Origin of the sequence: Spirillospora sp. NPDC000708, from assembly GCF_040299565.1 — a bacterium.
Taxonomy (GTDB): Bacteria; Actinomycetota; Actinomycetes; order Streptosporangiales; family Streptosporangiaceae; genus Spirillospora.
Genome location: NZ_JBEPCJ010000022.1, coordinates 1 through 57169 on the forward strand (window position 1 = coordinate 1; position 57169 = coordinate 57169).

Annotated in this window: 53 protein-coding genes and 1 riboswitch; of the genes, 36 read left to right on the top strand and 17 right to left on the bottom strand. The window is 74.6% G+C overall.

Annotated elements, in window-relative coordinates:
* Positions 1-164: 164 nt before the first annotated feature.
* Positions 165-1211 carry an anthranilate phosphoribosyltransferase gene (gene trpD / locus ABT299_RS17775; protein ID WP_500251437.1) on the bottom strand — a complete coding sequence of 349 codons (1047 nt, stop codon included), beginning with the start codon at positions 1209-1211 and terminating at the stop codon, positions 165-167.
* 106 nt (positions 1212-1317) lie between these two features.
* Positions 1318-1743 carry a response regulator transcription factor gene (locus ABT299_RS17780; protein ID WP_151544428.1) on the bottom strand — a complete coding sequence of 142 codons (426 nt, stop codon included), beginning with the start codon at positions 1741-1743 and terminating at the stop codon, positions 1318-1320.
* Positions 1744-1933: 190 nt separating this feature from the next.
* Here ABT299_RS17780 and ctaE point away from each other — a divergent pair, with 190 nt between their 5' ends.
* The 13 genes from ctaE (at position 1934) to ABT299_RS17845 (ending at position 17731) form a co-directional block, all read left to right on the top strand.
* On the top strand, positions 1934-2590 hold the full coding sequence (gene ctaE / locus ABT299_RS17785; RefSeq protein WP_194737671.1) for an aa3-type cytochrome oxidase subunit III: 657 nt from the start codon (positions 1934-1936) through the stop codon (positions 2588-2590).
* Between the two features lie 39 nt (positions 2591-2629).
* Positions 2630-3541, top strand: a complete 912-nt coding sequence (gene qcrC / locus ABT299_RS17790) for a cytochrome bc1 complex diheme cytochrome c subunit (RefSeq protein WP_387028917.1) — start codon at positions 2630-2632, stop codon at positions 3539-3541.
* Positions 3538-4653 carry a cytochrome bc1 complex Rieske iron-sulfur subunit gene (gene qcrA, locus ABT299_RS17795; RefSeq protein ID WP_190867335.1) on the top strand — a complete coding sequence of 372 codons (1116 nt, stop codon included), beginning with the start codon at positions 3538-3540 and terminating at the stop codon, positions 4651-4653. The genes qcrC and qcrA overlap by 4 nt, the downstream gene beginning before the upstream one ends.
* Positions 4650-6284, top strand: a complete 1635-nt coding sequence (gene qcrB / locus ABT299_RS17800; RefSeq protein ID WP_500251438.1) for a cytochrome bc1 complex cytochrome b subunit — start codon at positions 4650-4652, stop codon at positions 6282-6284. Before qcrA ends, qcrB begins: the two co-directional genes overlap by 4 nt.
* 38 nt (positions 6285-6322) lie before the next feature.
* Positions 6323-7399, top strand: coding sequence for a glycosyltransferase family 4 protein (locus tag ABT299_RS17805; RefSeq protein ID WP_500251439.1), 1077 nt, complete (start codon positions 6323-6325; stop codon positions 7397-7399).
* A 106-nt stretch (positions 7400-7505) separates the two neighbouring features.
* The gene (locus ABT299_RS17810; RefSeq protein WP_190867341.1) at positions 7506-8315 is read left to right on the top strand and encodes a hypothetical protein; all 810 of its coding nucleotides are present in this window, start codon (positions 7506-7508) and stop codon (positions 8313-8315) included.
* Positions 8316-8867: 552 nt separating this feature from the next.
* A complete protein-coding gene (locus ABT299_RS17815; RefSeq protein ID WP_500251440.1) occupies positions 8868-10406 on the top strand; it encodes a penicillin-binding transpeptidase domain-containing protein in 1539 nt (512 codons plus the stop codon).
* A gap of 316 nt (positions 10407-10722) precedes the next feature.
* Positions 10723-12387, top strand: coding sequence for a hypothetical protein (locus ABT299_RS17820; protein ID WP_500251441.1), 1665 nt, complete (start codon positions 10723-10725; stop codon positions 12385-12387).
* A complete protein-coding gene (locus tag ABT299_RS17825) occupies positions 12368-13333 on the top strand; it encodes a hypothetical protein (RefSeq protein WP_500251442.1) in 966 nt (321 codons plus the stop codon). Before ABT299_RS17820 ends, ABT299_RS17825 begins: the two co-directional genes overlap by 20 nt.
* Positions 13330-14844: an NADH-quinone oxidoreductase subunit NuoF family protein gene (locus ABT299_RS17830; protein WP_433138568.1), complete on the top strand. Its 1515-nt coding sequence runs from the start codon at positions 13330-13332 to the stop codon at positions 14842-14844. Before ABT299_RS17825 ends, ABT299_RS17830 begins: the two co-directional genes overlap by 4 nt.
* A gap of 148 nt (positions 14845-14992) precedes the next feature.
* Positions 14993-15628, top strand: coding sequence for a DUF4142 domain-containing protein (locus ABT299_RS17835; RefSeq protein ID WP_387028928.1), 636 nt, complete (start codon positions 14993-14995; stop codon positions 15626-15628).
* A 37-nt stretch (positions 15629-15665) separates the two neighbouring features.
* Positions 15666-17024, top strand: coding sequence for a DUF1996 domain-containing protein (locus ABT299_RS17840; RefSeq protein ID WP_500251443.1), 1359 nt, complete (start codon positions 15666-15668; stop codon positions 17022-17024).
* Between the two features lie 44 nt (positions 17025-17068).
* Positions 17069-17731, top strand: a complete 663-nt coding sequence (locus ABT299_RS17845; RefSeq protein WP_500251444.1) for an NAD(P)H-binding protein — start codon at positions 17069-17071, stop codon at positions 17729-17731.
* Positions 17732-17782: 51 nt separating this feature from the next.
* Here the strand turns inward: ABT299_RS17845 and ABT299_RS17850 are convergent, their stop codons facing one another.
* Positions 17783-19573, bottom strand: a complete 1791-nt coding sequence (locus ABT299_RS17850) for an AMP-dependent synthetase/ligase (RefSeq protein WP_500251445.1) — start codon at positions 19571-19573, stop codon at positions 17783-17785.
* 231 nt (positions 19574-19804) lie between these two features.
* On the opposite strand from ABT299_RS17850, the gene ABT299_RS17855 reads away from it, so the two are divergent.
* From ABT299_RS17855 to ABT299_RS17880, 6 genes are all read left to right on the top strand, one after another.
* Positions 19805-20500 carry a copper homeostasis protein CutC gene (locus tag ABT299_RS17855; protein ID WP_387028931.1) on the top strand — a complete coding sequence of 232 codons (696 nt, stop codon included), beginning with the start codon at positions 19805-19807 and terminating at the stop codon, positions 20498-20500.
* A gap of 53 nt (positions 20501-20553) precedes the next feature.
* Positions 20554-21321, top strand: coding sequence for a metallophosphoesterase family protein (locus ABT299_RS17860; RefSeq protein WP_500251446.1), 768 nt, complete (start codon positions 20554-20556; stop codon positions 21319-21321).
* 77 nt (positions 21322-21398) lie between these two features.
* A complete protein-coding gene (locus ABT299_RS17865) occupies positions 21399-21833 on the top strand; it encodes an SRPBCC family protein (protein WP_500251447.1) in 435 nt (144 codons plus the stop codon).
* Between the two features lie 54 nt (positions 21834-21887).
* On the top strand, positions 21888-22496 hold the full coding sequence (locus ABT299_RS17870) for a hypothetical protein (RefSeq protein WP_500251448.1): 609 nt from the start codon (positions 21888-21890) through the stop codon (positions 22494-22496).
* Between the two features lie 49 nt (positions 22497-22545).
* On the top strand, positions 22546-23514 hold the full coding sequence (locus ABT299_RS17875; protein ID WP_190867375.1) for an ROK family glucokinase: 969 nt from the start codon (positions 22546-22548) through the stop codon (positions 23512-23514).
* Between the two features lie 10 nt (positions 23515-23524).
* Positions 23525-24235, top strand: coding sequence for an endonuclease/exonuclease/phosphatase family protein (locus ABT299_RS17880; RefSeq protein ID WP_387028937.1), 711 nt, complete (start codon positions 23525-23527; stop codon positions 24233-24235).
* 82 nt (positions 24236-24317) lie between these two features.
* On the opposite strand, the gene ABT299_RS17885 is transcribed toward ABT299_RS17880, so the two are convergent.
* Positions 24318-25274, bottom strand: a complete 957-nt coding sequence (locus tag ABT299_RS17885; protein ID WP_190867379.1) for a hypothetical protein — start codon at positions 25272-25274, stop codon at positions 24318-24320.
* A 445-nt stretch (positions 25275-25719) separates the two neighbouring features.
* On the opposite strand from ABT299_RS17885, the gene ABT299_RS17890 reads away from it, so the two are divergent.
* From ABT299_RS17890 to thiI, 8 genes are all read left to right on the top strand, one after another.
* Complete coding sequence (locus tag ABT299_RS17890; protein ID WP_500251449.1) at positions 25720-26388, top strand: lysophospholipid acyltransferase family protein; 669 nt, start codon at positions 25720-25722, stop codon at positions 26386-26388.
* 3 nt (positions 26389-26391) lie between these two features.
* Positions 26392-27603 carry a MacS family sensor histidine kinase gene (macS, locus tag ABT299_RS17895; RefSeq protein WP_500251450.1) on the top strand — a complete coding sequence of 404 codons (1212 nt, stop codon included), beginning with the start codon at positions 26392-26394 and terminating at the stop codon, positions 27601-27603.
* A 33-nt stretch (positions 27604-27636) separates the two neighbouring features.
* Positions 27637-28275 carry a response regulator gene (locus ABT299_RS17900; protein ID WP_190861926.1) on the top strand — a complete coding sequence of 213 codons (639 nt, stop codon included), beginning with the start codon at positions 27637-27639 and terminating at the stop codon, positions 28273-28275.
* A gap of 97 nt (positions 28276-28372) precedes the next feature.
* The gene (locus tag ABT299_RS17905) at positions 28373-29377 is read left to right on the top strand and encodes a TIGR04222 domain-containing membrane protein (RefSeq protein WP_500251451.1); all 1005 of its coding nucleotides are present in this window, start codon (positions 28373-28375) and stop codon (positions 29375-29377) included.
* Positions 29367-30221: an MbnB/TglH/ChrH family RiPP precursor modification enzyme gene (locus ABT299_RS17910; RefSeq protein WP_500251452.1), complete on the top strand. Its 855-nt coding sequence runs from the start codon at positions 29367-29369 to the stop codon at positions 30219-30221. The genes ABT299_RS17905 and ABT299_RS17910 overlap by 11 nt, the downstream gene beginning before the upstream one ends.
* Positions 30222-30252: 31 nt before the next feature.
* Positions 30253-30777: an SCO6045 C-terminal-like domain-containing protein gene (locus tag ABT299_RS17915; protein ID WP_500251453.1), complete on the top strand. Its 525-nt coding sequence runs from the start codon at positions 30253-30255 to the stop codon at positions 30775-30777.
* 105 nt (positions 30778-30882) lie between these two features.
* The gene (locus tag ABT299_RS17920) at positions 30883-31908 is read left to right on the top strand and encodes a 6-phosphofructokinase (protein WP_190861885.1); all 1026 of its coding nucleotides are present in this window, start codon (positions 30883-30885) and stop codon (positions 31906-31908) included.
* A gap of 127 nt (positions 31909-32035) precedes the next feature.
* Positions 32036-33271 carry a tRNA uracil 4-sulfurtransferase ThiI gene (gene thiI / locus ABT299_RS17925; RefSeq protein ID WP_387028947.1) on the top strand — a complete coding sequence of 412 codons (1236 nt, stop codon included), beginning with the start codon at positions 32036-32038 and terminating at the stop codon, positions 33269-33271.
* A 57-nt stretch (positions 33272-33328) separates the two neighbouring features.
* Here thiI and ABT299_RS17930 read toward each other — a convergent pair whose 3' ends face one another.
* From ABT299_RS17930 to aroF, 3 genes are all read right to left on the bottom strand, one after another.
* Positions 33329-34267: a DUF5954 family protein gene (locus tag ABT299_RS17930; protein ID WP_190861881.1), complete on the bottom strand. Its 939-nt coding sequence runs from the start codon at positions 34265-34267 to the stop codon at positions 33329-33331.
* Between the two features lie 41 nt (positions 34268-34308).
* A complete protein-coding gene (locus tag ABT299_RS17935) occupies positions 34309-35298 on the bottom strand; it encodes an EamA family transporter (protein ID WP_500251454.1) in 990 nt (329 codons plus the stop codon).
* Positions 35299-35582: 284 nt separating this feature from the next.
* Positions 35583-36623, bottom strand: a complete 1041-nt coding sequence (gene aroF / locus ABT299_RS17940; protein WP_190861879.1) for a 3-deoxy-7-phosphoheptulonate synthase — start codon at positions 36621-36623, stop codon at positions 35583-35585.
* 281 nt (positions 36624-36904) lie between these two features.
* Here aroF and ABT299_RS17945 point away from each other — a divergent pair, with 281 nt between their 5' ends.
* The 5 genes from ABT299_RS17945 (at position 36905) to ABT299_RS17965 (ending at position 42132) form a co-directional block, all read left to right on the top strand.
* Complete coding sequence (locus ABT299_RS17945) at positions 36905-37528, top strand: sulfite oxidase-like oxidoreductase (protein WP_190861877.1); 624 nt, start codon at positions 36905-36907, stop codon at positions 37526-37528.
* A gap of 103 nt (positions 37529-37631) precedes the next feature.
* Positions 37632-39080 (top strand): histidine kinase, encoded by a 1449-nt coding sequence (locus ABT299_RS17950; RefSeq protein ID WP_500251455.1) that lies wholly within the window; start codon positions 37632-37634, stop codon positions 39078-39080.
* A 76-nt stretch (positions 39081-39156) separates the two neighbouring features.
* Positions 39157-39960, top strand: coding sequence for a LytR/AlgR family response regulator transcription factor (locus tag ABT299_RS17955; protein WP_433138510.1), 804 nt, complete (start codon positions 39157-39159; stop codon positions 39958-39960).
* On the top strand, positions 39953-40417 hold the full coding sequence (locus ABT299_RS17960; protein WP_500251456.1) for a hypothetical protein: 465 nt from the start codon (positions 39953-39955) through the stop codon (positions 40415-40417). Before ABT299_RS17955 ends, ABT299_RS17960 begins: the two co-directional genes overlap by 8 nt.
* Complete coding sequence (locus ABT299_RS17965; protein WP_500251457.1) at positions 40414-42132, top strand: sodium:solute symporter family transporter; 1719 nt, start codon at positions 40414-40416, stop codon at positions 42130-42132. The genes ABT299_RS17960 and ABT299_RS17965 overlap by 4 nt, the downstream gene beginning before the upstream one ends.
* A gap of 678 nt (positions 42133-42810) precedes the next feature.
* On the opposite strand, the gene ABT299_RS17970 is transcribed toward ABT299_RS17965, so the two are convergent.
* From ABT299_RS17970 to thiO, 6 genes are all read right to left on the bottom strand, one after another.
* Entirely contained in the window at positions 42811-43671 is an 861-nt protein-coding gene (locus tag ABT299_RS17970; RefSeq protein ID WP_500251458.1) for a deoxyribonuclease IV, read from the bottom strand.
* A gap of 43 nt (positions 43672-43714) precedes the next feature.
* Positions 43715-45655, bottom strand: a complete 1941-nt coding sequence (gene pknB, locus ABT299_RS17975) for a Stk1 family PASTA domain-containing Ser/Thr kinase (protein WP_387028961.1) — start codon at positions 45653-45655, stop codon at positions 43715-43717.
* Between the two features lie 36 nt (positions 45656-45691).
* On the bottom strand, positions 45692-46669 hold the full coding sequence (locus tag ABT299_RS17980; RefSeq protein WP_500251459.1) for a DMT family transporter: 978 nt from the start codon (positions 46667-46669) through the stop codon (positions 45692-45694).
* Positions 46670-46829: 160 nt separating this feature from the next.
* Positions 46830-47627 (bottom strand): thiazole synthase, encoded by a 798-nt coding sequence (locus ABT299_RS17985; protein ID WP_500251460.1) that lies wholly within the window; start codon positions 47625-47627, stop codon positions 46830-46832.
* A 3-nt stretch (positions 47628-47630) separates the two neighbouring features.
* Positions 47631-47831 (bottom strand): sulfur carrier protein ThiS, encoded by a 201-nt coding sequence (gene thiS / locus ABT299_RS17990; protein WP_190861863.1) that lies wholly within the window; start codon positions 47829-47831, stop codon positions 47631-47633.
* Positions 47832-47896: 65 nt separating this feature from the next.
* A complete protein-coding gene (gene thiO, locus ABT299_RS17995) occupies positions 47897-49021 on the bottom strand; it encodes a glycine oxidase ThiO (protein ID WP_190861861.1) in 1125 nt (374 codons plus the stop codon).
* Positions 49012-49125, bottom strand: a riboswitch (TPP riboswitch). It overlaps the preceding gene by 10 nt.
* A gap of 106 nt (positions 49126-49231) precedes the next feature.
* Here thiO and ABT299_RS18000 point away from each other — a divergent pair.
* The 4 genes from ABT299_RS18000 (at position 49232) to ABT299_RS18015 (ending at position 51935) form a co-directional block, all read left to right on the top strand.
* On the top strand, positions 49232-50479 hold the full coding sequence (locus ABT299_RS18000; protein ID WP_500251461.1) for an NAD(P)/FAD-dependent oxidoreductase: 1248 nt from the start codon (positions 49232-49234) through the stop codon (positions 50477-50479).
* Positions 50480-50548: 69 nt separating this feature from the next.
* Positions 50549-50932, top strand: coding sequence for an Rv2175c family DNA-binding protein (locus tag ABT299_RS18005; RefSeq protein WP_190861857.1), 384 nt, complete (start codon positions 50549-50551; stop codon positions 50930-50932).
* Positions 50933-51021: 89 nt separating this feature from the next.
* Positions 51022-51699, top strand: a complete 678-nt coding sequence (gene thiE, locus ABT299_RS18010; protein ID WP_190861854.1) for a thiamine phosphate synthase — start codon at positions 51022-51024, stop codon at positions 51697-51699.
* A 74-nt stretch (positions 51700-51773) separates the two neighbouring features.
* A complete protein-coding gene (locus tag ABT299_RS18015; RefSeq protein WP_190861852.1) occupies positions 51774-51935 on the top strand; it encodes a hypothetical protein in 162 nt (53 codons plus the stop codon).
* Between the two features lie 64 nt (positions 51936-51999).
* Here the strand turns inward: ABT299_RS18015 and ABT299_RS18020 are convergent, their stop codons facing one another.
* From ABT299_RS18020 to ABT299_RS18035, 4 genes are all read right to left on the bottom strand, one after another.
* Positions 52000-53124 carry a serine/threonine-protein kinase gene (locus tag ABT299_RS18020; RefSeq protein ID WP_500251462.1) on the bottom strand — a complete coding sequence of 375 codons (1125 nt, stop codon included), beginning with the start codon at positions 53122-53124 and terminating at the stop codon, positions 52000-52002.
* An 86-nt stretch (positions 53125-53210) separates the two neighbouring features.
* The gene (locus tag ABT299_RS18025) at positions 53211-55397 is read right to left on the bottom strand and encodes a beta-glucosidase (RefSeq protein WP_500251463.1); all 2187 of its coding nucleotides are present in this window, start codon (positions 55395-55397) and stop codon (positions 53211-53213) included.
* A complete protein-coding gene (locus tag ABT299_RS18030; protein ID WP_190861848.1) occupies positions 55397-55939 on the bottom strand; it encodes a carboxymuconolactone decarboxylase family protein in 543 nt (180 codons plus the stop codon). Before ABT299_RS18030 ends, ABT299_RS18025 begins: the two co-directional genes overlap by 1 nt.
* A 75-nt stretch (positions 55940-56014) precedes the next feature.
* On the bottom strand, positions 56015-57124 hold the full coding sequence (locus ABT299_RS18035; RefSeq protein ID WP_500251464.1) for a polyprenyl synthetase family protein: 1110 nt from the start codon (positions 57122-57124) through the stop codon (positions 56015-56017).
* Between the last annotated feature and the right edge of the window lie 45 nt (positions 57125-57169).

Below are 57169 nucleotides of genomic sequence, written 5' to 3' on the forward strand. Positions count from 1 at the left end.
TCTTACAAACCCCCACCCCCCCGCCGGGCAGGCCCGCTGCGCTCGCTGCACTCGCTCCGCGTGCCTGCCCGTGACCGGTGGCTGAGGTTCCACATGCCGGGGCTGAGGTTCCAGGCGCCGGGGCTGAGGTTCTACCTGGTCGGGGCTGGGGTCGCCCCCTGGGACTAACGGTGCGCTTGGGAGGTCTCGATCCAGCGGTCCAGGAGGGTGGCGGCGGCGCCGGAGTCGACGGCCTCGGCGGCGCGGTCGCGGGCGGCGGCCAGCGTCGGGGTGAGCTCGTCGGCGGACGGGGCGCCCTCGTAGGCGGTGATCAGCGCCGCCGCGTTCAGCAGGACCATGTCGCGGACGGGCCCCTCCCGGCCGGCGAACGTCTCCCGCGCCACCCGGGCGTTGAAGGACGCGTCGGCGCCGCGCAGGTCCTTCGGGCGCGCCGGGGGGATGCCGAGCGCGGACGGGTCGAAGGTCGTCTGCGTCGCCGTCCCGTCGCGCACCACCCACACCGTCGAGGTGCCGGTGGTGGTCAGCTCGTCCAGGCCGTCGTCGCCGCGGAACACCAGCGACGAGCAGCCCCGCGCGGCGAACACGCCGGCGATCACGCCCGCCATCCGCGGATGGAACACCCCGACCGCCTGCGCCCCCGGCCGCGCCGGGTTCGTCAGCGGGCCGAGGAAGTTGAACACCGTGGGCGTGCCCAGCTCGCTGCGGGTCCGCGAGGCGTACCGCAGCGCCGGGTGGAAGCGCGGCGCGAAGCAGAAGGTGATGCCGGTCTCCGCGACGACCGCCGCCGTCGCCTCCGGGGACAGGTCGATCGCGACGCCGAGGTGCTCCAGCAGGTCCGCGGCGCCGCAGGACGACGAGGCGGCCCGGTTGCCGTGCTTGACGACCCGGACGCCGGACGCCGCCGCCACCACCGCCGCCATCGTGGAGATGTTCACCGTGTGGGCGCGGTCGCCGCCGGTGCCGACCAGGTCCGCGATGCGGCCCGGCACGTCCACCGGGGTGGCGTTGTCCATCATGCCGTCGGCGAGGCCGGACACCTCCGCGACGGTCTCGCCCTTGGCGCGCATCGCGACCGCGAACCCCGCGATCTGCGCGTCGGTGGCCTCCCCGGCCATGATCGTGTTCATCGCCCAGGCGGTCTCCTCGCTGGTCAGCGACTCGCCGTCGAGCAGGGCGTTGAGCAGTGCGGGCCAGGTCGTGCGGGCGTCCATCTATCCCCCAGGTGCGGTGGGTCCGGAGGGAGCGCGCCGGGCTCGTCCCGACCCGGCCGGGGTGCGGACCGGGGCGGCGCCCAGAGCCTCCCCGGCGAAACGGTCTTTACAGGGCCGGAAGGCGGTTCTCGAGACGCCAGCGCATGAGGCCGGCGAGCTCCTTCGCCAGCGCCATCGGGTCCAGCGGAAGGCTCACCACGGCGTCGGCGCGCGACCAGGTCGCCAGCCAGCCGTCGTCGCGCCGCCCGATGATCGCCAGCACCGGCGGGCAGTCGTACACCTCGTCCTTGGCCTGCCGGCAGACGCCGAGACCGCCCGCGGGCTGCGCCTCGCCGTCCACGACCAGGACGTCGATGCCGCCCTCGTCGAGCCGCGCCACCACGGCGGGCTGGGTCGCGCGCTCGACGAACTCCACCTGCGGAAGATCGGCGGCGGGGCGTCGCCCGATCGCCATCCGGATCTGTGCGCGGGTGTTCGCGTCGTCGCTGTAGACGAGAACCTTCATCGGGCTCTCCGGGGCGGTGGTGCTCATGACACGGAAGGCTACCGGTTCGTTCCCGCGCGCACGAGATCCAGGTCATGTTTCCCCGCGTCGCGGCCACCGGAAGGCCAGGTGCGGGCAAAGATCGCCGGAGCCCGCGGCACCGTGCCGGAGGCCGGGTGACACGTTCGGGAACTCTAGGAGGGGGGTCATGCGTCACTCACGGGATAGGGGCGCAATAATGCTGCCCGTGACAGCATCCGCGATAGAGACAACACCTCACGCACGGGCGAACCGTCCCAATCTGGTCAGCGTGGGGACGATCGTTTGGCTGTCGTCCGAGCTGATGTTCTTCGCGGCGCTGTTCGCGATGTTCTTCACGATCCGCTCTGTGACGATCGGCCAGTCCGGGCACGACGCCTGGCCGGGCGCACCGCTGAACCTGCCGCTGTCGACGGCCAACACGACCGTGCTGGTGCTGTCGTCGGTGACCTGCCAGTGGGGCGTGTTCAAGGCCGAGGCCGGCAAGGTCGGCCGCGACGGCGGCCTGCTGAACGTCGCCCGCTGGGGCCTGCGCGAGTGGTACGTCCTGTCCTTCCTGATGGGCCTCTACTTCGTGGCGGGACAGGCCTTCGAGTACTACAGCCTGGTCACCAAGGACGGCCTCACGTTCTCCTCGTCGGCCTACGGCTCGGTCTTCTACCTGGCCACCGGTTTCCACGGTCTGCACGTCATCGGCGGCCTGGTCGCGTTCCTGTTCGTCCTCGGCCGGACGTTCGCCGCGAAGCGATGGACGCACGAGCAGGCGACGAGCGCGATCGTCGTGTCCTATTACTGGCACTTCGTCGACGTGGTGTGGATCGGCCTGTTCTCGGTCGTCTACCTGCTCGACCACTGACCCGCTGACCACCCAGACATGACCCGAACGGGGATTTCCGTGAGAAGGATCACCGCATGGCGACGGCGCCCCTGGGCGGGCTACGCCGTCGTGCTGGCGGCCCTGGCGGCGATCGGCGTCATCTACGCCGGTTTCTCGCCGCAGACTGGACGCGCCGAGGCGGAGAGCACGGCCCAGGCGGCGCAGGACCTGAAGAACGGCCAGCAGCTGTTCAACAAGAACTGCGCCAGCTGCCACGGCCTGAACGCCGAGGGCACCAAGGACGCCAAGGGCAAGCCGATCGCGCCGAGTCTGCTCGGGGTTGGGGCGGCCAGCGTCGACTTCCAGGTCAGCACGGGCCGCATGCCCGCGATGAGCCCTGGTGCGCAGTTCCCGCGCAAGACGCCGATCCCCGCCTTCAACACCCAGATCAAGACCGACTACGAGGACGAGGCCAAGCGCAAGGCGGCCGAGCAGCAGAAGGCGCAGGCCGAGAAGAACCTCGCCGACCTGCGGGCCTACATCTCCTCGCTCGGCGGCGGCCCGGAGGTCCCGCCGGCGTCGGCGACCGACCCGACCAAGGGCGACGTGGCGCTCGGCGGCAAGCTGTTCCGCACGAACTGCGCCCAGTGCCACAACTTCACCGGGCAGGGCGGCGCGCTGACGGGCGGCAAGTACGCCCCGCCGCTGTCCAAGAGCGACGTCACGCCCACGCAGATGTACGAGGCGATGCTGACCGGCCCGCAGGCGATGCCGGTGTTCAACGACACCACGCTCACCCCGCAGGACAAGCAGGCGATCATCTCCTACCTGGTGCAGACCCGCGAGCAGCCGAACCCCGGCGGTAACGGCCTCGGCCGCATCGGCCCGGTGTCGGAGGGCCTGGTCGGCTGGCTGGTCGGGCTCGGCCTGCTGGTGATGGCGGCGATGTGGATCACCGCGAAGAAGCCGAAGAAGCTGAAGAAGTCATGAGCGACGAGAACAAGGACACCGCCGGCTCGAAGGAGCCCGGCGAGGGCGGCGGCGCGCACGGGCGCGTGATCGGCACGCCGTCTCCGGCGAGGGACAGGACCCTGCTCGCGCAGGACGACATCTCCGCGCCCGCGGGCGTCGGGGAGGAGCTGGACGAGGCGTCGGCCAAGCGCGCCGAGCGCGTCGTCGCGACGTTCTTCCTGCTGGCGTTCGCCGCCAGCGTGGCGTTCATCGCGTACTACATCGGCTGGAGCGGCCGCAACGGCGGCATGCACGGCGTGACCCGGACGCGCGAGTCCAACTACTGGCTCGGCGGCCTGATGGCGCTGTCGTTCCTCGCGCTGGCCGCGGGCGTCACCATCTGGGTGCGCCGGCTCATGACCAGCAAGCCGATCGTGCAGGAGCGGCACAACCTGCAGGCCGACGAGGAGACCCGCGCGGCCTTCACCCAGGACTTCCTGGAGGGGGCGTCCGACAGCGGCCTGACCAAGCGCCCGCTGCTGCGCCGCACGCTGCTGCTGGCGGCGGCGCCGCTCGGCCTGGCGCCGCTGGTGCTGCTGCGCGACCTCGGCCCGCTGCCGGAGAAGCGGCTGCGCTCCACCTACTGGGGCGAAGCGGTCAAGAAGGCGCAGGCGCAGGGCAAGAAGGGCGTCCGCCTCGTGGTGGACGGCACCAACAAGCCGCTGCGGGTCAGCGACTTCTCCTCGCCCGGCGGGATGATCACCGTCCTGCCCGAGGGCATCGAGGAGGGCGTGCCCGAGGACCAGGTGCTGACGCAGAACGCGAAGGCCGTCACCATCCTGATCAACGTGCCCGAGAACGAGTTCAAGCCCGCCAAGGGACGCGAGAACTGGCACATCAACGGGATCGTGGCGTACTCGAAGGTCTGCACGCACGTCGGCTGCCCGGCCGCGCTCTACGAGCAGACCACGCACCACATCCTGTGCCCGTGCCACCAGTCGACGTTCGACGCGACCGACGCGGCCAAGGTCGTGTTCGGCCCGGCGGCGCGTCCGCTGCCGCAGCTTCCGCTGGCGGTCGAGGACGGCTACATCGTCGCCACGAGCGACTACCACGAGCCGATCGGCCCGAGCTTCTGGGAGCGCGGATGAGCGAGGCGACAGCCGGGGCCACGGCTCCGAAGGCGGTCGAGGGACCGCTCAACTTCATCGACGACCGGCTCGGTTCCACCACCTTCTTCAAGCGGAACATGAAGAAGGTCTTTCCGGACCACTGGTCGTTCATGCTGGGCGAGATCGCCCTGTACTCGTTCATCATCCTGCTGCTGACCGGGACGTTCCTGACGCTCTGGTTCAAGCCGAGCATGAACGAGGTCATCTACAACGGCTCGTACACGCACCTGAAGGGCGTGCAGATGTCGGAGGCGTACGCCTCCACGCTGCACATCAGCTTCGACGTGCGCGGTGGCCTGCTCATGCGGCAGATCCACCACTGGGCGGCGATCCTGTTCATGGCGTCGATCCTGGCGCACATGCTGCGGGTGTTCTTCACCGGCGCCTACCGCAAGCCGCGCGAGCTGAACTACCTCATCGGCATCAGCATGTTCGTCCTCGGCATGCTGGAGGGCCTGTTCGGGTACTCGCTGCCGGACGACCTGCTGTCCGGCACGGGCCTGCGCATCACCCAGGGCGTGCTCGAGGCGATCCCGCTGGTCGGCACGTACGGCTACATGTTCCTGTTCGGCGGGGAGTTCCCCGGCCAGGACATCGTGCCGCGCCTGTACATGCTGCACATCCTGCTGATCCCCGGCCTGATCCTGGGCCTGGTGACCGCGCACATGATGATCATGTGGGTGCAGAAGCACACCGCGATGCCGGTGAAGAACCAGACCGAGCAGCAGGTGTACGGCTACCCGTTCTACCCGGTCTTCATGGCCAAGACGGGCGCGTACTTCCTGTTCACCTTCGGTGTCATCGCGCTGCTCGGCGCGTTCGCGCAGATCAACCCGATCTGGCTGTTCGGACCGTACGATCCGGGCGCCATCTCCGCGGGCTCCCAGCCGGACTGGTACATGGGCGTCCTGGAGGGCGCGCTGCGCATCATGCCGAACTGGGAGGTCAGCGCCTGGGGCCACACGGTCAGCTTCAACGTGCTGATACCGGCGACGATCCCGCTCGGCATCGTCTTCGGCGGCGCGATGGCCTGGCCGTTCGTCGAGCAGTGGGTCACCGGGGACAAGCGGCACCACCACGTCAACACCCGTCCGCGCAACGCCCCGATCCGCACCGCCACCGGCGTCGCGGCGGTGACGTTCTACGGGCTGCTGTGGCTGGCGGGCGCGAACGACGTCCTGGCCGACAAGTTCGACCTCTCCCTGTACGCCACGACCTGGTTCTTCCGGGTGACGATCTTCGTCGGGCCGTTCCTGGCGTTCGTCATCACCAAGCGGATCTGCCTGGGGCTGCAGCGCAAGGACGCGGACGTCGTCGGGCACGGCGTCGAGTCGGGCGTCATCCTCATGTCGCCGGAGGGCCGGTTCTCCGAGCGGCACGAGCCGGCGCGCGAGGAGCAGCGGGCGGTCCTGCTGTCGAAGGAGAACACCCGTCCGGAGGCGCCGCAGCGCGACGCCAACGGCATCCCGGCCGCGAAGGGCCCGCTCGGGCACCTGCGGTCGCGGCTGAACCGGGCGTGGACCTTCGACGACATCCCCGTCGAGGAGCACGAGCACGGCGAGCACGCGGAGATCGAGGGCGGCAAGCAGTCGCACGAGATCAGCCACTGATCGCGGAGCCCGATCGAGGGGCCCGGCACCGGACGACGGTGCCGGGCCCTTCGCTTTGCCCGGCCCCTGCCTGCCCGCCCCGCTCGGTGGTGGTGTACGCGCCGGCGTGGAAGGGGGCGGCGGCGTTCGACGCGGTGCAGCCGTTCGACGTCGTGCGGCATCCCGGGTCGCTGATGCTGCCGGAGCCGGGCGTGCTGCGCCGCGCGTCCGCGCTGATGCGCGCGGAGCGCTGCGACTCGGTGGTGTTCGGCGCGGCGGCGCCGCTGGGGCTGCTCGCGCCGTCGCTGCGGCGGCGCGGGGCGGAGCGGATCGTCGGGATCACGCACGGGCATGAGGCGGGCTGGGCGTCGCTGCCGGTCGCGCGGTCGCTGCTGCGCCGCATCGGAGACGACGTGGACGCCCTCACCTACCTGGGCGAGTACACCCGGTCGCGGATGGCGCGCGCGCTTTCCCCGGCCGGTGCCGCACGGATGGCGCGGCTCGCGCCGGGCGTCGACGAGACGCTCTTCCGCGCCGGAGCCGGCGGCGCGGAGATCAGGGCGCGGCACGGCCTGGCGGACCGGCCCGTCGCGGTGTGCGTGTCCCGGCTGGTGCCCCGCAAGGGGCAGGACGCCCTGATCCGGGCGTGGCCGCGGGTGCTGGCGACGGTCCCCGACGCGGCGCTCCTGCTCGTCGGAGGCGGCCCGTACCGGGCGGAGCTGGAGCGGCTCGCGGCGTCCGAGGGCGTGGCCGGGTCGGTCGTGCTCACCGGCAGCGTGCCCTGGGAGGAGCTGCCCGCCCACTACGACGCCGGGGACGTCTTCGCGATGCCTTGCCGGACGCGCCGTCGCGGCCTGGACGTCGAAGGGCTCGGCATCGTCTACCTGGAGGCGTCGGCGACGGGCCTGCCGGTCGTCGCGGGCGACTCCGGCGGCGCCCCCGACGCCGTCCTCGACGGCGAGACGGGCATGGTGGTTCCCGGCCGGTCGGTGCCGCGGGTCGCGGACGCGGTCGCGGGCCTGCTCGCGGACCCGGAACGGGCCGCGGCGATGGGCCGCGCGGGCCGCGCGTGGGTGGAGCGGGAGTGGCGCTGGGAGGTGCAGGCGGCCCGCTTGGACGCCCTGCTGCACGGCTGATCCGGCGGATGTGGCGCCGCGGTCACGGCCCCGGACCCGGTGCGCGGCCAGAAGCATACGGCCGCCGCGTATCGCACGCCCCGTGCCGGGTGACAGGATGCGCAGTATGGAGAACGCGGACATCGAGGATGTGTGGGCACGGGTTCCCGGCGAGACCGCGCGGTGGCTGCACGACCTGGATCCCGACCACTGCTACTCGGGGTTCGAGCCGCCCCGCAACCCCGACTCCGCCTGGCTCTTGCACGCGATGTACGCGTGGGAGGAGGGCCTGGTCACCACGACGCACGACGACGTCCACCAGTCGGTGCTGGGCGCGGGGCTGGTGGAGCCGCCCGACCCGGCCGGGGAGGCGCCGGGCGACGTGGGCGACCTGCTGGAGGGCGCGATCGTCACCGGCACCGAGCTCGGCCGCAGCGGCGACCCCGGCGCGGGCTGGCGGCGGCTGCGCTGGCGGGAGCTGGCGCGCGGGTTCGGCGAGCCCGCGGTACCGGAGGGGGAGCTGCCCGGCAACCGCTGCCTGCGGCAGGGGCATCCGGCGGGGAGCTGGTCGGCGGCCATCCGGCCGCCCGCGGAGGGCTGCCTGGACCGGGAGAGCTGGCACCGGCTGGTCGGGGTGCTGCTGCGGCACAGCCCGGCCGGCGCCGCCACCCGCTGCCTGGCCTACTACTGCCCGCTCGTCACCGCGGACTGGGACGACGAGACGGTCCTGGCGGGCCGGCTGGGCGACGCGGCCCGGCTGTACGACCACCCGGCGATGACGAGCTGCCCGTCCGACCTGTGGGCGGAGGACCGCTCCTGGGTCGTGTACTGCGACTGGGACCTGTGGGGCACGAAGGTCGTCGGCCCGACCTCGCTCGTCCAGGCGCTGCTGGACGACCCCGAGCTGGAGGCCGTCCGCCTGCCCTGGACCCGCTAGCCGCGCACGGTCCCGGGACGGGGCCCCGCCCCCGCGCCGTAGGCGGGGCCCGTCCCGGGACCGGCGGGTCGAGGGGGCCGTGCCCGTGCTCCGGAGACCGGTTCCACGCGCACGCCCCTGCCGAGGTGGGTGCGATCCTGCGCCGGCCGGTCCAGCGCCCGGTGGGGGAGGACCTGGAGACGGGCGCGCCGCGAAGGGCCGGCCCGCGGGGCCGGATCGGTGCCGCGTGGACGGGTCCCGGGGGCACGGCCCCGGTTCGACGACCGGACGCCCGGGAGTGGTGGGCCTTCCGGCTGCGGGCGGGAGCGGTCCCGGTGGAGCGCTGCGCCATCTCGGGGCCCTCCCGCCGCTGTGCGTGCACGGTCATCGACGTCCCCGACGCTAGGCCGCGGGACGCCCGCCGGCACGCCCGTTAAAGCGGACTTAAGGGGTGGATTACTCATGGCTAATTCATCGGCCAGGTTCGGCCTCAAAACGGTCGTTCCTCCCCATGTCCATTTCCGGCTCCCATTGAGATGATCTCCATTCGGGGGCTGGGGGAGGGGAGCGCGGATGCGATCGCGGAGCGTCGGCGTGCTCGCGGTGCTGGTGGCGGTGGCCCTCGCCGGCGGGCTCGTCGCGGCCTGGCGGCTGCGCGGCGGGCGCGGCGCCGGGACGCCGGAGGAGATCGCGGCGGACTACTTCGCCGCCTGGCGGCGCGGGGCGCTGGACGACATGCGCGACCTCGTCGCCGACCCGCCCGGCGACTTCGCCCGGCAGTACCGGGCGCTGTCGCGGGGCCTCACGGTCACCTCGATCATGGTCGAACCGCGCCCGGTGGTGCGGACCGGCCCCGGCGCGGCGCACGCCGACTTCACCGTCACCCGCACGCTCACCGGGCACGGCGAGTGGTCGTTCGGGGCGGTGCTGCGCCTCGGCCGCGTGGACGGGCGGTGGCGGGTGCTGTGGACGCCCGCGACCCTCTACCCCGGCCTGAAGGGCAGGGGGACGTGGTCGCTCGCCCAGGTGCGGCTGCCCGCCGTCACGCTCGTCGCCCGCGACGGCAAGGCGCTGCCCGACACCGGGCTCCTCGCGCCCTACCTGGCCGAACTCGTCGACGACCTGACGCCGGAGGGCTACGACGAGGCCAGGTGGGTCATCGAGATGCGCGACGGCGACGGGCCGCCGCAGCGGGTGAAGGTGCTCGGCGGCGCGCCGGGCAGGAAGATCCGCACGACCCTGGACCGGCGGTGGCAGACGGCCGCCGAGAAGGCCGTCCGCTCCGTGCCCAAGGCGGCGGCGATCGTCGCGCTGCGGCCGTCCACCGGCGAGGTGCTGGCCGTGGCGGACGCCCTCGGCGGGCTCGGCGCGTTCGCCGGCCTCTACCCGCCGGGCTCGACGTTCAAGGTCGTCACGGCGGGCGGGCTGATCGCGGACGGGGCGGGGCCGGGCACGCCCGCCGACTGCCCGGCGTCCGTCGTCACCGCGCAGCGGACGATCCGCAACGACGAGGGCCACGAGCTGGGGCGCACGACGCTGAGCGGCGCGTTCGCCGCGTCCTGCAACACCACGTTCGCGCGCCTCGGCGTCGAGAGCCTGGGCGCCGGCAAGCTCGCCGCGAGCGCCCGCAGGTTCGGGTTCGAGACGAGGTTCTCGCCCGGGGTGCGGATGCTGGAGGGCGGCTTCCCGAGCCCGCGGAGCGGCGCGGAGCTGGCGGAGGCGGCGATCGGGCAGGGCCGCGTCCAGGCGAGCCCGCTGCTGATGGCGAGCGTCGCGGCGGCCGTCGCGGACGGATCGTGGCGGCCGCCGCGGCTGGTGGCGGCGAAGCTGGTCCGCGAGAGCGGCGGCGACACGCCGGACCCGCACCCGATCCCCGGCGCCGCCGCGCTGCGGTCGATGATGCGGGCGGTGGTCACCGGCGGCACCGCCGCGGGCGCCGGCCTGCCGGACGGCACGGCGGGCAAGACGGGGACCGCCGAGTACTCCGACGACGGCTCGGCGCACGCCTGGTTCATCGGATACCGCGGCGACCTGGCGTTCTCGGTGTTCGTCCAGGACGGCGGGTCCGGGCCGAGGACGGCCGCGCCGCTCGCCGCGGCGTTCCTGCGCTGACCGGCCGGAAAATGGCGCGGAACGGCTGAACCCCCGCCGTTCCGCGCGCGTACTCCCACGATGAGCGGAACGGCCGCGAAGACGGCTTGAACCGTTTTTTGTCACCAACCCTCATCTGAGGGACCAATGGGGCGTATGCTCCGGTGGTGATCGGCGGGATCCATTGCGCATCCCGTACGGGAACGCGGCGGGAGCGAGCGGGCTCCGCACACCGCGCTCCCGATGTCTCAGCAGGACCGCCGCCGGGCCGCGCGCCCGGACGGCACCGAGCCGACCCGGCGTTCGCCTGCGCTCCGCCTCCTCCACAGGAGAGGGCATGGCGCGACGTGACGACGGGCATGCGTCCCGGATCAACACGCATGCTTCACCGTGGGCGCGGGCACCCGAGCGTCCCTCGCCGGGGGCGCGGCCCGCACCCGGCCGCCGGCCGGACGAGCCGCAGTGGCCCGAGGGGTCGTGGTGGTCGGAGCAGCCGGGATGGGACGAGCGGGGCCGGCGGCGCAGGCGCGAACCGACGCGCCGTGACGTCCGGCGGCGCGAGAAGAACCGGACACGGCGGCAGCCGGAGCGCCGGTCGGCGTACCGGGCCGAGCGCCGAGCCGACCACCGGGCCGTGTACCGGGCCGAGGCGCCCGCCGCGGCCCGGCGCCGCGAGCCCGCCCGGGGCTCAGGGCGGCGCCCGCCCACCCGGCCCCGTCCCGGACCGAAGGCGAGGCCGCGCGGGCCGCGCATGCCCGGCGACCGGATCGGCGCGGGCGCGCTCATCCTGTCGGCCGTCGTCGGCCTGTCGCTGCTGGGCATAGCCGAGCGGACGCTGCTGGACGGCCGCCCGATCGGTACGACCGAGTCGGTCGGCGCCGGCAAGGGGGCGCGGCACCCGAAGGGCCACGCCACCGCCGCGCCCGGCGGGCAGCAGCCGCACCGGCAGGCGCCCGCCGCGTCGGGCGCCCCCGCCGCTCCGGCGCGTCCGGACGCGCAGGCGCTGGCGGCACAGGTGCGCAAGCTGACCCTCGCCCAGCGGGGCGCCGCGGCCAAGCAGGCCTACGGCGCCGCGCCGACGCGGGCGCCGATCGTCGCCGCCACCCGGACCAGCGCCGACGGGACGTGGGTGTTCGGCACCACCGCCATCCCCGTCCCGGCGAGCAGCGACGCCGACCCCGAGGTCGCGTTCTTCGCGGCCCGCTGGACGGGCCGGGACTGGCGGATCGGCCTGTCCGGCGCCACCGCGTTCGGCACCCTGCTCGGCGCGATGCCCGCCACCGTCATGTCGGCGGCGGAGTCCCGCGCGCTGCGCCGCTACGGCGCGCTGTCCGCCGAGCAGGCCGCCGCCGCGGTCAACGGCACGGGCGCGGGCGACGGGCTGATGCTGCCGTGGAAGAGCGGCACGTCCTGGACGATGCTGACCGCGGACCCCGCCTCCGCGCGGCGCCCGCTGTCCGCGCTGGCGTTCGCGGGCGGCGACGGGCGCGTCCTGGCGTCCGGCGCGGGCCGGCTGTACCGGTTCTGCGGCGACGGCTCCGGGCCCGCGCTGCTCATGGTCGTCCACGCCAGCGGCGTCGCCACCGTCTACGACCGGGTCCGGTCGGCGGCGCAGCTGCGCGACGGCAGCGTCGTCGGGCGCGGCGACCCGCTCGGCCGCACCGGCACCGCCGGGGCCTGCGGCGGCGCCCCGGCCGCCCGCGCCGAGGTCCGCTTCGACCTGCGCCGCGGCGCCGCGCCCGTCCCGCTGGACGGCGCCGTCATCGGCGGCTGGACGTTCAGCGAACGCGCGAAACCGCTGCTCGGATTCGCCGAGCGCGGCCTGCTCCAGGTGCTTCCCGGGGGCCTCATCGCCAACCTCGGCGCGGTCCCCGCGGCGGATGCCCCGCCGTCATCGCCGGCGCCCGGCGACGAGCCGGGCGGCGGCGCAGGATCGGCCGGCGACCCGTCGCCGTCCGCTACCCAGAACAGGAGTCCGAGCGGTGCGAACACGCAACAGTGACGATCCCGCGGTGCCCGCGTGGGTGCTGCGAACCGTGCTCGTCGGCGCGGTGCTGGTGCTCGCCGGCGCCGCGACCCCGCCGGGCGCCGTCGCCGCGGCGCAGGCGCAGTACTTCCTCTCCTTCTACGCGGGCGTCTTCACGCTGCTCGCGCTGACCGGCGCGGTGATGACCGGGCTGCTGGCCACCGAGCGGCTGATCCTGAAGATCCGGCACCGGGTGCTGGCGCAGGGCGCGCACCGCGCCTGCGCGGTCGTCGCGTCGGTGATGGTCATCGCGCACATCGCGGTCAAGGTGCTGGGCGGGCTCGCGACGCCCGCGCAGATCGTGGTGCCGACGCCGGACGCGGTCGGCCTCGGCACCGTCGCGTTCGAGCTGATGGTGCTGATCGCGATCACCGGCGTCCTGCGGACCCGGTTCGTGGCCCGCGCCCGCCCGTGGGTGTGGCGGTCGATGCACGCCGTCGCGTACGTCTCGTGGCCGATCGGGATCCTGCACGGCCTGACCGCGGGACGGGTCGCGGCGAACTGGGTGGTGCTCAGCTACGTGATGAGCGTCGTCTTCGTCGTCATCGCGCTCGCCACCCGGCTCATCGTGGTGATCAAACCGCGCGAGGTCGGGCGGGCGGGCGACGGCTTCGCCGCCGGTGAGCGGGCGGCGGCCGCCGCCGCGGCCCGCCGCGCGCGCGGCCGGTTCCCCGAGCGCGACCCGCGCGCCGCCGTCCCGCGCGGATACGACGACCGGCTCGGCTACGACGACCGTCCCGGATACGACGACGATCCGCGCGGATACGACGACCCGCGCGGCGTCGACGACCTGCGCGGCATGGACGACCCGCGGGTGACCGGGCCGCTCGGCGGGCGCGACTCCCGCTCCACCGTGACCGACCCGCGCGGCGTGCCGCTGCCGGGGGAGGGCGGCGGCTGGGACACCGAGGTCATCCGATGAGCGCCGTCCACACGGTCTCCAACATCGGCGGCCCCCGGCTGACGCTCGGCTTCGACCGCTTCGACCGGCTCGACCTCGACCGGCACCTCGCGGTGCACGGCCGGCTGCGCGTCCCGTCGCTGGACGACCTGGTCAGGATGGCCGAGCAGGTCGACATGCGGGGACGCGGCGGCGCCGGGTTCCCGTTCGCGCGCAAGCTGACCGCCGTCGCGTCCCGGGTGAACCACCCGACCGCCGACCGGACGCTGCTGCTGCCGGGGGAGAAGGGAGGCGACCGCGGCTCCAGCGAGGACGTCGTCGTGGTCGTCAACGGGGCCGAGGGCGAGCCCGGCAGCGCCAAGGACAAGGTCCTGCTCGGCCGCGCCCCGCACCTGGTGCTGGACGGTGCGCAGATCGTCGCGACCGCGCTCGGCACCCAGCGGATCGTCCTCGCCGTCGAGAGCGACGAGGCGGCCCGGTCGGTGCGCGCCGCGATCGGCGAGCGGCGGATGCCCGCCCGCGTCGTCCGGCTGACCGAGCGGTTCATCTCCGGGGAGAGCGGCGCGGTGATCCGCGCCATCAACGGCGAGACGCCGATCCCGCCGGGCGTGAAGGTCCGCGCCGCCGAGTCCGGGGTGGACGGGTACCCGACGCTGCTGTCCAACACCGAGACGTTCGCGCAGCTCGCGGTGCTGGTCTCGCTCGGCCCCGACCTGTACGCCTCCGCCGGGACCGACGACGAGCCGGGCACCACGCTGCTCACCGTCGGCGGCACCACGGTCGTCGAGGCGCCGTACGGCACGCCGCTGCGGGACGTCCTGAAGCACTGCGACGTGCCGCCGGGCCCCGGCGTGCTGGTCGGCGGCTACCACGGGACGTGGCTCGACCCGGCCGGGGCGGCGCGCGCCGTGCTGTCGCGGGCCGGGATGCGCGCCGTCGGCGGGACGGTCGGCGCCGGCATCATCCTGCCGCTCGCGCAGGGCACCTGCCCGCTCGGCGAGGTCACCCGGATCGCGTCCTACCTGGCCGCGCAGTCCGCCGGGCAGTGCGGCCCGTGCCGGCTGGGGCTGCCCGACGTCGTCCGGGCCCTCAACACGCTGAGCGAGGGCGGCGGGACGGTCGAGGACGTGCGCCGCGCCGCGGCGATCGGGCGCGGCCGCGGCGCCTGCACCCATCCCGACGGGACCGCGCGGTTCGTGCTGTCGGCGGTCGAGGCGTTCGGGGCCGACATCGACGCGCACCGGTACGGCGGCACCTGCGGGCTGCCGACGTTCGGGGTGCTGCCGCTGCCCGTCCCGACCGGGCGGGAGGAGCGGGTGGCGATCGACTGGAGCCGCTGCGACGGCCACGGGCTGTGCGCCTACCTCGTCCCGGAACTGATCCAGCTCGACCGGTACGGCTTTCCGGTGGTACTTGGAAGCGACATCCCGTCCTGGATGGAGCGGGACGTGCAAAAAGCGGTCGCGATGTGCCCGGCATTGGCGCTGCGGGTCGTCGGGGGAGTCCCGGGCGGTCCCGCTCGGCGTTCCTGACGGCGGCCCGCCCGCCATTATGGACGGGCCGGAGAAATGAAAAAGTCCGAGCGGCGGTGAACCCCGGGCCCGGCGCGGTGCGTATTCCTCGGCGAAACCGCGCCGGGTCCGTTCTTCGGTGCGCTCCCGGAAGGAGGAAGGGATTTCGGTGAGAAATTCGTACGGTGTCGCGGAACTGCGCCGGCTCCCGCGGTTCGGGCTCCGCCGGGGCCGGGGCCTGCTGCTGCTGGCCGCCGCGGCCGTCGTCGCGGCCGCCCTCGCGGTCCTCCTCAACCCGCGGGTCGCCCCGGCCAACGGCGTCGACAAGGGTGCCACCGTCCCGTCGAAATGGGGCCCGCTGAGCGCCCAGGACCGGCTCCTGCTGGTCAAGGTCCGCCAGGCCGGGCTCTGGGAGATGCCGGCCAGCCAGATGGCCGTGCAGCGCGGCGCGAGCCCCCGGGTGCGCGAGATCGGCACGATCATCAACCAGGAGCACATGCAGCTGGACGCCGACACCCGGGCCACCGCCCAGCAGCTCGGGGTGACCCTGCCGGCCATTCCGAACGGCACGCAGCGGAGCTATCTCCGGGAGCTGGCCGGGCTCGACGGAAAGGCGTTCGACACCGACTACGTGTTCCGGCTGCGGGCCGCGCACGGGCAGGTCCTGCCGTTCGCCGCCACGGCTCGCGTGCAGAGCCAGAACACGATCATCCGGGCCTACGCGGAACGCGGGATGAAATTCGTCCTGCACCATATCCAGCTGCTGGAGAGCACCGGCCTGGTCACCAAATCCGCGCTGCACTGACGGGTATCCCACCCCCCGCTCACAGGGAGTACTCAAAATGGGAAGAAGAAGAAAGACCTTCGCCGTGATCGTCCCGGCGGTGCTGCTCGCCGCGTCGGCGTGCAACGACGTCCCCGGGGGCGCCGGGGCGCTGCCCGGCGGCGCGACCGTCACCGCCGATCCGGTCGGGCACGTCCAGAAGTACCGGGGCGGGCACGGCACTCGGACCAGCCCGCCCGCTGACGACGGCGGCGGCCAGCAGAACGGCGGCCAGAACGGCGGCGGGCAGATGCCCGGCATGGGCGACGGTCAGATGCCCGGGATGGGGGACCCCTCCCAGACGGCCGTCCCCACCCCGCCGGACTCCGGATCGCCGGATCCCGGCCAGACCGATCCGAACCAGCAGAACGGCGACGGTCAGAACGGCGACGGCCAGAATGGCGACGGCCAAAATGGCGACGGCCAGAACGGGAACGGTCAGAACGGCGGCGGCCAGAACCAGAACGGCGGCGGGCAGGGCGGCCAGAGCCAGGTGAAGCCGGGCCCGCGCGCCGACCAGTTCGTCGACATCCGCCAGGCGCAGCCCGTGCGGCAGCCGCGGCGCACGCGGGCCGCCTCCACCGGCGTGTTCACGTCCAGTTGCGGCACGAACGCCGGGCAGAAGCACAGCAACCCCGACAACGTGATCGTGGCGCCCGGCGTCCAGAACGGCGCGCACCACATCCACGACTACGTCGGCAACCTCGACACCAGCGCGTTCTCGACGGACCAGACGCTCGCCGCCGCCGGGACGACCTGCACCAACGGTGACCAGTCGACCTACTACTGGCCGGTCGTGCGGCTGCGCGCCGGCAAGGACGGCTCCGACCGCGCGGCGCAGAGCCAGGTGGACGGCAACACCGGCAGCGTCGTCACGCCGGCGAAGGTGCGCCTGCAGTTCCTCGGCAACCCGCGCAGCAAGGTGACGGCGATCCCGCGGTTCACCCGGATCGTCACCGGTGACGCCAAGGCGTCGTCGAAGGGCCCGGCCAACGCGCACGCCCAGTGGACGTGCAGCGGGTTCGAGAACCGGGTGTTCACCGACAAGTACCCGCTGTGCCCGAAGGGCAGCATGGTGGAGCGCGTGCTGAACTTCCCGAGCTGCTGGGACGGGCAGAACACCGACAGCGCGAACCACCGCGACCACATGGTCTTCCCGGACCCGCGGACGGGCCAGTGCCCGCAGGGCCGCAAGGCCGTCCCGCAGCTGCGGATGACGCTGGCCTACAACCTGCCCGCCAAGGCGCTGGCGTTCGCGCTGGACACCTTCCCGGAGGAGGGCCACGACCCGGTGACCGACCACGGCGACTTCATCAACGTGATGAACGACCGGCTCATGCGGAAGGCCGTCGCCGCCATCAACGGGCGCCGCCGCTGATCCCGGTCCCGGGGCCCGTGCGCGCCCGCGCGTAGGATCGCGTCATGGAGATCGTGATCGCGGGCGGGCACGGGCAGATCGCGCTGCGGCTGTCCCGGCTGCTGGCCGGGCGCGGGGACGCCGTGGTGAGCCTCATCCGCAACCCCGACCATGCGGCGGACGTGCGGGCGGCGGGCGCAACGCCGGTCGTCCGGGACCTGGAGGCGGCGTCCGCGGACCAGGTCGCGGGCGACCTGGCCGGCGCGGACGCGGTCGTGTTCGCCGCGGGCGCGGGCCCGGGCAGCGGCGCCGCCCGCAAGGACACCGTCGACCGGGCCGCGTCGGTGCTGCTGGCGGACGCGGCGGAGCGCGCCGGGGTGCGGGGCTTCGTGCAGGTGTCCGCGATGGGCGCGGGCGACCCGCCCGCACCGGGCCGCGACGACGTCTGGGCCGCCTACATCCGCGCCAAGGGCGACGCCGAGGACGACCTGAGGGCGCGCGGCGGCCTGGACTGGCTGATCCTGCGCCCGGGCCGCCTCACCGACGACCCGGGCACCGGGCTCGTGACGCTCGCCGAGCCGCCGGTCGGGCACGGCGCGGTGACCCGAGACGACGTCGCCGCGGTGATCGCCGCGCTGCTGGACGCCCTGCCGGACGCCCGGCACCGCACGCTCGACCTGCTGAACGGCGACGTGCCGATCGCCGACGCCGTCGCCGCCCTGCGCTGACCCGGCGCGGTCGCGCCGCACGGGTCGGGCGGCGCGGGCGGCGGCGGGCGGTCAGGCGGTGTAGAGGGACTCGATCTCGTCGGCGAAGTCCTTCATCACGACGTTGCGCTTGACCTTCAGGCTCGGGGTCATGTGCCCGGCCTCCTCGGTGAAGTCGACGCCGAGGATGACGTACTTCTTGATGGCCTCGGCGTGGCTGACCGACTTGTTGGCGTCGGCGACGGCGCCCTCGATCTCGGCGATGATGTCAGGGTCGCGGCGCAGCTCGTCCACGGTCATCGCGGCGGGCTTGCCGTGCCGCTCCTTCCAGGGGCCGAGGGCCTCCTCGTCCAGCGTGATCAGGGCGCTGATGAACTTGCGGCCGTCGCCGACCACCAGGCACTGGCTGATCAGCGGGTGGGCGCGCAGCCGGTCCTCCAGCGGGGCGGGCGCGACGTTCTTGCCGGCCGCGGTGACGAGGATCTCCTTCTTCCGGCCGGTGATCTTCAGGAAGCCGTCGGCGTCGAGGGTGCCGAGGTCGCCGGTGTGGAACCAGCCGTCCTCGATCGCCTCCTTGGTGGCGGCCTCGTTGTTCCAGTAGCCGCGCAGCACGTTGATGCCGCGGACCAGGACCTCGCCGTCCTCCGCGATGCGGACGTCCACGCCCGGGATGGGCTTGCCGACGGTGCCGATCCTGATGGCGGTGGGGCGGTTCACGGTCGCCGGCGCGGTGGTCTCGGTGAGGCCGTAGCCCTCCAGGATCGTGATGCCGACGCCGCGGAAGAAGTGGCCGAGGCGCTCGCCGAGCGCGGCGCCGCCGGACACCGCGTACTGCACCCGCCCGCCGACGGCCGCGCGGAGCTTCCCGTAGACCAGCACATCGAAGACCTTGTGCTTGGCCTTGAGACCGAGGCCGGGGCCGCCGGCCTCCAGCGCGCGGCTGTAGGCGATCGCGGTGTCCGCGGCCGCCTTGAAGATCTTGCCCTTGCCGTCGGCCTCCGCCTTCTGCTCGGCGCCGTTGTAGACCTTCTCGAACACCCGCGGGACGGCGAGCAGGAAGGTCGGCCGGAACGAGGCGAGGTCGGGCAGCAGGCTGGGGATGTCGCTGTGGCCGAGGACGATGCCGCCCTCGATGGTGGCGACCTCGATCAGCCGGGCGAACACGTGCGCCAGCGGCAGGAACAGCAGGGTGGAGCTGCCCTCCACGGCGATCTCGGAGATCGCGCCCTGCACGGCGTTCCGGGCCGTCGCGACGAGGTTCCCGTGGGTGATCTCGCAGCCCTTCGGCCGCCCGGTGGTGCCGGAGGTGTAGACGAGCGTCGCCACGTCGGCGGCGGTGCGCGAGCGGCGGCGCTCGGCGATCGTCGCGTCGGCGACGTCCTTGCCGAGCTCGGTGACCTCGGCGACGGCGCCCGCGTCGATGCCCCAGACGTGCGCGAGGCCCGGGAGCCGGTCCCGGACCTCGCCGACCAGCGCCAGGTGCGCGTCGGTCTCGGCGAACAGCGCCTTGGCGCCGGAGTCGCCGGCGATCCACTCGATCTGCTCGGCGGAGGAGGTCTCGTAGATCGGGACGGCGACGGCGCCGGCCGTCCAGATCGCGTAGTCCAGCAGCGTCCACTCGTAGCGGGTGCGCGACAGCAGGGCGACCCGGTCGCCCGGTTCGACGCCCGCGGCCACCAGCCCCTTGGCGACCGCCGCGGCCTCGGCCGCGAACTCCGCCGCGGTGACGGCGCTCCAGCCGGTGCCGGTGCGGCGGCGCAGCACGATGGCGCCGGGCTCCTCGGCGGCCCGGGTGAAGGGCGCGTCGGTCAGATTGGCGGAGTCGGGGACCTCCACCATCGCGGGGACGCTGAACTCGCGCACGGCCCACTCCTGTGATCGATCTTCGGGGACGGCGGGGGAACCTGCCGGTCCCTCCGAGGGTGAATGATACCCACGAGTAGGAAAACCGTCCGAAAGTGAGCGTTCCGCCCCGGAGCGGCCTGCGGATCGACGGTTAACGGCACGGCAAAGACCGTTCGGCGCGGCCGGGCGGCCGCCGGTCCGTCCCCTACCCTTGACCTGGTCGTATACGGAAGTGGTCGGGGGAGAGCCATGGCCCTGCTCGAAGTGATCGCGCTCACGGCCGCGGACGCGCGCGCCGCGCAGGACGGCGGCGCCGACCGGATCGAGGTCGTGGCCGACATGGGGGCCGACGGGCTCACCCCGGACCCGGACATGGTGGCGGCCGTGCGCGCCGCGACGGCGCTGCCGCTGCGGGTGATGCTGCGGGCCAACGCCGGGTTCCGCACCACCGGCGCGGAGCTGGACCGGCTCGTCCGGGCCGCCGCCGACCTCGCCGCCGCCGGGGCCGACGGGTTCGTGCTCGGCTTCCTCGACTCCTCCGGCCACGTCGACGCCGGCGCGACGGGCAAGCTCGCGTCCGGTTGCGCGCCGCTGCCGTGGACGTTCCACCGCGCCGTCGACCACGCCGCCGACCCCGCCCAGGCGTGGGAGGCGGTCCGAGCGCTCGACGGCGGCCTGGACGCCGTGCTCACGGCGGGCTCGCCGCGCGGCGTGGACGCCGGGGTCGACGTGCTGGTCCGGCGCGCCGCCGAGGACCCCCGCTCCGCCGCGATGATCATGGCGGGCGGCGGGCTGCGCCGCAAGCACGTGGCGGTGCTCGCCGCGGCGGGCGTCACCGCGTTCCACGTCGGCACCGCCGTCCGCCCGGACGGCTCCTGGGACGCCCCCGTCGACCCCGCGCTCGTGGCGGAGTGGCGCTCGCTGGTGTCGGCCGCGGCGGGCTGACGCCCGGAGGGGCGCCCGTTTTCGGGGGAGAGGTCCCCTATTAGAGTCGGTTCATGAGGATCCACGTGGTGAGCGACGTCCATGGCCGCGCGGACGCGCTGAAGAGCGCGGGCGACGGCGCGGACGCGCTCATCTGCCTCGGCGACCTGATCCTGTTCGTCGACTACTCCGACCACGGGCAGGGCATCTTCGCGGACCTGTTCGGGCAGGAGAACGCCGACCGCTTCATCGCGCTGCGCACCGAGAAGCGCTTCGACGAGGCCCGCGAGTTCTCCCGCGGCCTCTGGGCCTCCCTCGAGGGGGACGCGTGGCCGCACATCGAGCGCGCCGTCGACCGGCAGTACGCCGAGCTGTTCGCCGCGATGCCGACCCCCGCCTACCTCACCTACGGGAACGTCGACGTCCCGCGCATGTGGGCGCCGCACCTGCGCGACGGGCACCGCGTCCTGGACGGCGAGACCACCGAGATCGGCGGGCTGCGGTTCGGGTTCGTCGGCGGCGGGCTCCGCACCGAGTACCGCACCCCCTACGAGCTCGACGACGACGTGTACGCGGCGAAGGTCGAGGCGGTGGGGGAGGTGGACGTGCTGTGCTGCCACATCCCGCCCGCCGTCCCCGAACTGCTCTACGACACCGTCGCCCGCCGGTTCGAGCGGGGCAGCGAGGCGATCCTGGACGCGATCCACCGCACGCAGCCGAAATACGTGCTGTTCGGGCACGTCCATCAGCCGCTCGCCGCCCGCATGCGCATCGGCCGCACCGAATGCGTGAACGTGGGCCACTTCCGCGCGCGCGGGGTCCCGTACGTCCTCACGGTGTGACGGATACCGTGCTCTAGACAGCGGCCCGGGCGACGGAATCCCGGGCGCGGGCCCATGGCGAACCGGAGGGAACGCAGATGGCGGACCGCACGAGTTCTTCCATCACCATCAAGGCCGCGAAGGCCGACATCATGGCGGTGATCGCCGACCTGGAGGCGTATCCGGACTGGGCGAGCGGGATCCGCGAGTTCACCGTCCAGGAGACCGGCCCGGACGGCCGGGCGCTGCGCGGCCGGCTGACCTTCGACGGCGGCCCGTTCAGCGACACCGTCGGCCTCGCCTACACCTGGGACGGCGACGACCGGGTGAGCTGGGAACTGGTCGAGAAGGGCGCGGTCGTCACCGGACTGCACGGCACCTACGCGCTCGCCGAGGCGGACGACGCCACCGAGGTCACCTACGAGCTGGCGGTCGACGTCCGCGTCCCGATGATCGGCATGGTGAAGCGCAAGGGCGAGAAGCGGATCATCGACTCCGCGCTCAAGGGCCTCAAGCGCCGCGTCGAGCGCTGAGCACGCCCGGAAGGCGGTACCGTTTCACGCCGATGACGGATGGATGATGGAGTCATGACCGACCAGCCGGGTGACCTGATCAACGAGGCGGGCAAGCTCTTCGACGCGGTGCTCAGGCGCGTGGTCGGCGGCGGCTCCCGCGACGACCGCGCCGACGACCGCGCCGACGACCGCGCCGACCGCGGCGCCCGCCCCCGCGGCGACGCGGACGACGTGTGGGCGAGCGCGACCGCCGAGCCGCCGCGCTACGCCACCGGCGCCCCCGAGTGCTGCCACTGCCCGGTCTGCCGGGCCATCGCCGCGTCCCGCGAGTCGGGGCACGACGTCGGCCGGCACGTCCGGGAGGCCGGGCAGTCGCTGATGGCCGCCGCTCTTGACGTGGTGCAGGGCTTCGACCGCACCCGCCCCGGCGCGAACCGGAACCGGCCCCCGCGGCCCCGGGATGCGTCGGCGGGCCCCGGGGCGGGTAGGTCCGATCGGTCGGGACGGTCGCCTCGCGACGAGGCCCCGTCCGGCGGGACGCCGCGTGACGAGGCCCCGCGCGACGACGCCGAGCGCGGCCGGACGCCGCGCGGGGAGGCGCCGCGCGGGGAGGAGCCCCGCGAGGAGCCGGGCGACCCGTGGGCGGCCGCCACCGGCGGCGACTCCATCGACATCGGCTAGTGGTGCGGACGGGCTCCAGCCAGGGGCGCGCGAGGAGGAGGAAGCGTACATGGCCCTGACCATCGGCGTGGACGTGGGCGGCACGAAGGTCGCCGCCGGCGTCGTCGACGACCGGGGAACGATCCTGGAGAAGGTCCGGCGGCCGACTCCCTCGACCAACCCCAAGGAGACCGCCGAGACCATCGCCGAGGTCGTCGACCTGCTCAAGGGCAAGTACGCGGAGGTGTCGGCGGTCGGGCTCGGCGCCGCCGGGTTCGTCGACGAGACCCGCTCCACGGTGCTGTTCGCGCCGAACCTCGCCTGGCGCGAGGAGCCGATCCGGGAGAAGGTCGAGCACCTCGTCGGCCTGCCCGTCGTGGTGGAGAACGACGGCAACGCCACCGCCTGGGGCGAGGCGAAGTTCGGCGCGGGCCGCGGCGAGAACTTCCTGGTGCTGGTCGCGCTCGGCACCGGCATCGGCGGCGGCATCATCATCAACGGCGAGCTGTACCGCGGCCGGTTCGGGATCGGCGCCGAGATGGGGCACTTCCGGGTCGTCCCCGACGGGCGCCGGTGCGGCTGCGGCAACCGCGGCTGCTGGGAGCAGTACGCCAGCGGGAACGCGCTCGTGCACGAGGCCCGCGACCTCGCACGGGTCGCGCCGGCGATGGCGGGCCGGCTGCTGGAGCTCGGCGGCGGCCGCCCGGAGGGCATCAGCGGCCCCGAGGTGTCGCAGGCCGCCCGCGAGGGCGACAAGGCCGCGCTGGAGTGCTTCCGGACGATCGCGCACTGGGCGGGCCAGGGCCTCGCCGACCTCAGCGCGATCCTGGACCCGGGCGCGTTCATCATCGGCGGCGGCCTGTCCGACGCGGGCGACCTGCTGCTCGACCCGATCCGCGTCGCGTTCGAGGAGGCGCTGACCGGGCGCGGCCACCGCCCGCTGCCCGACATCCGGATCGCCGAGCTCGGCTCGGCCGCCGGCATCGTCGGCGCCGCCGACCTCGCCCGCGTCCGCCCCCTCCAGGACGCGGCGGTCTAGGACGCCCGCCGTGGCGACGCCGGTCCGGGTGCTGAGCTACAACATCCGGTCGCTGCGCGACGACCCGGAGGCCGTGGCGCGCGTCGTGCGCGCGAACGGCCCGGACGTGCTGTGCCTGCAGGAGGTGCCGCGGTTCTGGGGCTGGCGGGCGCAGCGGCGCCGGCTGGCGCGGGCGTGCGGGATGGACGTGGCGGCGGGCCGCCGGGCGTGCGGCCTCGCCGTCCTCGCGGCGCCGCGCGTCCGCCGCGTCCACCGGGAGTTCCACCTGCTGACGCCCGACGAGGGCCTGCACCGGCGGGCGCTGGCCGTCGCGGTGCTGGAGATCGGGCCGGCGCGGCTGATCGCGGCGAGCACCCACCTCGACCTCGCGGACGGGCCGCGGCTGCGGCACGTCCGCGAGGTGCTGGCGCTGCTCGACCGGGCCCGCGCCCGGTACGGCGCGCCGGTCGTGCTCGCGGGCGACGTCAACGAGGAGCCGGGCGGCCCGTCGTGGACGCTGCTCACCGAGCACTTCCAGGACGGCCACGCGACCGCCCCGGCGGGGGAGCCGCTCACCTTCTCCGCGCGCGACCCGCGCCGCCGCATCGACGGGGTGTTCGCCGACCCCGGCGTCGAGGTGGCCGGATGCGGGGTGCCGCCGGACGAGCCCGGCGACCACGTCCGCGCCACCGACCACCGCCCGCTGCGCGCCGACCTCCGCCTGCCCGCCGGGCCCGGTTAGCCGGCGCCGCCCGGACCACCGCCGCCCAGAGGGCGCCGGTCAGAGGGCGCCGGTCACGGAAGCCCGTCCGGACGGCCGCTGGTCAGACGACGGCGCCGTCGTCGGGGTCGCGGGGCTCGTCGCCCATCCGCAGCACGAGCGTCACGAACCCGCCGATGAACGCGGCGACCGCGAGGAACGCGGCCCAGCCGGGCACCTCCCAGTCGAGGATCACCGTGACGAGGAGGTAGACCGGGCCGCCGATCAGCGCGATCCAGGCGCCCTTGGTGAGCGGGTCCGCGCTCGGCAGCGGCGGGGGCGGCGGCGGGATGTAGTGGCCCTCGTCATCGGCGTCCGGCGGGAACTCGGGGGCCTCGTCGGCGGGCCGGATGACCCGGGCCCGCGGCAGCCGGCCCGTCCGGTCGTCGCCCTCGCGGGGCGGCGCCGGGCGCTCGTCGATGTTCTCCTGGTCGGGCCAGGGGACCTCGTCGCCCTCCGGCGCCGTGTCGAACCCCGCGACGATCGCGGCCCAGATGGCGTCCTCGTCGAGGTCGCGGCCCTTGCCGCCCTCGTCGCCCTTGCCGGGCGTCCCGGACCCGCCGCCCGCCTCGCCGTCGCCGCGGCGCCCCGGCGCGTCGAACACGCCCTCGAACGCCTCGTCGAAGGACCCGTCGAGCCCCCCGTCGAGGCCGCCGTCGCGCGGGCCGTCGTGCACCCCGTCGCGCCCGGCCGGCGTGTCCGGCGCGGAGTCGGCCAGGTCGGGCTCGGGGCGGCCGTCACCCTCCCCGCGCACGCCGGCGTCCCGCAGCCGCGCCAGGTGCGCGCGCAGGATCCCCTCGGCGGCCGGCTTCATGTCGACGTCCACGTACAGCCGGTCGAGGACGTCGCCGACGGGGCCGCCGGCCGTCCCGGCGATCCCGGGCAGGCCGTCCGGCGACGCCGCGTACGCCGCCACGCCCGCCTCGCCGAGCGCCGCCAGCATCGCGTCGGCCAGATGCGGGGCGAGGTCGACCAGCGGCGCGTAGGTGTCGGCGGACAGTCCATTGCCACGGCGATTCACGGGGCCGGCTCCTTCGACGACTCCGGCGTGACCGACAGCACCGGCATGGCGGCCTCCGCTCCCCCATTGAGGTGTGCGCCCGGCCGCCCGCCGCGGTGCGCGGCGGCACTCCCGGACGACCCGAAACGTGTGTCCCACGGTATTCGCTGCGCCGCCCGGGACAAGCCCCCGGGCGCACCCGATTGAGATTTCCGTTCAGAGCCTACGTTCATCTGGGCGCGGGGTGTGCCGGACCGGCCCCGGGCACCGGGACAGTGGTGTGGGCGAGGAACCGCCGGGATGCGAAGATGTCCCATCATTACCCCCCTCGGACGGGGACTCGGTCTTGCGCGCCGCGTGCGCACGCGGCTCGGAGGAAGGTGTCGGCATGCTCTGGTTCTGGATCCTGCTGAGGGTCGTACTCTCACCCATCATGTACGGCGCATGGTGGCCGCGGAACCGGGGCATGAGGAACGTCCCCAAGCGCGGCCCCGCGCTGCTGGCGTGCAACCACCAGTCGTTCGCCGACCACTTCTTCGGCCCGCTGCCGCTGATGCGGCCGATCTTCTTCATCGGCAAGGGCGAGTACTTCACCGGCAAGGGGCTCAAGGGCCTGATCAGCAAGGGGTTCTTCACCGGGGTGGGGGTCGTCCCGGTCGACCGTACCGGCGGCCCCGAGGCGGACGCGGCGCTCCAGACGGGCCTGCGGATCCTCGGCGAGGGCAAGCTGCTCGGCATCTACCCCGAGGGCACCCGGGCGCCGGACGAGAGGCTGTACCGCGGCAAGACCGGGGTGGCGCGGCTGGCGCTGAAGTCCCGCGTCCCGGTGATCCCGATGGCGATGATCAACACCTTCAGGCTGATGCCGCCCGGGCAGCCGTACCCGCGGCTCGGCGTCCGCCCCGGCGTGCGGTTCGGCGAGCCGATGGACTTCTCCCGCTACTTCGGCCGCGAGGACGACCGCGAGGTGCTCCGCGAGGTCACCGACCAGATCATGGAGGCGATCCGGGAGCTGTCGGGGCAGGAGTACGTCGACCGGTACGCCGCCGAGGTCAAGGCCGAGATGGCCGGCAAGCCCGTCCGCCGCGTCGACGACGAAGGCGACGACGGCGACGAGGGCATCGCCGAGGACTGAACCGTGCGCGACGACACCGGCGGGGGCATGGCCGGCCTGGACGCGGCGCTGTGGCGGTCCGTGGCGGTGTACCGGGCGCTGGCGCTGGTCTACGCCGCCGTCGTCATCGGCAAGAACTCCGGCGGCTACGCGCACCCGCTGGGCGGCTGGGCCGTCCTCGGGGTGCTGACCGTCTGGACGGGCGTCGCGACGCTGGCGTACCGCGACCCGTCCCGGCGCGGCTGGCCGCTGCTGTCCGCCGACCTCGCCGTCGCGTTCGGCTGCATCCTCGCGACCGCCTGGGTGGAGACACCCCACCACATCGCGACGGGCCGCCCGACGCTGCCGGTGTCGTGGGTCGCCGCGTCCGTGCTCGCCTGGGCCGTCGCGGGCGGGCGGCGGCGCGGCGTCATCGCCGCGCTCGTGCTCGGCGTCGCGAACCTGCTGGTGCACGCCGCGGCAGGGACGGCCGGCGGGATGGGCAACACCACGCTGAACGGCATCGTGCTGCTGTTCCTCGCCGGCCTGGTGGTCGGCCAGGTGGTGCGCCTCGCGCGCGAGGCGGAGGCGCGGCTGGCCCGCGCCGTCGAGCTGGAGGCGGCGACCCGGGAGCGGGAGCGGCTGGCGCGCCGCATCCACGACTCGGTCCTGCAGGTGCTGGCGATGGTGCAGCGACGCGGCGGCGAGGCCGGCGGCGAGGCGGCCGAGCTGGGCCGGCTGGCGGGGGAGCAGGAGGCGGCGCTGCGCGCCCTGATCGGCGCCGGCCCCGGGACCGGCCCGGTCCCCGCCGGCGGCGCCGTGCCGCGCCCGGCGGACGGCGGGGGGCGCGAGGCCGACCTGGCCCCGCTGCTGACCGGCCAGGCGTCCGCGTCGGTGACCGTGTCGACCCCCGCGACGCCCGTGCCGCTGCCCGAGCACGCCGCCCACGAGGTCGCCGCGGCGGTCGCGGCGGCGCTGGACAACGTCCGGCGGCACTGCGGCGACGGCGCCCGCGCCTGGGTCCTGCTGGAGGACGGCCCCGGCGAGGTCACCGTCAGCGTCCGCGACGACGGCCCCGGCATGCCGCCCGGCCGCCTCGACGCCGCGGCCGCGTCCGGCCGGCTCGGCGTCGCCCAGTCCATCCGGGGCCGCGTCCGCGACCTCGGCGGCACGGTCTCGATCGTCTCGGCGCCCGGCGAGGGCACCGAGATCGAGATGACCGTTCCGCGTAGTTCCGTGCCGGTCCGCGACGTCTAGGGTGTGAGCGTGAGCGAGGTTCCGTTGAGGGTCATGGTCGTCGACGACCATCCGATGTGGCGCGACGCCGTCGCCCGCGACCTCGCCGAGGCGGGGCACGAGGTCGTCGCCACCGCCGGTGAGGGCCGCACCGCCGTCCGCATCGCCGCCGCCGCGCGCCCCCGCGTCGCCGTGGTCGACCTGCAGCTGCCCGACATCAGCGGCGTCGAGGTCACCCGGCACCTCGCCGCGGCCGACCCGCCCGTGCGGGTGCTGGTGCTGTCGGCCAGCGGCGAGCAGCAGGACGTCCTGGAGGCGGTGAAAGCGGGCGCCACCGGCTACCTGCTCAAGTCCGCCGGACGCGAGGAGTTCCTGGACGCGGTCCGCCGCACCGCCGACGGCGACGCGGTGTTCACCCCCGGCCTCGCCGGGCTCGTCCTCGGCGAGTACCGCAGGCTCGCCGCCGCGCCCGCCCGCGAGGACGACGACGCGCCCCGGCTCACCGACCGCGAGACCGAGGTGCTGCGGCTCGTCGCCAAGGGCCTGACGTACAAGCAGATCGCGCAGCGGCTCGTCCTGTCGCACCGCACGGTGCAGAACCACGTGCAGAACACCCTCGGCAAGCTCCAGCTCCACAACCGCGTCGAGCTCGTCCGCTACGCCATCGAGAAGGGCCTGGACGAGGAGTCCTGATCCGGCGGCGCCTGTCCGATAACGGCCGGTACGGAACCGGCACCCCGGTCCCCGCGTCCCCAGAGGACGGCCGACGGCGGACGAAAGGGGCGGCGGATTGGGAGCGACACAGGTCTCCATCCTGGTTCTGGCGGTGTACGCGCTGGTCGCGGCGGTCCTGCTGGTGGCGCCCGCGCGGACGCGGGCGGCGGTGCGCCGGGGCCGTCCGCCCATCCGGGACCTGGATCCCCGCGAGGTCGCCTACCTGCGCGGCGGGGAGCCGGCCGCGGCCGCCGTCGCGATGGCGGCGCTGAAGCTCGACGAGGCGATCGAGGTCCACGCCGACGGGCGGATCAGTCCCGGCGAGACGGCGCCCCGCGGCGGCGCGGCGCTGGACGCGGCCCTGCACGCCGCGCTCGCCGAGTCCGCGGATCCGACACTGCCGGGTCTCGCCGCCGAGCCCGGCGTCCGGGACGCGTTCGGCCGGCTCCGCGGCGACCTGGCCGCGCAGGGCCTCCTCGTCCCCGAGGACGCGCGGCGCCGCCTGAGGCGGATGCTGTGGCCCGTCCGGATCTGGGCGCTGCTCGGCATCGCCGGGTGGATCGCGGTCGGCACCCGCCACGGCGTGCCGGTGATGACCGCCGGCGTGCTGGTGCTGATCGCGGTCGCCGTCCCGGCGTTCGCGCTCGGCTCGGCCCACGGGCGCACCGCGGAAGGCGACCGGGTCCTCGACCGGACGCGGAAGGACCACGACGACCTGTCGCCGCCGATCGACGGCGCGTACGAGGAACTGGCCGCGCCGAGGATCCTGATGGCCGTCGCGCTCTTCGGCGTCCCCGCGCTCACCGCCTGGGACCCCGTGTACGCCAAGACGCTCGGAGCGGCGCACTACCTGGCGAGCGTCGGGCCCGCCGGGACGTCGGGCGGGGACGGGACGTCCGGCTCGGTGTTCCTGCTCGGGGACTCCTCGGACGGCGGGTACCACCACGGCGGCGGCGGGCACGGCGGCGGGCACGGCGGGGATCACGGTGGCGGGCATGGCGGCGGGCACGGATGCGGCGGTGCGAGCTGCGGCGGCGGATGCGGCGGCGGCGGATGCGGAGGGGGCTGCGGTGGCGGCTGACGGCACGCCCTCCCTGCCCGGCGCGCCCGGCCTGCCCGGTCTGGGCGTCGGCCTCGGCTGGCGGCCGGAGATCGCCGGGTTCGTCGGCGCGCTGCCCGGGCTGCGCTTCACCGAGGTGATCGCCGAGTCCGTCCACCCGGCGCGTCCCGCGCCCGGCCTGCTGGAACTGCGCGGGCGCGGCGCGGCCGTCGTCCCGCACGGCGTGAAGCTGTCGCTCGGCGGCGCCGAGCCGGTGGCCGCCGAGCGCGTCGCGCACCTGGCCGCCTGCGCCGAGGCGCTCGGCGCGCCGCTGGTCAGCGAGCACGTCGCGTTCGTCCGGGCGGGCGGGATCGAGGCCGGGCACCTGCTGCCGGTGCCGCGCACGCGGGCGGCGCTGGACGCCCTCACCGCCAACGTCCGCCGCACGCAGGCCGAGCTGCCCGTCCCGCTCGCCGTCGAGCCCATCGCCGCGCTCTTCGACTGGCCGGACGCCGAGTACACCGAAGGCGACTTCCTCACCGAGCTCCTGGACCGCACCGGCGCCCTCCTGCTGCTGGACGTCGCCAACGTGCACGCCAACGCCCGCAACCGGGGCGAGGACCCGCTGGACCTCATCGACCGCCTGCCGCTGGAACGCGTCGCCTACTGCCACGTCGCGGGCGGCGTCGAGCGGGACGGCCGCTACCACGACACGCATACGGCGGCCGTCCCGCAAGAGGTCCTGGACCTGATCCGGGAGGTGTGCGCGCGGCGCCGCCCGCCCGGGTTCCTGCTGGAGCGCGACGGCCGCTACCCGCCGACCGGCGAGCTCCAGGCCGAGCTGGACGCCATCGCCGCCGCGTCCGGCCTGGCGGCCGTCACATGAGTGCAGCCGTTCACATGAGCGCGGCCGTCACATGAGCGCAGTGGACCCGGGAGCGTTCGACCCCGCGCTGGCCGCGGCGCATGAGGCACTCGTCCGCGCGATGGCGGCGGGGGGCCCGATGCCCGCCGGGTTCGACGCCGCCGCGGTGCGGGCCGCCGCGCACAGCGTCCTGCTGAAACGGGCCGGCGAGGTGGAGCGCGCCTGGCCCGCCCTCGCCGCCGCCTACGGGGCGTCCTGGAAGGCGGAGTTCGCCGCGTGGGCGGCCGGACGCCCGACCCAGGGATCGTTCCGCGACGGGTGGGACTTCGCGCGGGCGCACCGCGACGGCCTCGCCGGGGAGGCGGCGCGGGAACTGGCGCTCGCGGAGATTGGTTGGGCCTATGACGGCGCGTCCGCACCGCGTCGCCGGCGGGCGGCGGTACGGCGCGCACCGGGGGGAGTGGCGGTGCTCTTCCGGGGAAGGGGCCGGATCATCCGGGGCCCGTCGCGCCGGCGCCGCGTCCCGCCGGACGGCGTGCCGCGGGGCGCCTCCGGAGGCTATGGTCTAGACCAATGACGGCACGCCGGGACGCCCGGCGAATGCCCTGCGTAGCCATGCGCTGACCACTAGTCTGGCCATGTGACCCGAGGGAGGAGCCCGGTGGCGGGAGAAGGAGACGGCATGCGAGTCGGAGTGCTCACCGGAGGTGGGGACTGCCCCGGCCTGAACGCGGTCATCCGCGCGGTCGTCCGCAAGGGCGTGCAGGTCTTCGGCTACGAGTTCGTGGGCTTCCGGGCCGGCTGGCGCGGGCCCCTCGAAGGCGACACCGTCGCCCTCGACGTGCAGGCCGTCCGCGGGATCCTGCCGCGCGGCGGCACGATCCTCGGCTCGTCCCGGACCAACCCGGTCAAGGTCGAGGGGGGCGTCGAGCGGATCAAGGACAACCTCGCCGGCCTCGGCGTCGACGCCCTGATCGCCATCGGCGGCGAGGACACCCTCGGCGTCGCCCGCGAGCTGTACGCCAACGGCGTCAACGTCGTCGGCGTCCCCAAGACGATCGACAACGACCTCAACGCCACCGACTACACCTTCGGCTTCGACACCGCGGTGAACATCGGCATGGAGGCCGTCGACCGGCTGCACACCACCGCCGAGAGCCACCACCGCGCGCTGATCTGCGAGGTCATGGGGCGCCACGCGGGGTGGATCGCGCTGCACGTCGGCATGGCCGCCGGCGCCAACGTCATCCTGATCCCCGAGCGGCCATTCGACATCGACAAGGTCGTCGAGTACGTCGAGAGCCGGTTCAAGACCCGCTACGCGCCGATCATCGTCGTGTCGGAGGGCGCCCACCCGATCGACGGGCAGATGCAGCTGCAGACCGGCGAGCGCGACGCGTTCGGGCACGTCCGGCTCGGCGGCATCGGCCAGGCCCTCGCCGACGAGATCGAGAAGCGCACCGGCAAGGAGGCCCGCGCCACCGTGCTCGGGCACATCCAGCGCGGCGGCACCCCCACCGCGTTCGACCGCGTCCTCGCCACCCGGTTCGGCCTGCAGGCCATCGACGCCGTCCGCGACGGCGACTTCGGCAAGATGGTCGCGCTCCAGGGCACCGACATCGTCCGCGTCGGCCTCGACGAGGCGACCAAGGAGCTGAAGACCGTCCCGCTGGAGCGCTACGCCGAGGCCGAGGTCTTCTTCGGCTGACCCGTCCGGCCGAACCCGGCCGAACCTGTCCCTCCCGGCGGGAACACGTTTTCCGGGTCGCGATGTTGGGGTGAGTGGGCCACACTGGAGGCCGCCCCTTGACCCGTTCCCGCCGGGAGGACCACGCATGACCACGCTCGAGACCGCGCCCGCGGACGTCCGGGAGCAGTCCCCGGTCGACGGGGAGCCGTGCGTGCTGCTCAAACTCGGCGAGGTCGTCCTCAAGGGCAAGAACCGCGAGCTGTTCGAGCGCCGCCTGGCCGACAACGTCCGGCAGGCCGTCCGGCCCATCGCCCGCGTCGACGTCATCCGGCGGCACGGCGTCTTCATCGTCCGCAAGCACGACGCCGATCTGGCCACCATGGAGCGGGTCGCGCAGCGGATCACCGACGTCATGGGCATCGTGTGGGCGCACCGCGCCTGGCGGGTCGGCAAGGACCTCGCCAGCGTCGAGCGCGCCGCCCTGGAGCTCATGGACGGCCGCCTCGGCACGTTCGCCGTCCGGTCCCGGCGCCGCGACAAGCGCTTCCCGATGACCTCCACCGAGCTGGACCGGCACATCGGCGCGCTCGTCGCCGCCCGCTACGGCCAGCCCGTCAAGCTGAAGGACCCGGTGCACACCCTGTCGATCGAGGTCGACCGGGACGAGGTGTTCGTCTACTCCGGCGGCCTGCCCGGCCAGGGCGGCCTGCCCGTCGGGATGAGCGGCCGCGCCCTCGTGCTGATGTCCGGCGGCATCGACTCGCCCGTCGCCGCGTACCGGATGATGCGCCGCGGCCTGCGCGTCGACTACCTGCACTTCTCCGGCATGCCGTTCACCGGCCCGGAGTCGATCTACAAGGCGTACGCGCTGGTCCGCGAGCTGGACAAGTTCCAGGGCGGGTCCCGGCTGTTCGTCGTCCCGTTCGGCAAGGCGCAGCAGCAGATCAAGTCGTCCGGCGCCGACCGGCTCGCGGTGATCGCGCAGCGCCGCCTCATGCTGCGCACCGGCGAGGTCCTCGCCCGCCGCCTCCGCGGCTCCGCGCTGATCACCGGCGACGCGCTCGGCCAGGTGTCCAGCCAGACCCTCGCCAACATCACCGCGCTGGACGACGCCGTCGAGCTGCCCATCCTGCGCCCGCTCGTCGGCATGGACAAGATCGAGATCATGGACCAGGCGCGCCGCATCCGCACGCTGTCCATCTCCGAGCTGCCCGACGAGGACTGCTGCACGATGCTCGCGCCGCGCCGCGCCGAGACCCGCGCCAAGATCGACGACCTCCGGCAGATCGAGAAGCGCCTCGACGTCGGCGAGCTCGCCGACCAGCTCGCCGAGTCCGTCCAGGAGCACCGCCCCGTCTACGGGGACGCCGCGGCGTCCTGACCCCGTCCGACCGCTCCGGCCCCGCGTCCTCGTCCCGAGGGGGCGGGGCCGCCGCGATCAGTACTGGTCGAAGTCGGTCGGACGCGGGGGCTCGGGGCCCTCGGGGCCCAGGAGGGTGATGCGCTCGATGCGGACGATCCGGAAGCGGCGTCCCGCGACCGAGATGCCGTTGCGCCGGGGCTCCTCCGCCAGCAGCTCCGCGGCCTCCGCGTAGGCGGCGGCGTCGGTCTCGCCGAGGGCCTCGACGGCCGGCGCCACGTCGCGCAGGTAGCCGGCCAGCGAGTCGCGGGCCTGCTGCGGGGTGGCGTGCAGGCGGCCGACCGGGCGCCAGCGGCGCTCGCGGGACGGCCCGCCCGGGACGCCGGGGCCGCCGGGGCCGCGCTCGGCGACGGTGAACGCGGGCGCGAGCGCGACCGGGGTGAGGAACGCGCCGGACGGCTCGCTGCCGCTGAGCGCCGCCGCGTCCAGCACCTGGCACAGCAGCTCGGCGGTGGCGAGGTCGGATCCGGTGCCCTCGCCCGACAGCAGGTCGTAGGGGCGGCGGTAGGAGGCCGGGACGGACGCCGGACGCGGGTCGGGGTCGCTCGGCCGGGGCGGTTCGGGGCCGTCCGGGCCGGTCCGCACCAGCTGCTCGACCCGTACGATCGCGAACCGCCGGCCGGCCGCCGCCACCGTGTCGGACGGCCCGGTCCGCAGCGCCGCCGCGGCCCGCCGGAACTCGCCCGCGGCCCCCTCGTCCATCCGGGCGGCGCGCTCGTCGAGGTGGTCGGCGAGCAGCTCGCGCGCGCCCTGCGGCAGCGGGTCCGGCGGGCAGACGACCTGCCAGCCGCCGGAGACCCGCTCGGCCGCGGTGAACAGCGGGCCGACCGCCACCAGATCGGGGTAGGCGGCGAGGGAGCGGCAGGCGTCCGCCAGCATCACGGCGGCGACCGGGTCGACGCCGTCCAGGTCCTCCGGGAACAGCCGTCCCCCGGCGTCGCCATCGCCCATCGTCATGCCGGACATCATCCTCGCCGCCTTCCGATCTGGCGAGTGGTTCAGACCAATTCGTTACCGCTCGGCCCGCGTTCCCCGTGCTTTCGCGGACGCCGCGCGGGCGCGAAGAGCACGACGAGGCCGGCGGCGAGCAGCGCGAGGCCGGCGTAGGCCGTCCCGCCCAGGTGCTCGCCGAGCACCGCCGTGCCGAGGACCGCCGCGACGGCGGGTTCGGCGAGGGTCAGCGTCGTCGCCGTCGTGGCGGGGGTGCCGCGCAGCCCCCGCGCGAACAGCACGTAGCCGAGGCCGGTGGTGACCGCGCCGAGGTAGAGGGCGGTCGCCGCGCCGGAGCCGGTGAGCAGCCACCCGGCGGGCTCGGCCGCGAGGACCGGGACGAGCAGCACCGCGGCGGCGCCGAACAGCGCCCCGGCGGTCGCCCGGTCGTCCTCGCCGCGGATGATCAGGGCGGACGCGGTGGTCGCGTACACCGCGTAGGCCAGCCCGGACAGCAGCGCGAGCGCGATGCCGGCGGGGTCGACGCCGGAGCCGTGCCCGGCGCCGACCAGCAGGGCGCAGCCGCCGACGGCGCCCGCGGTCGCGAGCGTCCAGCGGCCGGTGAGGACGGCCCGCCGCGTCGCGAGCCCGATCAGCCCGGTGAACGCGGGCGCGCTGCCGATCGTGACGACGGTGCCGACGGCGACGCCGGTCCGGGCGACGGCGACGAAGAACGCGACCTGGTACACCGCGATCGCCGCGGCGCCGAGCGCGAGCGGACCCAGGCGGGACCGGCCGCGCAGGAGGCGGCGCAGGCCGTCGCGGCGGGTGGCGGCGGCGAAGGCGAACAGCAGCAGCCCGCCGATGACGATCCGGGCGGCGGCGACGGAGACGCTGGACGCGCCGGGCGCGAAGGTGCGGGCCGTCCCGGTCGTGCCCCACAGGGACGCGGCGAGGAGGATGTCGGCGCCGCCTCCGAGGGCGCGCCGGGCGGCCGGGGACGCGGGCGCGGATGCCCGCCGGGATGTTCCGAAGGTTCTGGACGTGCGCAGAGACACGGGAAAGGCTCCTGGGCTCGAATCGGGAGGGAAGGATCCGGATCCGGGGCGCAGGAGAACGCGGACCGGGCGCGATCGCGCCGGGTCCGTCAGGACTCGCAGGGAGGTGCCGTCGCCGCGCCCCGTCAGGAGCGGGGCGGGCCGAGGTTCGAGGTCCAGTACGCCATGCCCACGAAACTACCAGCAGCCCGCACTCGCGTTGACTCGCGGCGTATCGCCGTCATGAAGGTCCTCATGAGGGCGACACGCCACAAGCCGACGGGGCCGGGCGGCGCCGGGCCGGGTCAGGCGGGGACGGGGCCGGGCGCCTCGGTCAGGGTGCGGCCGACGATGGGCGGCAGGTCGCGCATGAGCTTGGCCAGCTCGCGCAGGTCGCCGTCCACCAGGGCCTGCGGGCCGTCGCACAGCGCGGTCTCCGGGTGCGGGTGCACGTCGATGATCACGCCGTCGGCGCCGACCGCGACGGCCGCGCGGGTCAGCGGGAGCACCAGGTCGCGGCTGCCGCCCGAGTGCGACGGGTCCACGATCACCGGCAGGTGGGAGAGGCGCTGCGCCACCGGGACCGCGGAGATGTCGAGGGTGTTGCGGGTGGCCTTCTCGAACGTACGGATGCCGCGCTCGCACAGCACGATGTCGAGGTTGCCGCGCTGCGCGACGTACTCGGCGGCCATCAGCCACTCCTCGATCGTGCCGTTCATGCCGCGCTTGAGCATCACCGGCTTGCCGGACTCGCCCGCGGCCTGCAGCAGCGCGAAGTTCTGCGCGTTGCGGGTGCCGATCTGCAGCATGTCGGCGTAGGACGCGACGAGATCGACGTCCCCGGCGTCCACCACCTCGGTGACGATCGGCATGCCCGTCTCCTCCCGCACGTCCGCGAGGATGCGCAGGCCGGCCTCGCCGAGGCCCTGGAAGGCGTACGGCGACGTGCGGGGCTTGAACGCGCCGCCGCGCAGCAGGGTCGCGCCCGCCGCCTGCGCCATCTGCGCCGCGCCGAGCGTCTGCTCCGGGGTCTCCACCGCGCACGGGCCGGCGATCAGCGTCACCGTGCCCGGGCCGATCGGCACGCCGCCGACCCGCACCACCGTGCGCTCGGCGTGGTGCTCGCGGCTCACCAGCTTGTAGGGGACCGAGATGCGCACCACGTCGGTCACCCCGCGCATCCCGCGCAGGTTCAGCGACCCGAACTGCTGGACGTCGCCGACGAGCCCGACGATGGTGCGTTCCACGCCCCGGCTGACGAACGCGTCGCCTCCCGCCGTCTCGACCAGTGAGACGACGGCCTTGATATCGGCTTCGGTGGCCTCCGGGGCCATGACGACGACCATGGGTGTGCTGCCTCTCCTCATCACGCGGACCGCGCGCGGATCCGGGCCGGATCCCGCGGACGACCCCCTGGAAACGACGAGAGCCCCGGGCCGATGGGGCCCGGGGCTCTCGCCTTGTGGTCTGTCAGCGCAACGTCTGGCAGACCAGCCGCCCGGGCTGGTCGAACCAGAAGAAATACACGATGTTGCGCACGGGCTCAGCGTAGCCGATGCGCGCCGCCGAATCCCGCAAGGCCCCCGAATATGGCTCAGCTCACGCCTGATGGCAGGATGGCGGCGTCATGTCCCACCCCGAACCGTCCGCGCCGCAGCCGCGGGACCTGCCGCCAGGCCAGTACGTCCCCCGGGGCTGGCCGGTCCTCCACTACGGGCCGGTCCCCAAGTTCCGTCCCAAGGACTGGGACTTCCGGGTCTTCGGCGCCACCGCGTCGGGGGAGCAGCACCGGTGGAGCTGGGAGGAGTTCGACGCGCTGCCGCGGGTGCGCGCGATCTCCGACTTCCACTGCGTCACCAAGTTCACGATCCCCGGCAACGAGTGGGAGGGCGTCCCCGGCTCGGCGATCGTCGAGCTGGCGCCTCCCGCTCCGGACGTGACGCACGTGATGGTGTGGGCCGAGTACGGCTACAGCGCCAACATCCGGATGAGCGACTTCCTCGCCGACGGGACGATGTTCGCCACCCACCACGACGGCGAGCGGCTCACCGCCGACCACGGCTTCCCGATCCGGATCGTCGTCCCGCACCTGTACGCGTGGAAGAGCGTGAAGTGGGTCCGGGGCGTGGAGTACCTGGTGAAGGACCGCCGCGGGTTCTGGGAGGAGCGCGGCTACCACAACGTCGCCGACCCCTGGTCCGAGCAGCGGTACTCCTACCAGGAGGACGAGGGCGAGGCGCCGCCCCTCTGAGCCGCCCCTCTGAGCCGCCCCTCTGAGCCGTGAGGGGCCGGACACCGCCGTAAATCGGCAACACACCGACCTTGGCGGAAGACAACCGTTACCGTACGTTGTCATGGTCCTACCGTCCGTCGCGGACATTCTCGCGGGCGCCCTGGCCGCGGGCGCCGCCGCGGGCGCGGTCGCGCTGCGCGGGCGGCTGCGGCTCCCGCGCCGCGCCCCCGCCGTCCCGGCGGAGCAGGCGTCGTTCGCGACCCTGCACGCCCTCGCCCGCGTGGCGCCGCCGCTGCGCGGCGGGCTGACCCCCGGGTCGGCCCGCAAGGCGGCCCGGCACCTGCGGACGCTGCTCGGCGCCGAGGCCGTCGCGGTCGTGGGCATCCCCACCGGCGACGACGACCCGTACGCGGACGCGCCCTACGGCGACGATCTCTATGACGACGACCGGTACGACGACGACGACCTGTACGACGACGATCCCCACGGCGCCGACCGGTACGGCGACGAGCCGTACGCCGAGGGCGCGTACGGCGGCGGCGACCGCGCCGCCGGTGCGCGTCCCGGCGGCGGCGCCGACCCCGCCCCCCGGTTGCTGGCCTGGGACGGCGCCGGACGCGACGAGCACGCCGGCGACGCCGTCGCCCACGCGCTGCCCGTGCTCGCCTCCGGCCGCCCCCGCGTGATCGCCCCGGAGCTGCTCGGCTGCCGCGACCCGCTGTGCCGCGTCCGCGTCGCCATGGTCGCGCCGCTCACCATCGAGGGGCGCGTCGAGGCGACCCTCACCGCGTACTGGACCGGTCCGTCCACCGCGCGCGTCCGCGCCGTCGGCGAGGCGGCCCGGCTGGTCACCGGCCAGCTCGAGCTGGCCCGGCTGGACACCGCCCGGATCCGGCTCGCCGAGGCCGAGATGCGGGCGCTGCGCGCGCAGATCTCCCCCCACTTCGTCTACAACTCGCTGACCACGATCGCCTCGTTCGTCCGCACCGACCCCGAGCGGGCCCGCGGCCTGCTGCTGGACTTCGCCGACTTCGCCCGCTACTCCTTCCGCGACCCGCGCGACTTCACCACCCTCGCCGACGAGCTGCGCTCCATCGACCGGTACCTGCTGCTGGAGCGCGCCAGGTTCGGCGAGCGGCTGCGGTTCGACGTGCAGGTGGCGCCCGAGGTGCTGCCCGTCGCCGTCCCGTTCCTCGCCCTGCAGCCGCTGGTGGAGAACGCGATCCGGCACGGGATGAAGGGCACCCGCGGCCCGCTGCACATCTCGATCGTGGCGCGCGACTCCGGCGCCGAGGCCGCGATCAGCATCGAGGACGACGGGGTCGGCATGGACCCCGAACGGCTCCAGGAGATCCTCGCCGCCCCGATCGGCCGCCCGGGACCGACCGGATGGGGGAGCGTCGCCACCCCGGACCGGCGCGGCGGCGGGATCGGGCTCGCCAACGTCGACGAGCGGATGCGCCAAGTCTATGGAGAGGAGTACGGCCTGACCGTCGAGACAGCGCTCGGAGCGGGAACGAAGGTCAGATTGCGCGTTCCGAAGTACCGTCCGGGCATCTTTCCGGACTGAGCGTCCGCACCCCGGTGCGGTACTCACTTTTCGGAACCGATTGCGGACAGACGGTAATCGCGGCAAAGTCGCCACCATGCTGCACGTCCTTGCCGTCGACGATGAGCGCCCCGCCCTGGAGGAACTGGTCCACCTGCTCCGCGAGGACCCGAGGATCGGGAGGGTCACCGGCGCGGAGGACGCCTCGTCCGCGCTGCGCGACCTGAGCCGGATGCTCGTCGAGGGCGAGCGCCTGGACGCGGTGTTCCTGGACATCCGGATGCCCGGGCTCGACGGCCTGGACTTCACCCGGCTGCTGACCGGCTTCGCCGCGCCCCCGCACGTCGTGTTCGTCACCGCGCACGACGACTGCGCCGTCACCGCCTACGAGCTCGGCGCGCTCGACTACCTGCTCAAGCCGGTCCGGCCGGAGCGGCTCGCCGAGGCGGTCCGGCGGGTCGAGCTGGCCGCGTCCCGCACCGGGCCGCAGGGCGAGGACGCCCCCGACGCGGGCGCCGACGACGAGATGATCCCGGTCGAGCTGGGCGGCCGCACCCGGCTGGTGTCGCGGCGGACCGTCACCCACGTCGAGGCGCAGGGCGACTACGTCCGGCTGCACACCGCCGACGGCGGCTACCTGGTGCGGATGCCGCTGACGGCGCTGACGAAGCGGTGGGAGGCCGCCGGGTTCATCCGGATCCACCGCAGCACGCTCGTCGCGTCCGCGCACATCACCGAGCTGCGGTTCGACGGCGGCCGGGCCGCGGTGCAGATCGGCGACGCGCTGCTGCCGGTGAGCCGCCGGCACACCCGCGAGGTCCGCGACCTGCTGGTGCGCCGGTTCCACCACGCGGCGGGCGGCGCGGGCGGCCCGGGGGAGGGTGGCGGCGCCCATGGCTGACCCGCATCCGACGCCCGGCCCGGCCCGGCCGGAGGGCGGCGCGCCGGCGGCGGCCCCCGTGCCCGCCGGCGAGGGCCCGCCCGACTCCGACCCGTCCAGTACCGGCCGCCCCGACTCCGACGCGTCCGACTCCGACCCGTCCGATACCGTCCCGCCCGGGACCGCCGGCGCCCGCGTCCGGTGCGCGCCTGGACGCTACGACACGCGCGCGCTCGTCCGTGCCCAGTTGCGGATCGCCCTGCAGACCGCCGCGATCGTCCTGGCCGTGACCGCGGCGATCCCGGCCCTTCTCGCCCTCGCCCGGGGCCTCGGCGGGATCCGGCCGTTCGGCCTCCCGCCGTCCTGGCTGCTGCCGGTCCTCGGCGTCCAGCCGCTGTGGGTGATCACCGCCCTCGTGCAGCTGCACCGCGCCGAACGCGCCGAGCGCGACCATACGAGGCCGGCGGGCCGGGCGTGACCGCCCCGGCGGCGCCGGCCGCGCTCGCCTCCCTGGCCGCGGTCCTGGCGCTGACCGCGGCCCTCGGCGCGCACGGCCGCCGCTCCGCCCGGACCACCTCCGACTTCCTCGTCGCCTCCCAGGGCGTCACCCCCCTCCGGAACGCCGCCGCGATCGGCGGCGAGTACATCTCCGCCGCGGCCTACCTCGGCACCGCCGGGCTCGTCCTCGCCTACGGCACCGGCACGCTGTGGCTGCCGATCGGCGCCACCGCCGGGCACGTCCTGCTGCTGGCGTTCGTCACCGCCCCGCTGCGCCGCTCCGGCGCCTACACGGTCTCCGACTTCGCCGAGTGGCGGCTCGGGTCCCGGGCCGTCCGCCGCGCCGTCACCTGCTGCGTCTGCTGCGTCGGCTGGTTCTACCTGCTGCCCCAGTTCCAGGGCGCCGGCGTGACCCTGCGGGTGCTGACCGGCGCCCCCGTCTGGACGGGCTGGGCCGTGATCGTCGTCGTGGCGGTCGGCCTCGTCGCGTCCGGCGGCATGCGCGGCATCACCACCGTCCAGGCCGTGCAGTTCTGGATCAAGCTCGCCGCCGTCGCCCTGCCCGCCGTCGCGCTGCTCGCGATCTGGCACGCCGGCGGCGGCGCGGCCCCCGCCGGGGACCGGCCGGCGCGCTTCGAGCGCACCACCCGCGTCCACGTGCACACCGACGTCACCGTGACCGTCCGGCAGGCCGTGACCGTCACCGCCACGGGACGGCTCGACGGCGTCCGCCACGACCGCGCCCCCGTGCCCCTGAGCCCGGGTCCGCACACCGCCGGTCGCGGCACCGAACTCGTGTTCCCGCCCGGCGCCGCCATACCGCACGCCGAACGCCACACCGCCCCCAGCGACGGGATGTGGGCCGTCCCGTCCGGCCCCCCTACCTGGCGCGGCCTCTACACCACCTACTCGACGCTGCTCGGCGTCCTCCTCGGGACGATGGGCCTGCCCCACATCCTGATGCGCTTCTACACGAGCACCTCCGGGCGGGCCGCCCGCCGCACCGCCGCGCTCGTCCCCGGGCTGCTCGCCCTCTTCTACGCCTTCCCGGCCCTCTACGGCACGCTCGGCCGCCTCTACACCCCCGAACTGCTGATGACCGGCGACATCGACGCCACCATCCTGGTGCTGCCGCTCAGGGCCGCGCCCGGCCTGCCCGGCGCGCTGCTCGCAGGGGTCGTCGCCGCCGGCGCGTTCGCCGCGTTCATCTCCACCTCCTGCGGGCTCGTCGTCGCCATCGCCGGGACCGTCACCCAGCGCATGCGGCACCGCGACGGCGTCACCGTGTTCCGGATCGGCGTGGTCCTCGCGCTGGCCGCGCCGCTCGCCGTGCTGCCCGCCATCGGCCCCAGAGACGCCGCCGAGCTCGTCGTCACGGCGCTGTGCGTGTCGGCGTGCTCGCTGTGCCCGCTGCTCGTCCTCGGCATCTGGTGGCGGGGCCTGACCGCCGCCGGCGCCCTCGCCGGACTCGCCGCCGGCGGCGGGCTCTCCGTCGCCGCCGGCGTCGCCCGGCTCGCCTGCGGCCCGCGCGCCGGCTGGACCGCCGCGCTGCTCGCCCAGCCCGCCCTGGTCGTCGCGCCCGCCGCGTTCGCCGTCATGATCACGGCGTCGCTGCTCACCCGCCGCCGCGTGCCCCGCCGCACCGACGGCGCCATGGCCCGGCTGCACCTCCCCGAGCCCGCCGCCGCCCGCTGAGCGCTCGCGGAGACGGCCGCCGCGCCGGGCCGTGATTTTCCCACAGGACCGCTCACCGTCGTGTGGACCGTTCCTACATGCCGGCCCGTCCGCTCGTCCCGCGAAACCGACCGCTCACCGCGCGACTACCCTCCGCATAACTCTGACTACTAACCGTTTACCGAGCCTTGTGTTTCCAGGGTGCCGATCGGAGGCATCGGACCTCTAGTGTTCTCAGTGGCACCACACGCCACACCGCTTCGGAGGAGCGGGCGGACGGACCGGACGGCATCCCCGTCCACCACCGCGAAACCTCCCACAACAGCAAACCCGGAGATCCGGCGGGCGCCAGTCGAACGCCGGATCGTGAGTCGCCGGGTCCCGTACCGGGGGGGTGGGACCCGACGACCTGTGGCTCGGGCGTCGTCGAACAGTCGGGGGGTTGTTCGGCGACGCCCGAGTCCTATTCATTGCTTCGCCCTTGGCGTCAGGCGCTGGAGCGCCTTCCTTCGGCGGGCGAAGCGGCGATCGCAGCATCGCTTCGACTCGCCCTGGGGGCTCGCTTCGCGATCGGATTCTCGCAAGCTCGAATCCGGCTTCGCACGCGATCGCAACGTGGCGGTCGCCGCCGGTCGGGGTTACGGACGATCGCCTGGCGGTCCGTTGTGGCCGATCTTCCGGTTGAGCTCCCGGTCGCGGTCAGGGCTGGTCGCCGGCTCTGAGGCGCTTGAGGGTCGCGATGTCCTTGCCGTGCGGTTCAGGGGCGCGGCCGGGGGTCTCGATGATGAACGGGACGCCGGCCACGGCGGGGTGCCGGAAGAGGTCGGCGAAGGGCTGCTCGCCGATCCGCCCCGCGCCGATGTTCTCGTGCCGGTCCTTGGCGGAGCCGCAGGCGTCCTTGGAGTCGTTGGCGTGGACGAGCTTGAGGCGGCCCTCGCCGACGGTGGCGACCAGGGCGTCCATGGTGTCCTTGACGCCGCCGGGCGCGGCGAGGTCGTGGCCCGCGGCGAACGCGTGGCAGGTGTCGAAGCAGACGCCGAGCTTCGGGTGGTGGTCGAGGCGGTCGAAGAACGCGCCGAGGTCCTGGACCTTGGCGCACAGCATCTTGCCCTGGCCCGCCATCGGCTCCAGGAGGAGGTCGGGGCCGTCCTCGGGGATCTCCTCCAGCAGCGGCAGCACGTGCTCGCGGACCTGCGCCATGGCCGCGTCGTAGCTCTGGCTGACGGCGGAGCCGGTGTGGACGACCACGCCGCGGGCGCCGATCGCGCGGCCGCGGACGAGGGAGTGCCGGACGGTCGCGATCGACTTGGCGAGGGTCTCCTCGCTGGGCGAGCCGAAGTTGACCAGGTAGGGGGCGTGCACGTAGACGGCGACGTCGGTGCGCGCCAGGAGCTTGGCGTCCTCGGCGGGCCTGCCCTCGGGCAGCGCCCACCCGCGCGGGTTGGCGACGAAGACCTGGATCGCCTCGGCGCCGATCTCGGCGGCGTACTTCAGGCCGCCGGTGGCGAGCCCGCCGGCCACGGGAACGTGCGCCCCGATGGGGCTCTGCGGTGCGGTCATAGGCCGTTCAGCCTAGCCGCCGGATCCGACCGTCCGGACCCGGTCAGGGGCCCTTGACCAGGGTGATGGTGGAGCCGCGCGGGGCCTCGCCGCTGTTCGGGCTCTGGAACCGGACGGTGTTCCCGCCGAACCCGGTGACATTGACGTTGAAGCCGGAGTCCCGGAGGGCCTTCCTGGCGTCGGCGACGCTGCGGCCGGTCATGTTGGGGACGGGGATGTTCTGCTGGGGGTCGCCGTCGTTGCAGCCGAAGTGGATGGGGCCCGCGTCCACGATGCAGTCGCGCTTGTTGACGACGATGGTGACGTCGTCGCCGCTCGACACGCCGGTGCCCTCCGCCGGGTCCTGGCTGACCACGGTGTTCGCGGGCTTACCGTCGACCTTCTTCTTCTCCACGGTGACGTTCAGGCCCATGGAGCGCAGCTGGTTGGCGGCGGTGTCGCCGTCGGTGCCGACGACGTTCGGCATGGACATGCCGCTGCTGACGATGATGTCGACCGGCTTGTCGGGGGACTGCTTCTCGCCCGCGTCCGGGTCGGTGCCGACGACCTTGTCCTTGCCGACCCGCTGCGACGGGGTCGTGCTGGTCCTGCCGATCGTGAAGCCCTTGTTCTGCAGGGTCCGCTTCGCGTCGTCGAGGGACTTGCCGGACACGTCCGGGACCTCGCGGGGGGTGATGCCCTTCGACGGGGTCAGCGTGACGGTCTGGCCCTTGGCGATGCGGGCGCCGGCGGGCGGGTCGCTCTTGGCGACCATGCCCTTGTGGACGTGGTCGTCGTACACGGCGGTGGCGACGCGGACGTCCAGCCCGGCGTGGTCGAGCTCGCGCTGGGCGTCCGCGACCTTCATCCCGATGATCTGGGAGGGGATGTGGTCGTACTGGCCGGACGTCTGGTACCAGACGGCCCAGCCGAGGACCACGGCGGCGATGGCGCCGATGGCGATCAGCACGTACTTGCCGGTGAGCGCGCCGAGCGCCCGGTCGGCGCGGGAGCGCGGCGCGTACCCGGAGGGGAGGGTCTCGGGCGCGCTCCTCGGGTCGAGGACGGCGGTGTGCCCCTGCGGCGGGGCGGCGGGCGGTGTCTCCAGCACGCTGGTGGCGGTGCGGGACGCCTCCTCCATGCGGCGGTCGAAGTCGCGCGGCAGGCCGCCGAAGACCTCGGCGACCTCCGCCAGGTACTGGTTGGCGTCCTGGGGGCGGCGGGCCGGGTCGTGGCTGGTGGCGTCGGTGACCAGCTCGTCCACCCGCTGCGGGATGCCGGGCACGACGCTGGACGGCGGCGGGACGACCTCGTTGACGTGCTTGTAGGCGACGGCGAGGGGCGTGTCGGCCTGGTGGGGGAGCCGGCCGGTGAGCAGCTCGAACAGCATGATCCCGGCGGCGTAGACGTCGGAGCGGACGTCGGCGGTGCCCTGCAGCACCTGCTCGGGCGCGAGGTAGCCGACCGTGCCGATGATCATGCCGGTCTTGGTCATCTTGCTCGCGCTCTCCGCGCGGGCGAGGCCGAAGTCGGCGACCTTGATGGTGCCGTCCTCGCAGATCAGCACGTTCTCCGGCTTGACGTCGCGGTGCACGAGGCCGGCCCGGTGCGCGGCGCCGAGCGCCGCGAGGACGGGCTGCATGATCTCCAGGGCGGCGCGCGGGCCGAGCCGGCCGAGCTCGGTGAGCGCGTCGCGCAGCGTCCGGCCCGGGACGTACTCCATCACCAGGAAGACGTGCTCGCCGTCGGAGCGCTGGTCGTACACGGCGACGACGTTGGGGTGCGAGAGCGCCGCGGCGGCCTTGGCCTCGCCGATGAAGCGGGCGACGAAGTCCTCGTCGGAGGCGAGCCCGGCGTGCATCACCTTGATCGCGATCGTGCGGTCCAGCCGGAGGTCGCGGGCCACGTACACGGTGGCCATGCCGCCGCGCGCGATCCGGGACTCAATGCGGTAGCGCCCGTCGAGCACCTGCCCGACGAGTGGATCTGCAACCGACGTGTCCATCGAGGCGAGTTTACGGGCGAATGACGGATGTTCTCATCAGTCGTGAGTATGAGCATCGATGAGCCGCGGGTCGGACGCGGGCGCGGGCGGGTCCGCCGCGGCGGCGGCCGGGCGGCCGCGGCGCAGGCCGCGGGTGCTGCGGGAGACGGCGACGCCGGCGAGGCACAGGGCGCCGCCGCCGAGCGTGATCAGGCCGGGGACCTCGTCGAGGAACAGCCACGACATCGCGACCACGAGCGCGGGCGCGGCGTAGGTGGTGGCGCCCATCTTCCCGGCGGACGTCCGGGCCAGCGCGTAGCCCCAGGTGGTGAAGGCGATCGCGGTCGGGAAGACGCCGAGGTACACCATGTTCAGGGTGGCGGCGGCCGGGGCGTCGGCGGCCTGCGAGACCAGCTGCGGCGCGAACGGCAGGCAGACGACCGCGCCGATCGCGCAGGCCCAGGTGGTGAACTGCAGCGGCGTCGCGTGCCGCAGCGCCGGCTTCTGGCTGACGACGCCGAACGCGTACGTCACGGCGGCGACGAGGCACAGCAGCACGCCGCCGACCGACGCGCCCCCGTCGCCCGACATCGACAGCCCGACGATCGCGGCGCCCGCGAACGACACCGCCATGCCGGCCAGCAGCCGCGGCGCGAAGCCCTCCTTCAGCAGCCAGCCGCCGAGCAGCGCGATGAGGATCGGGCCGATGTTGACCACGAGGGCCGCCGTGCCGGCGTCCACGAGGCGCTCGCCCCAGTTCAGCGCGACCATGTAGGCGCCGAACCACAGCACGCCCGCCGCGGCGATGCCGGGCCAGGCGCCCCTCGGCGGCAGGCCCTCGCGGCGGACCAGGCAGATGACGGCGAGCACGACGGTCCCGGAGAGGAGCCGGCCGAGGGCCAGCGCGCCGGGGCCGTACTCCGCGCCTGCGCTGCGGATCGCGACGAACGCCGAGGCCCACAGCACGACCGTGACGGCCGCCGCGGCGACGGCGAGCCGGTCGACGCCCGTTCGCCGGGCACTGCCCTGTTGCATGTGACGCACCTTAGGTTCGGGACGCTTCCATGAACACCGAAGGGTGCGGCGCGGTTGCGGGCGGCCCGTCCGGTGGACGCCCTCCAGTCTGTGGACGTCCACCGTTCAGGTCCAGCGAATATTTCTACATCCGAAGCTTTAGCTCGGCTTCAATGAGCTCTCAGGACGACGCGAGGCCCTCGAACGGCGAGGACGCCTGGGCGTAGCGGCGCTTGGGGATACGGCCCGCGAGCCGGGCGAGCCGCCCGGCCTCGACGGCGTGCCGCATCGCCGCGGCCATCCGGGCGGGCGACTGCGCGCGGGTGACGGCGGTCGCCAGCAGCACCGCGTCGCAGCCGAGCTCCATCGCCAGCGCGGCGTCGGACGCGGTGCCGAGCCCCGCGTCCAGGATCACCGGGACCTCCGCCCGCTCGACGATCAGCTCGATGTTGTGCGGGTTGCGGATGCCGAGCCCCGACCCGATCGGCGAGCCCAGCGGCATCACCGCCGCGCAGCCGAGCTGCTCCAGCCGGTGCGCGAGCACGGGGTCGTCGTTGGTGTAGGGCAGGACGGCGAAGCCGTCGTCGACGAGCTGCTCGGCGGCCTCCACCAGCTCGATCGGGTCCGGCAGCAGCGTCCGCTCGTCCGCGATCACCTCCAGCTTGACCCAGTTCGTGCCGAGCGCCTCGCGCGCCATCTTCGCGGTCAGCACGGCCTCGCCCGCGGTGAAGCAGCCCGCGGTGTTCGGCAGCACCCGGATGCCGCACTCGCCCAGGACGTCCAGCACCGAGCCGCGCGCCGACGGGTCCACCCGCCGCATCGCGACCGTGGTGAGCGCCGTCCCCGACGCGGTCAGCGCCTCGCGCAGCACGTGCATGCTCGGCGCCCCGCCGGTGCCCATGATCAGCCGGGAGCCGATCTCCTCGCCGGCGATCACCAGGGCGTCGGCGGCGGCGTCGTTCGTCGTGTCCCGTGTCACCGGTCAGCCTCCCTGCACCGCGGTCAGCACCTCGAGGCGGTCCGCCTCGCGCAGCGTCGTCGCCTCCCACGCCGAGCGCCGGACGACCTCGTCGTTCAGCGCGGCCGCCACGCCGGACGCGGCGGTGGTGACGGCCGCGACCGCCTGCGCCACGGACGCGCCGTCCGGCAGCTCGCGCGGCTCTCCGTTCACGATGATCCTCATCACTGCACGACCTTCATCACTGCACGACCTTCGTCACTGCGGCCCGCATCACTGCGCGGCCTTCCTCACTGCGGTCCGGGGGAGAAGCGGGCGGGGGAGAACGGGGCGGCCACCTCGGGCACGGGGCCGTCCAGCAGCATCGCCGCGAGGGCGTCGGCGCTGACCGGCGCCAGCAGGATGCCGTTGCGGAAGTGGCCGGTGCCGAGGTAGAGGCCGGGCAGCGCGGTGGGGCCCATCAGCGGGGCGTTGTCCGGGGAACCGGGCCGCAGGCCCGCGGTGACCTCGGCGAACTCCAGCTCGGTGAGGCCGGGCAGCAGCTCGCGGGCGTCCCGCAGCAGCTCCCAGAGGCCGCCCGCGGTGACCCGCGTGTCGAAGCCCAGCTCCTCCTGCGTGGCGCCGATGACGATCTCGCCGTCCGCGCGCGGCACCAGGTAGACCGACGAGCCCTTCACCAGGCCGCGGGTGGTGCGCCGCAGGAACGGCACCGGCGTGCGGAGCCTGATCACCTGGCCCTTGACGGGGCGGACGGGTGGAACGGTCCCGGCGGGCAGGCCCGCCAGGTCGCCCGACCAGGGCCCGGCGGCCAGCAGCACCCGGTCCGCGCGGATCTCGGCGCCGTCGTCCAGCCGGACCCCGGCGGCCGCGTCGCGCTCGACCAGCAGGCCCTCCGCGCGCCGCCGCACCAGCCGGACGCCCAGCCGCTCGCCCGCCGCCAGCAGCGCCGGGGCGAGCCGGCGCGGGTCGACCGAGCCGTCCTCGGGCGCGAGCAGGCCGCCGCGCACCCCGGGCGCCAGCATCGGCTCGGCCCTGCGGCACTCGCGGCCGGTGAGGGCCTCGACGGGGATGCCGAGGCTCTCCTGGAAGGCGCGCAGGTCGTCCAGGAGCTTCAGGTCGTCGGCGTCGAACGCGACCTGGAGCGTCCCGTCGTCGCGGTAGCCGGTGTCCAGGCCGGTGGCCTCGGCCAGCTCGGCGGCGAACGCGCCGTAGCGGTCGCGGGAGGCGAGGCCGAGCCGCAGCAGCGGCTCCTCGCCGTAGCTCAGCTCGCTGACGGGGGTCAGCATGCCCGCGGCGACCGACGAGGCGCCGCTCGCGGGCGCCGGGTCGACCAGGGTGACGGCGGCGCCGCCCTGCGCGGCCCGCCAGGCGGTGGCCAGGCCGATGACCCCGGCCCCGATGATCACGATCCGCAATGCGCGCTCCCTTCGCCGGCATGATCCGGATCAGGTCGTGGCGGTCGGCGGCCCGCTCAGCCGCCCTCTCAGCCCGGTCGCACCGGACTCCCGCGCTCTGTTGTGTTGTGCACGTGCCGCTATGCCCCACCATACGGCCAACACCCCGAATGCACCTGTCTGGACACCCGTCCAAAAGCGCTCCGGCGGCCCCGGTTAGGGTGGGCGCCCATGAACAGGGTCATCGTCGTGGGCGGCGGGCTGGCGGGCGTGCGGGCCGCCGAGGCACTGAGGAGCAAGGGGTACGAGGGCGAGCTGACCCTCGTCTCGGCGGAGCGGCACATGCCGTACGACCGGCCGCCGCTGTCCAAGGCGGTGCTGGCGGGCGACTCCGACGACACCACCGTGGACGCCGACTGGGACGCGCTCCGCTGCGAGCTGCTGCTCGGCGAGCGCGCCACCGCGCTGCGCCTCGACGCGCCGGGCCGTGACGGCCGGGGCGGCGGCACCGTCGCGACCACCGCCGGCGACCTGCCCTTCGACGGCCTGGTCATCGCCACCGGCGCCGAGCCCGTCACGCTGCCCGGGGACGGCCGCCAGCACGTCCTGCGCACCATCGACGACTCCCGCGACCTGCGCGGACGCCTCACCGAGGGCGCCCGGATCGTGATCGTCGGCGCGGGCTGGATCGGCGCCGAGGTCGCCACCACCGCGGCGAAGAAGGGCTGCGCCGTCACCGTCGTCGAGGCCGCCGACACCCCGCTCGCGGTCGCGCTCGGCCAGGAGATCGGCGCGCTCACCATCCCCTGGTACGCCGAGGCGGGCGTCGAGCTGCGCACCGGCGTCAAGGTCGCCGCGGTCGAGCACGGCGGCCTCGCCCTCGCCGGCCCCGGCGGCGGCCCCGGCGGCGGCGAGCGGATCGCCGCCGACGAGGTCGTCGTCGGGATCGGCGTCCGGCCCGCGCTCGGCTGGCTGGAGGGCTCCGGCCTGCTGCTGGAGCGCGGCGTCGTCACCGACGGCTCGTTCCGGGCCGTGGCGGACGACGAGGCCGGCACCGTCCGCACCGACGTCGTCGCGGTCGGCGACTGCGCCGCATGGTGGTCGGACCGGTACGGCAGGCGGCTCCTCGTCGAGCACTGGGACACCGCCCTCAACGCCCCCGACGTCGCCGCGGCGGCCCTGCTCGGCCAGGACGCGGTCTACGACGCCGCCCCCTACTTCTGGTCCGAGCAGTTCGGCCGGATGGTGCAGTACGCCGGGCACCACGCGCGGTCCGAGCGGCTCGTCCACCGCGGCGACCCGTCCGGCCGCAAGTGGGCGGTGGCGTGGCTGACCGGCGACCGGCTCGACGCGATCCTGACCGTGGACAGCCCGCGCGACCTGGTGCAGGCCAGGCGGGTGATCGCGGCCGGGACGCCGGTGGATCCGGAGGCGATCGCGGACCCGGACGTGCCCGTCCGCCAGGCCGTTCGCCGGTAGCGGAACCCGACCGCCGGTAACGGCGGCCGGGTGGGTTTGAGGCTTCCGAAGGCGTGGTAGCAAGGGGGCGTGACCCAGACGCACGCAACCGTTGACAGCGCACTGGACCCCCGCACCGACGCCCTCGCCGGCGACTGGCTCTCCCTCCGGGAGGCGGCGGAGCGGCTCGGCATCAAGACCAGCCGGATCAAGCAGCTCATCAGCGAGCGCAAGCTGCTGTCGGTCCGCCGCGACGGCGAGCCGATGGTGCCGGCGGCGTTCATCCGGGAGGGCCAGGTCATCAAGGGCCTGTCCGGCACCCTGACGCTGCTGTCGGACGCCGGCTTCGACGAGGTCGAGACCCTCCGCTGGCTGTTCACCGCCGACGACACGCTGCCCGGTACGCCCGTCCAGGCGCTGAGCGAGAACCGGGGGACCGAGGTGCGGCGACGCGCCCAGGCCCTGGCATTCTGACCCGAACCGACCGAGCGGACCGGCCGCGGGGTCACGCCGCCGCGCGTGGCCCCGCGCCGCATGCCCACCGAAAGGAAACCGCCCCCACCGTGTCCAGGCACATCCCGACCGAACGGGCCGTGGCGCTGCGCGCCCGGCTCAGCCGCGCCCGCCTCTACCTCTGCACGGACGCGAGGGAGCGGCAGGGGGACCTTCCCGCGTTCCTGGACGCGGCGCTCGGCAACGGCGTCGACATCGTCCAGCTGCGCCAGAAGGGCCTGGAGGCCCGGCAGGAGATGGCCTACCTGGAGGTGTTCCGGGCGGCGTGCGAGCGGCACGGGGCGCTGCTGGCGGTCAACGACCGCGCCGACGTCGCCCGCGCGGTCGGCGCCGACGTGCTGCACCTCGGGCAGGACGACCTGCCGGTGCCGGCCGCCCGCGAGATCGTCGGCGGGGACGTGCTGATCGGCCGGTCCACGCACTCCGACGAGCAGGCGTCCGCGGCGTCCGCCGAGCCGGGCGTGGACTACTTCTGCGCGGGCCCGGTGTGGCCCACGCCGACCAAGCCGGGACGCCACGCGCCCGGCGCGAAGCTGCTGGAGTACGTGGCGGCGCAGCGCCAGCCCCGCCCGTGGTTCGCGATCGGCGGCATCGACCTCGGCAACCTCGGCGAGGTGCTGGACGCGGGCGCCGAGCGCGTCGTGGTGGTCCGGGCGATCACCGAGGCCGACGACCCGGGCGCCGCGGCCGCCGAGTTCGCCCGCCGCCTCCCCGCCCCCGCCGCCTGAGCCGGGCGGGCGCGAGTTCCGGGCGACGGGGATCACGGTGCGGGCGGTCCCGCCGATGACCGACAATGGGGATCATGAGCGTGGGACCCGACGACGACCGGCCGGTCGACCTGGGCGACGACCTGGAGATCCTGCCGGACCAGACCGCCGACGACACCGACACCGGCTGGGGCGAGTGGCGCGGCGGCGGCGATGACGACGCGCGGCTGCTCGAGGAGCGCCCCCCGCACTGGTGATCACCGGTCCCGGTGAGCGCGGGCCAGGTGAGTGCCGTGCCGGTGGGCGCCGGCGGGTCCGCCGCTAGAACAGCACGCCGAGCACGAACCCGGCGATGATCACCGCGGCGAGCGCCAGCATCATCCGCCACCGGTAGCGCGGGATGCGGGTGGGCCGCGGCTTCGGCGCGGGCCCCTGCCCCTCGCGCAGCGCGCGGACGAGCTGCGGCGCGGTCGGCCGGGCCGCCGGGTTCTTGTCGAGGCAGCGGGCGGCCAGCTCGCGCAGCGGCCCCTCCATGTCGCCGAGGTCGGGCGGCCGGGACGTCACCCGCCGCATCACCGCGGCGCTCGGCCCGCTGCCGAACGGCGGCCGGCCCGTCGCGGCGAACACCATCGCGGCGCCCCAGGCGAACACGTCGGCGGGCGGCCCGACCGGCTCGTCCTCGATCTGCTCGGGCGCCATGTAGCCGGGGGTGCCGACCGGGCTCGTGGTGAGCGGCTCGGTGCGGGCCAGCGCGTCGGCGGCGCGCGCGATGCCGAAGTCGATCACCTTGGCGCCGTCCGGGCCCAGCACCACGTTGGCGGGCTTGAAGTCGCGGTGCACGATCCCCGCGCGGTGGATCGCGGCGAGCGCGCCGGCGGTGCGCAGCGCCACCTTGCGCAGCTGCGGGGCCGGCAGCGGCCCGTCCTCGTCGACGACCCGCTGCAGCGGCGGCCCCTCGACGAACTCGCTGACGATGTAGGGGCGGTCGCCGGTGACGTCGGCGTCCAGCACCCGCGCGGTGTGCCGCCCGGCGACCTTCCGCGCGGCCTCCGCCTCCTTGACGAACCGGCTGCGCGCCCGCTGCCCGGCGTCCAGGCCGCCGCGCAGCACCTTGACCGTGACCAGGCGGTCGCCACCGTCGCGGCCCAGGTAGACCACGCCCTGGCCGCCCTCGCCGAGCCGCCCGAGCAGCCGGTAGCCGCCGATGCTGCGCGGGTCGCCGGGGCGCAGCGGCCGCTCGTGCCGGCGGCCCTTGCCCTGGCGCGGGGCGGGCCGCTTGCCGGCCGTTCCCGCCGCCGGGCCGGGCTGGCCGGGGCGCGGCTTGGCCGGGCGGCCGTGGGGCTGGCCCGCGCGTCCCTGCCCGGAACGGGCCTGCTGGCCGTTGCGGGACGGGGCGGGGCGCCCGGTGTGGGGGTTCGTCCTCCCGCGGGAGGTGTCGTGCGGCAAGGGGGGACTCCGACTCGGCGGGGACGGACGAAGATTTCCTCATTTGTACCGTGTCACGCCGGAGCGGGGCAGCGGAACCCCGATCTTTACTTCGCGGCGCACGTCCCGAAGCTCCCGGTCTGCTGGATGTCGCGCTCGGAGCCGCCGACCATCGCCTTGTAGCAGCCGCCCGCCACCTTCCACGCCTTCGCGTCCTGGTTCCAGTACGCCAGGGACCGCGAGGTCAGCGGGAACGTGACGCGCTTGCTCTGGCCCGGGGCCAGGGCGACCTTGGCATAGCCCTTGAGCTGCCTGGGCGGCTGCGGGACGTCCACGCCGGCGGAGGGAAGCCCCAGGTACAGCTGCGGGACGGCGGTGCCCGCGCGTGCGCCGGTGTTCGTCACCGTGACCTGCACCGACGTGGACGACGCGGCCAGCCCGCTGTAGCGGAACGTCGTGTACGACAGGCCGTGCCCGAAGGGGAACGCCGGCGTGAGGCCCTTGGCGTCGTAGTGCCGGTAGCCGACCATGACGCCCTCGGAGAACGTGACGGTCTTGTTCACGCCGGGGAACTGCGACGGGTTCCCGGCGAGGGGCGCGTCGCCCTCGGCGGCGGGGAAGGTGACGGGCAGCCGCCCGCCCGGGTCCACGTCGCCGTACAGGACGCGGGCCAGCGCGTTCCCGCCCTCCTGGCCCGGGTACCACGCCTCGATGATGCCCTTGACCTGGTTCCGCCAGGGGGTCAGCACGGGGCCGCCGGTCTCCAGCACGACGATCGTGTTGGGGTTGGCCTTGGCGACGGCGCCGATCAGCCCGTCCTGGTCGCCGCGCAGCGGTTCGCCGCACCGGAGCGTCAGGCAGGAGCGGTCGAAGAACTCGCCCTCGCTGTCGGTGGCGAACACGATCGCGACGTCGGCCTTGCGGGCGGCGTCGGCGGCGGCGCCCGCGTCGTCGCCGTCGTTGTAGCTGATCCGCGTGCCGGAGCCGGCGCGGCGGGCGATGCCGTCCTGCGCGCCGACGGACGTGAACGGCACGACGTTCGCCGACCCCGTCCCGCTCTGGCTCTGCCGCGCGGCCCGCCCGATCAGCGCGATCGACGAGGGCGACTTCAGCGGCAGGATCCCGCCCGCGTTGCGCAGCAGCGTGATGCCGCCCTCCGCGATGCTCCGCGCGGCGGTCTCGCTCGGCGTCCGGTCGATCGCGGCGAGGTCGTTCGGGTACGCCTGCCGGTCGAACACCCCGAACGCGAACATCGTCCGCAGCACGTTGCGGACGTGCCCGTCGATCGTCGCCTGCGTGACCTTCTTCTGCGCGACCGCCGTCTTGAGCAGGAGCGCGTTGTACTTCATGCCGATCGGCAGTTCCATGTCGACCCCGCCGTTGGCGGCGGCCGCGGTGTCCTGCACGGCGGTGTGGTCGGACGGCACGAACCCCTTGAAGCCCCACTCCGACCGGAGGACCTTGTTGAGCGCGCCGTCGTCCTGGCAGGCCCACCGCCCGTTCAGCCTGCCGAACCCGCACATGACGGTCGCCGCGCCGCCCTCCTTCACCGCCGCCTCGAACGGCGGCAGGTAGACCTCCCGCAGCGTCCTCGGGTCGACCTTCATGTCCAGCGACAGCCGGTCGCTCTCCTGGGTGTAGACGGCCATGTGCTTGACCGACGCCATCACGCCCTGCGCCTGCGCGCCGCGGATCCACGCGGCCCCGAGCCCGGACGACAGGTAGGGGTCCTCGCCGAAGCCCTCGAACGCGCGGCCGTTGCGCGGCGCGCGCAGCACGTCCACGGTCGGCCCGAAGATCAGGTCGTTGCCGCGGTGCCGGGCCTCCCACCCGACCGTCCCGCCGTACAGCCGCGCCGCGGCCGGGTCGAACCCGGCGGCCAGCGCGATCGGCGCGGGCAGCCGGGTGGCCTTGCCCTGCCGGACGCCCGCCGGGCCGTCGGCCATGTAGAGGGGCGGGACGCCGAGGCGCGGGATCCCGCTGTTGGTGTCGGCGTGCGCGGTGTCGATGAACCCGCCGAGGGGGCCGCCGAGCGGGTCGTCCGACGCGAGCATCGCGATCTTCTCGTCGTCGGTCATCCTCGCCATCAGCAGCGCGGTCCGCCTGTCCGGGCCGAGGGCGGTGTCGCACCAGGGCCGCTGGGCCGGGTCGCCGCACCGGGTCTGCGCGGCCTGCGCGGCCTGCGCGGCCTGTGCCGGGGCCGCCGCGGACGGCGCGGCCGCGAGCGCGAGCGCGGACACCAGCGCCCCCGCGGCCGGCGTCCACCGTCCCGCCCGTCCTCCGGGGCGCCGCATCAGTGCCCCTCCTCGTCCTGGACCTGCAGCGCGTTCAGCGCGAACGCGACCATGTGGTAGTGCCCGACGAGCATCACCAGCTCGATCAGCTCCTGCTCCCCGAACCGGGTCGACAGCGCCGTCCACGTCGCGTCGGTGAGGGTGCTGCGCTCGTTCAGCTCGTCCGCCGCCGTCAGCACCATCAGGTCGTCGTCGGACCAGCCGTGGTCGTCGAGCGGCAGCCGCAGCGCCGCGACCTCGGCCTCGGTGAGGCCCGCGGCGAGCGCGAGCCGGCGGTGGTGCCCCCACTCGTAGGCGCAGTCCCGCAGGTGCGCCGTCCGCATGATGGCCAGCTCCCGGTCGCGGTCGCCGAGCAGGCCCTTCATCAGCAGCGCGGTGCCGAGCCCGATCCAGCTGCGGAACAGCTTCGGGTGGCGGCCGAGCGTGGTGAGGACGTTCAGCGGGCCGATCGACGCGGTGGCGGCCCGCAGCGTGTCGTCCCACTCCGCCTCGGGGAGCGGGGCGACGCGCGGCGCGCGGTTCCCCGGGATGTCTGCGCACATGGCGACATTTCTGCCACCAAATGGTGGGATGGTGCTACCCCACCAGCCTCACTTTGCCAATTCGTTGCCTTCGGATCACGTGCGGCGCGCGGTGGCGGCGATCGCGAGCTCGGCGAGCGCCTCGCGCGCCTCCTCGGCGATCGGCGCGCCGGCCAGCGCCCGGCCCACCTCGTCCAGGTAGCCGTCGATCATCGCCTCGCAGGCCGCCAGGCCGCCGGTCTCCTCGATGATCGCGCGCGCCTCGTCCACGCCGGGGCGGTCCAGCGCCGGGTCGCCGAGCCGCCGCTCCAGCGCCGCCGCCTGCGCCGGGGTGGCGCGCTCCAGCGTGAGCGCGACCAGCACCGTCCGCTTGCCCTCGCGCAGGTCGTCGCCCGCGGGCTTGCCGGTCTCGGCCGGGTCGCCGAACACGCCGAGCACGTCGTCGCGCAGCTGGAAGGCGATGCCGAGCGGCAGGCCGTAGCCGGTGAGCGCGGCGGTCACCCGCGGGTCCGCGCCGGCCAGCGCGGCGCCGAGGTGCAGCGGCCGCTCGATCGTGTACTTGGCGCTCTTGAACTCCACCACCCGCAGCGCCGTCTCCGCCGACGCCCCGCCGCGGGTGCCCTCGAGCATGTCGAGGTACTGGCCGCACATGACCTCGGTGCGCATCAGGTCGTAGACGGCCCGGCCGCGGGCGCGCCGCTCCTCGTCCAGCCCGCACGTCTCGAACATCTCGCCCGACCAGGCCAGGCACAGGTCGCCCAGCAGGATCGCGGTGCCGGCGCCGAACGGCTCGGCGGCGCCCGGCCAGCCGTGCGCGCGGTGCAGCGCCTCGAATCGGCGGTGCACCGACGGCTGCCCGCGCCGGGTGTCGCTGGAGTCCATCACGTCGTCGTGGATCAGCGCGCTCGCCTGGAGCAGTTCCAGGGACGCCGCCGCGCGCACGATGCCGGGGTCGTCGACGCCGCCGCCGGCCGCGCGCCAGCCCCAGTAGCCGAACGCCGGGCGCAGCCGCTTGCCGCCCGCCAGCAGCGCGTCCAGCGCCGACATCAGCGGCGCGAGGTCGTCGCTGATGGCCAGCAGGCCGGGGCGCTGGCGGTCGACGAAGGCCAGCAGCGCCTCGTCGACCTCCTTGCGGACGCGGCTCCAGGACGAGTGGAGCGAGCCGGGGGATGCGATGGGTCGTCCTCCCGCGGGCAGGCTTGGCATGCCCGTGATCGTATCCAGCCGGATGGATTCCACCGGCCAGCCATT

Excerpts from the sequence above, each read along its gene's own strand:
- ABT299_RS18015 (WP_190861852.1), top strand. The coding sequence starts at position 51,774 with ATGAGCGTGGGACCCGACGACGACCGGCCGGTCGACCTGGGCGACGAC.
- ABT299_RS18035 (WP_500251464.1), bottom strand. The coding sequence starts at position 57,124 with ATGCCAAGCCTGCCCGCGGGAGGACGACCCATCGCATCCCCCGGCTCG.
- ABT299_RS17815 (WP_500251440.1), top strand. The coding sequence starts at position 8,868 with ATGCGATCGCGGAGCGTCGGCGTGCTCGCGGTGCTGGTGGCGGTGGCC.
- pknB (WP_387028961.1), bottom strand. The coding sequence starts at position 45,655 with ATGGACACGTCGGTTGCAGATCCACTCGTCGGGCAGGTGCTCGACGGG.
- ABT299_RS17830 (WP_433138568.1), top strand. The coding sequence starts at position 13,330 with ATGAGCGCCGTCCACACGGTCTCCAACATCGGCGGCCCCCGGCTGACG.
- ABT299_RS17820 (WP_500251441.1), top strand. The coding sequence starts at position 10,723 with ATGGCGCGACGTGACGACGGGCATGCGTCCCGGATCAACACGCATGCT.
- ABT299_RS17980 (WP_500251459.1), bottom strand. The coding sequence starts at position 46,669 with ATGCAACAGGGCAGTGCCCGGCGAACGGGCGTCGACCGGCTCGCCGTC.
- ABT299_RS17915 (WP_500251453.1), top strand. The coding sequence starts at position 30,253 with ATGAGCGCAGTGGACCCGGGAGCGTTCGACCCCGCGCTGGCCGCGGCG.
- ABT299_RS17960 (WP_500251456.1), top strand. The coding sequence starts at position 39,953 with ATGGCTGACCCGCATCCGACGCCCGGCCCGGCCCGGCCGGAGGGCGGC.
- aroF (WP_190861879.1), bottom strand. The coding sequence starts at position 36,623 with ATGGTCGTCGTCATGGCCCCGGAGGCCACCGAAGCCGATATCAAGGCC.
- ABT299_RS17955 (WP_433138510.1), top strand. The coding sequence starts at position 39,157 with ATGCTGCACGTCCTTGCCGTCGACGATGAGCGCCCCGCCCTGGAGGAA.
- ABT299_RS18000 (WP_500251461.1), top strand. The coding sequence starts at position 49,232 with ATGAACAGGGTCATCGTCGTGGGCGGCGGGCTGGCGGGCGTGCGGGCC.
- ABT299_RS18025 (WP_500251463.1), bottom strand. The coding sequence starts at position 55,397 with ATGCGGCGCCCCGGAGGACGGGCGGGACGGTGGACGCCGGCCGCGGGG.
- ABT299_RS17865 (WP_500251447.1), top strand. The coding sequence starts at position 21,399 with ATGGCGGACCGCACGAGTTCTTCCATCACCATCAAGGCCGCGAAGGCC.
- ABT299_RS17810 (WP_190867341.1), top strand. The coding sequence starts at position 7,506 with ATGGAGAACGCGGACATCGAGGATGTGTGGGCACGGGTTCCCGGCGAG.
- ABT299_RS17920 (WP_190861885.1), top strand. The coding sequence starts at position 30,883 with ATGCGAGTCGGAGTGCTCACCGGAGGTGGGGACTGCCCCGGCCTGAAC.
- ABT299_RS17845 (WP_500251444.1), top strand. The coding sequence starts at position 17,069 with ATGGAGATCGTGATCGCGGGCGGGCACGGGCAGATCGCGCTGCGGCTG.
- thiI (WP_387028947.1), top strand. The coding sequence starts at position 32,036 with ATGACCACGCTCGAGACCGCGCCCGCGGACGTCCGGGAGCAGTCCCCG.
- ABT299_RS18030 (WP_190861848.1), bottom strand. The coding sequence starts at position 55,939 with ATGTGCGCAGACATCCCGGGGAACCGCGCGCCGCGCGTCGCCCCGCTC.
- ABT299_RS17900 (WP_190861926.1), top strand. The coding sequence starts at position 27,637 with ATGGTCGTCGACGACCATCCGATGTGGCGCGACGCCGTCGCCCGCGAC.
- ABT299_RS17930 (WP_190861881.1), bottom strand. The coding sequence starts at position 34,267 with ATGACGATGGGCGATGGCGACGCCGGGGGACGGCTGTTCCCGGAGGAC.
- qcrB (WP_500251438.1), top strand. The coding sequence starts at position 4,650 with ATGAGCGAGGCGACAGCCGGGGCCACGGCTCCGAAGGCGGTCGAGGGA.
- thiS (WP_190861863.1), bottom strand. The coding sequence starts at position 47,831 with ATGAGGATCATCGTGAACGGAGAGCCGCGCGAGCTGCCGGACGGCGCG.
- trpD (WP_500251437.1), bottom strand. The coding sequence starts at position 1,211 with ATGGACGCCCGCACGACCTGGCCCGCACTGCTCAACGCCCTGCTCGAC.
- ABT299_RS17780 (WP_151544428.1), bottom strand. The coding sequence starts at position 1,743 with ATGAGCACCACCGCCCCGGAGAGCCCGATGAAGGTTCTCGTCTACAGC.
- ABT299_RS17860 (WP_500251446.1), top strand. The coding sequence starts at position 20,554 with ATGAGGATCCACGTGGTGAGCGACGTCCATGGCCGCGCGGACGCGCTG.
- ABT299_RS17855 (WP_387028931.1), top strand. The coding sequence starts at position 19,805 with ATGGCCCTGCTCGAAGTGATCGCGCTCACGGCCGCGGACGCGCGCGCC.
- ctaE (WP_194737671.1), top strand. The coding sequence starts at position 1,934 with ATGCTGCCCGTGACAGCATCCGCGATAGAGACAACACCTCACGCACGG.
- ABT299_RS17970 (WP_500251458.1), bottom strand. The coding sequence starts at position 43,671 with ATGACCGCACCGCAGAGCCCCATCGGGGCGCACGTTCCCGTGGCCGGC.
- ABT299_RS17875 (WP_190867375.1), top strand. The coding sequence starts at position 22,546 with ATGGCCCTGACCATCGGCGTGGACGTGGGCGGCACGAAGGTCGCCGCC.
- ABT299_RS17840 (WP_500251443.1), top strand. The coding sequence starts at position 15,666 with ATGGGAAGAAGAAGAAAGACCTTCGCCGTGATCGTCCCGGCGGTGCTG.
- ABT299_RS17890 (WP_500251449.1), top strand. The coding sequence starts at position 25,720 with ATGAGGAACGTCCCCAAGCGCGGCCCCGCGCTGCTGGCGTGCAACCAC.
- qcrA (WP_190867335.1), top strand. The coding sequence starts at position 3,538 with ATGAGCGACGAGAACAAGGACACCGCCGGCTCGAAGGAGCCCGGCGAG.
- ABT299_RS17870 (WP_500251448.1), top strand. The coding sequence starts at position 21,888 with ATGACCGACCAGCCGGGTGACCTGATCAACGAGGCGGGCAAGCTCTTC.
- ABT299_RS17950 (WP_500251455.1), top strand. The coding sequence starts at position 37,632 with ATGGTCCTACCGTCCGTCGCGGACATTCTCGCGGGCGCCCTGGCCGCG.
- ABT299_RS17945 (WP_190861877.1), top strand. The coding sequence starts at position 36,905 with ATGTCCCACCCCGAACCGTCCGCGCCGCAGCCGCGGGACCTGCCGCCA.